This window comes from Aeoliella mucimassa, from assembly GCF_007748035.1.
Lineage (GTDB): Bacteria > Planctomycetota > Planctomycetia > Pirellulales > Lacipirellulaceae > Aeoliella > Aeoliella mucimassa.
This window is the reverse complement of sequence record NZ_CP036278.1, coordinates 4,325,358-4,383,028: the sequence shown is the minus strand read 5'-3', so window position 1 is coordinate 4,383,028 and position 57,671 is coordinate 4,325,358. Positions and strand designations below refer to the sequence as shown.

Annotated in this window: 52 protein-coding genes (2 of these 52 cut by a window edge); 31 read left to right on the top strand and 21 right to left on the bottom strand. The window is 57.3% G+C overall.

Annotated features, from left to right (window positions below; translation table 11 throughout):
• Positions 1-1,398: the 3' portion of a LamG-like jellyroll fold domain-containing protein gene (locus tag Pan181_RS17075; protein WP_197528446.1), read on the top strand. It extends 1,098 nt beyond the left edge of the window; 1,398 of the gene's 2,496 nt are visible here — the last part of the coding sequence; its start codon lies beyond the left edge, outside the window; it ends in the stop codon at positions 1,396-1,398.
• On the opposite strand, the gene Pan181_RS17070 is transcribed toward Pan181_RS17075, so the two are convergent.
• Entirely contained in the window at positions 1,336-2,898 is a 1,563-nt protein-coding gene (locus tag Pan181_RS17070) for a DUF1593 domain-containing protein (RefSeq protein ID WP_197528445.1), read from the bottom strand. The genes Pan181_RS17075 and Pan181_RS17070 overlap by 63 nt on opposite strands.
• A 189-nt stretch (positions 2,899-3,087) precedes the next feature.
• On the opposite strand from Pan181_RS17070, the gene Pan181_RS17065 reads away from it, so the two are divergent.
• Complete coding sequence (locus Pan181_RS17065) at positions 3,088-4,614, top strand: sulfatase family protein (protein ID WP_231943626.1); 1,527 nt, start codon at positions 3,088-3,090, stop codon at positions 4,612-4,614.
• On the opposite strand, the gene Pan181_RS17060 is transcribed toward Pan181_RS17065, so the two are convergent.
• The 3 genes from Pan181_RS17060 to Pan181_RS17050 all read right to left on the bottom strand — a co-directional run bounded on the left by Pan181_RS17060 (position 4,586) and on the right by Pan181_RS17050 (position 8,097).
• The gene (locus Pan181_RS17060; protein ID WP_145248463.1) at positions 4,586-6,754 is read right to left on the bottom strand and encodes a matrixin family metalloprotease; all 2,169 of its coding nucleotides are present in this window, start codon (positions 6,752-6,754) and stop codon (positions 4,586-4,588) included. The genes Pan181_RS17065 and Pan181_RS17060 overlap by 29 nt on opposite strands.
• Positions 6,755-6,997: 243 nt before the next feature.
• Positions 6,998-7,645, bottom strand: coding sequence for an IS630 family transposase (locus tag Pan181_RS17055; RefSeq protein WP_145244957.1), 648 nt, complete (start codon positions 7,643-7,645; stop codon positions 6,998-7,000).
• Positions 7,633-8,097, bottom strand: coding sequence for a helix-turn-helix domain-containing protein (locus tag Pan181_RS17050; protein ID WP_145244956.1), 465 nt, complete (start codon positions 8,095-8,097; stop codon positions 7,633-7,635). The genes Pan181_RS17055 and Pan181_RS17050 overlap by 13 nt, the downstream gene beginning before the upstream one ends.
• Positions 8,098-8,118: 21 nt before the next feature.
• Between Pan181_RS17050 and Pan181_RS17045 the strand changes: the two genes are divergently transcribed.
• Both Pan181_RS17045 and Pan181_RS17040 read left to right on the top strand, forming a co-directional pair.
• Complete coding sequence (locus Pan181_RS17045) at positions 8,119-9,156, top strand: Gfo/Idh/MocA family protein (protein ID WP_145248461.1); 1,038 nt, start codon at positions 8,119-8,121, stop codon at positions 9,154-9,156.
• 66 nt (positions 9,157-9,222) lie between these two features.
• The gene (locus tag Pan181_RS17040) at positions 9,223-10,188 is read left to right on the top strand and encodes a cation:proton antiporter (protein ID WP_145248459.1); all 966 of its coding nucleotides are present in this window, start codon (positions 9,223-9,225) and stop codon (positions 10,186-10,188) included.
• Here Pan181_RS17040 and Pan181_RS17035 read toward each other — a convergent pair.
• The gene (locus Pan181_RS17035) at positions 10,151-11,092 is read right to left on the bottom strand and encodes an IS5 family transposase (protein ID WP_145244898.1); all 942 of its coding nucleotides are present in this window, start codon (positions 11,090-11,092) and stop codon (positions 10,151-10,153) included. The two genes, Pan181_RS17040 and Pan181_RS17035, sit on opposite strands and share 38 nt — an antisense overlap.
• A gap of 86 nt (positions 11,093-11,178) precedes the next feature.
• On the opposite strand from Pan181_RS17035, the gene Pan181_RS17030 reads away from it, so the two are divergent.
• Both Pan181_RS17030 and Pan181_RS17025 read left to right on the top strand, forming a co-directional pair.
• Positions 11,179-12,021, top strand: a complete 843-nt coding sequence (locus Pan181_RS17030) for a PTS sugar transporter subunit IIA (RefSeq protein ID WP_145248457.1) — start codon at positions 11,179-11,181, stop codon at positions 12,019-12,021.
• A 248-nt stretch (positions 12,022-12,269) separates the two neighbouring features.
• Positions 12,270-13,025 carry a hypothetical protein gene (locus Pan181_RS17025; RefSeq protein WP_145248456.1) on the top strand — a complete coding sequence of 252 codons (756 nt, stop codon included), beginning with the start codon at positions 12,270-12,272 and terminating at the stop codon, positions 13,023-13,025.
• A gap of 395 nt (positions 13,026-13,420) precedes the next feature.
• Here the strand turns inward: Pan181_RS17025 and icd are convergent, their stop codons facing one another.
• On the bottom strand, positions 13,421-14,665 hold the full coding sequence (gene icd, locus Pan181_RS17020; RefSeq protein WP_145248454.1) for an NADP-dependent isocitrate dehydrogenase: 1,245 nt from the start codon (positions 14,663-14,665) through the stop codon (positions 13,421-13,423).
• A 194-nt stretch (positions 14,666-14,859) separates the two neighbouring features.
• On the opposite strand from icd, the gene Pan181_RS17015 reads away from it, so the two are divergent.
• The 5 genes from Pan181_RS17015 to Pan181_RS16995 all read left to right on the top strand — a co-directional run bounded on the left by Pan181_RS17015 (position 14,860) and on the right by Pan181_RS16995 (position 19,014).
• A complete protein-coding gene (locus Pan181_RS17015) occupies positions 14,860-15,789 on the top strand; it encodes a TIM barrel protein (protein ID WP_145248451.1) in 930 nt (309 codons plus the stop codon).
• Between the two features lie 424 nt (positions 15,790-16,213).
• Entirely contained in the window at positions 16,214-16,789 is a 576-nt protein-coding gene (locus Pan181_RS17010; RefSeq protein WP_145248450.1) for a hypothetical protein, read from the top strand.
• 389 nt (positions 16,790-17,178) lie between these two features.
• The gene (locus Pan181_RS17005) at positions 17,179-17,865 is read left to right on the top strand and encodes a hypothetical protein (RefSeq protein WP_145248448.1); all 687 of its coding nucleotides are present in this window, start codon (positions 17,179-17,181) and stop codon (positions 17,863-17,865) included.
• A gap of 292 nt (positions 17,866-18,157) precedes the next feature.
• On the top strand, positions 18,158-18,547 hold the full coding sequence (locus Pan181_RS17000; protein ID WP_145248446.1) for an S-adenosylmethionine decarboxylase: 390 nt from the start codon (positions 18,158-18,160) through the stop codon (positions 18,545-18,547).
• Positions 18,544-19,014, top strand: a complete 471-nt coding sequence (locus Pan181_RS16995) for an SET domain-containing protein-lysine N-methyltransferase (RefSeq protein WP_145248444.1) — start codon at positions 18,544-18,546, stop codon at positions 19,012-19,014. Before Pan181_RS17000 ends, Pan181_RS16995 begins: the two co-directional genes overlap by 4 nt.
• 149 nt (positions 19,015-19,163) lie before the next feature.
• Here Pan181_RS16995 and Pan181_RS26190 read toward each other — a convergent pair whose 3' ends face one another.
• Positions 19,164-20,117: a GNAT family N-acetyltransferase gene (locus Pan181_RS26190; RefSeq protein ID WP_197528444.1), complete on the bottom strand. Its 954-nt coding sequence runs from the start codon at positions 20,115-20,117 to the stop codon at positions 19,164-19,166.
• Between the two features lie 994 nt (positions 20,118-21,111).
• On the opposite strand from Pan181_RS26190, the gene Pan181_RS16985 reads away from it, so the two are divergent.
• The 12 genes from Pan181_RS16985 (at position 21,112) to Pan181_RS16930 (ending at position 34,242) form a co-directional block, all read left to right on the top strand.
• Positions 21,112-22,218, top strand: coding sequence for an HD domain-containing protein (locus tag Pan181_RS16985; protein ID WP_145248442.1), 1,107 nt, complete (start codon positions 21,112-21,114; stop codon positions 22,216-22,218).
• 84 nt (positions 22,219-22,302) lie between these two features.
• Positions 22,303-23,697 (top strand): sulfatase, encoded by a 1,395-nt coding sequence (locus Pan181_RS16980; protein ID WP_145248440.1) that lies wholly within the window; start codon positions 22,303-22,305, stop codon positions 23,695-23,697.
• A 15-nt stretch (positions 23,698-23,712) separates the two neighbouring features.
• Entirely contained in the window at positions 23,713-24,912 is a 1,200-nt protein-coding gene (locus Pan181_RS16975) for a cysteine desulfurase family protein (protein ID WP_145252283.1), read from the top strand.
• Positions 24,913-25,009: 97 nt separating this feature from the next.
• Positions 25,010-26,248, top strand: a complete 1,239-nt coding sequence (locus Pan181_RS26625; RefSeq protein ID WP_231943625.1) for a type II secretion system protein — start codon at positions 25,010-25,012, stop codon at positions 26,246-26,248.
• A 219-nt stretch (positions 26,249-26,467) separates the two neighbouring features.
• The gene (locus Pan181_RS16965; protein WP_145248438.1) at positions 26,468-26,800 is read left to right on the top strand and encodes a HesB/IscA family protein; all 333 of its coding nucleotides are present in this window, start codon (positions 26,468-26,470) and stop codon (positions 26,798-26,800) included.
• 327 nt (positions 26,801-27,127) lie between these two features.
• Positions 27,128-27,307 (top strand): Flp family type IVb pilin, encoded by a 180-nt coding sequence (locus Pan181_RS16960; RefSeq protein WP_145248436.1) that lies wholly within the window; start codon positions 27,128-27,130, stop codon positions 27,305-27,307.
• A gap of 786 nt (positions 27,308-28,093) precedes the next feature.
• Complete coding sequence (locus Pan181_RS16955) at positions 28,094-28,546, top strand: response regulator (RefSeq protein WP_145248434.1); 453 nt, start codon at positions 28,094-28,096, stop codon at positions 28,544-28,546.
• Positions 28,540-30,144, top strand: coding sequence for a hybrid sensor histidine kinase/response regulator (locus tag Pan181_RS16950; protein ID WP_145248432.1), 1,605 nt, complete (start codon positions 28,540-28,542; stop codon positions 30,142-30,144). The genes Pan181_RS16955 and Pan181_RS16950 overlap by 7 nt, the downstream gene beginning before the upstream one ends.
• Positions 30,145-30,168: 24 nt before the next feature.
• On the top strand, positions 30,169-30,543 hold the full coding sequence (locus Pan181_RS16945; protein ID WP_145248430.1) for a response regulator: 375 nt from the start codon (positions 30,169-30,171) through the stop codon (positions 30,541-30,543).
• Between the two features lie 72 nt (positions 30,544-30,615).
• On the top strand, positions 30,616-31,590 hold the full coding sequence (locus Pan181_RS16940) for a response regulator (RefSeq protein WP_145248429.1): 975 nt from the start codon (positions 30,616-30,618) through the stop codon (positions 31,588-31,590).
• 77 nt (positions 31,591-31,667) lie between these two features.
• A complete protein-coding gene (locus Pan181_RS16935; RefSeq protein WP_145248427.1) occupies positions 31,668-33,824 on the top strand; it encodes a sensor histidine kinase in 2,157 nt (718 codons plus the stop codon).
• Positions 33,775-34,242, top strand: coding sequence for a response regulator (locus Pan181_RS16930; protein ID WP_145248425.1), 468 nt, complete (start codon positions 33,775-33,777; stop codon positions 34,240-34,242). Before Pan181_RS16935 ends, Pan181_RS16930 begins: the two co-directional genes overlap by 50 nt.
• Before the next feature lie 19 nt (positions 34,243-34,261).
• Here Pan181_RS16930 and queA read toward each other — a convergent pair whose 3' ends face one another.
• Entirely contained in the window at positions 34,262-35,323 is a 1,062-nt protein-coding gene (gene queA, locus Pan181_RS16925; protein ID WP_145248423.1) for a tRNA preQ1(34) S-adenosylmethionine ribosyltransferase-isomerase QueA, read from the bottom strand.
• A 596-nt stretch (positions 35,324-35,919) separates the two neighbouring features.
• Positions 35,920-36,900: a PEP-CTERM sorting domain-containing protein gene (locus Pan181_RS16920; protein WP_197528443.1), complete on the bottom strand. Its 981-nt coding sequence runs from the start codon at positions 36,898-36,900 to the stop codon at positions 35,920-35,922.
• Between the two features lie 223 nt (positions 36,901-37,123).
• Between Pan181_RS16920 and rsmH the strand changes: the two genes are divergently transcribed.
• Together rsmH and Pan181_RS16910 are read left to right on the top strand one after the other, a co-directional pair.
• A complete protein-coding gene (gene rsmH / locus Pan181_RS16915; protein WP_145248419.1) occupies positions 37,124-38,032 on the top strand; it encodes a 16S rRNA (cytosine(1402)-N(4))-methyltransferase RsmH in 909 nt (302 codons plus the stop codon).
• Between the two features lie 67 nt (positions 38,033-38,099).
• Complete coding sequence (locus Pan181_RS16910) at positions 38,100-38,504, top strand: hypothetical protein (RefSeq protein WP_145248417.1); 405 nt, start codon at positions 38,100-38,102, stop codon at positions 38,502-38,504.
• A 63-nt stretch (positions 38,505-38,567) separates the two neighbouring features.
• On the opposite strand, the gene Pan181_RS16905 is transcribed toward Pan181_RS16910, so the two are convergent.
• From Pan181_RS16905 to Pan181_RS16895, 3 genes are all read right to left on the bottom strand, one after another.
• Positions 38,568-39,782, bottom strand: coding sequence for a coiled-coil domain-containing protein (locus tag Pan181_RS16905; protein WP_197528442.1), 1,215 nt, complete (start codon positions 39,780-39,782; stop codon positions 38,568-38,570).
• Positions 39,783-40,070: 288 nt separating this feature from the next.
• On the bottom strand, positions 40,071-41,159 hold the full coding sequence (locus tag Pan181_RS16900) for a tetratricopeptide repeat protein (RefSeq protein WP_145248413.1): 1,089 nt from the start codon (positions 41,157-41,159) through the stop codon (positions 40,071-40,073).
• An 84-nt stretch (positions 41,160-41,243) separates the two neighbouring features.
• The gene (locus Pan181_RS16895) at positions 41,244-41,846 is read right to left on the bottom strand and encodes a hypothetical protein (RefSeq protein WP_145248411.1); all 603 of its coding nucleotides are present in this window, start codon (positions 41,844-41,846) and stop codon (positions 41,244-41,246) included.
• A 327-nt stretch (positions 41,847-42,173) separates the two neighbouring features.
• On the opposite strand from Pan181_RS16895, the gene Pan181_RS16890 reads away from it, so the two are divergent.
• On the top strand, positions 42,174-42,653 hold the full coding sequence (locus Pan181_RS16890; protein WP_145248409.1) for a hypothetical protein: 480 nt from the start codon (positions 42,174-42,176) through the stop codon (positions 42,651-42,653).
• 13 nt (positions 42,654-42,666) lie between these two features.
• Here Pan181_RS16890 and Pan181_RS16885 read toward each other — a convergent pair whose 3' ends face one another.
• The 5 genes from Pan181_RS16885 to Pan181_RS16865 all read right to left on the bottom strand — a co-directional run bounded on the left by Pan181_RS16885 (position 42,667) and on the right by Pan181_RS16865 (position 48,621).
• Positions 42,667-44,451 carry a hypothetical protein gene (locus Pan181_RS16885; protein ID WP_145248407.1) on the bottom strand — a complete coding sequence of 595 codons (1,785 nt, stop codon included), beginning with the start codon at positions 44,449-44,451 and terminating at the stop codon, positions 42,667-42,669.
• Positions 44,452-44,463: 12 nt separating this feature from the next.
• Entirely contained in the window at positions 44,464-45,090 is a 627-nt protein-coding gene (locus tag Pan181_RS16880) for a phosphoesterase (protein ID WP_231943624.1), read from the bottom strand.
• Between the two features lie 134 nt (positions 45,091-45,224).
• Complete coding sequence (locus Pan181_RS16875; protein WP_145248405.1) at positions 45,225-46,487, bottom strand: hypothetical protein; 1,263 nt, start codon at positions 46,485-46,487, stop codon at positions 45,225-45,227.
• A 201-nt stretch (positions 46,488-46,688) separates the two neighbouring features.
• Positions 46,689-46,958: a hypothetical protein gene (locus tag Pan181_RS16870; RefSeq protein WP_197528441.1), complete on the bottom strand. Its 270-nt coding sequence runs from the start codon at positions 46,956-46,958 to the stop codon at positions 46,689-46,691.
• A 664-nt stretch (positions 46,959-47,622) separates the two neighbouring features.
• Complete coding sequence (locus Pan181_RS16865; RefSeq protein ID WP_145248401.1) at positions 47,623-48,621, bottom strand: alpha/beta hydrolase; 999 nt, start codon at positions 48,619-48,621, stop codon at positions 47,623-47,625.
• A 132-nt stretch (positions 48,622-48,753) separates the two neighbouring features.
• Between Pan181_RS16865 and Pan181_RS16860 the strand changes: the two genes are divergently transcribed.
• Positions 48,754-49,464 (top strand): hypothetical protein, encoded by a 711-nt coding sequence (locus Pan181_RS16860; RefSeq protein ID WP_145248399.1) that lies wholly within the window; start codon positions 48,754-48,756, stop codon positions 49,462-49,464.
• A 14-nt stretch (positions 49,465-49,478) separates the two neighbouring features.
• The gene (locus Pan181_RS16855; RefSeq protein WP_145248397.1) at positions 49,479-49,808 is read left to right on the top strand and encodes a hypothetical protein; all 330 of its coding nucleotides are present in this window, start codon (positions 49,479-49,481) and stop codon (positions 49,806-49,808) included.
• On the opposite strand, the gene Pan181_RS16850 is transcribed toward Pan181_RS16855, so the two are convergent.
• The 3 genes from Pan181_RS16850 to Pan181_RS26805 form a co-directional block, all read right to left on the bottom strand.
• Positions 49,805-51,136, bottom strand: coding sequence for a cytochrome-c peroxidase (locus Pan181_RS16850; RefSeq protein WP_197528440.1), 1,332 nt, complete (start codon positions 51,134-51,136; stop codon positions 49,805-49,807). The genes Pan181_RS16855 and Pan181_RS16850 overlap by 4 nt on opposite strands.
• A gap of 79 nt (positions 51,137-51,215) precedes the next feature.
• Entirely contained in the window at positions 51,216-53,189 is a 1,974-nt protein-coding gene (locus Pan181_RS16845) for a hypothetical protein (protein ID WP_145248395.1), read from the bottom strand.
• Between the two features lie 61 nt (positions 53,190-53,250).
• Entirely contained in the window at positions 53,251-53,874 is a 624-nt protein-coding gene (locus tag Pan181_RS26805; protein ID WP_145248393.1) for a DUF1559 family PulG-like putative transporter, read from the bottom strand.
• Between the two features lie 500 nt (positions 53,875-54,374).
• Here Pan181_RS26805 and Pan181_RS16835 point away from each other — a divergent pair, with 500 nt between their 5' ends.
• The 3 genes from Pan181_RS16835 to Pan181_RS16825 all read left to right on the top strand — a co-directional run bounded on the left by Pan181_RS16835 (position 54,375) and on the right by Pan181_RS16825 (position 57,347).
• Positions 54,375-55,349: a hypothetical protein gene (locus Pan181_RS16835; RefSeq protein WP_145248391.1), complete on the top strand. Its 975-nt coding sequence runs from the start codon at positions 54,375-54,377 to the stop codon at positions 55,347-55,349.
• 172 nt (positions 55,350-55,521) lie between these two features.
• The gene (locus Pan181_RS16830; protein ID WP_145248389.1) at positions 55,522-56,184 is read left to right on the top strand and encodes a MarC family protein; all 663 of its coding nucleotides are present in this window, start codon (positions 55,522-55,524) and stop codon (positions 56,182-56,184) included.
• Positions 56,185-56,489: 305 nt separating this feature from the next.
• Positions 56,490-57,347 (top strand): hypothetical protein, encoded by an 858-nt coding sequence (locus tag Pan181_RS16825; protein ID WP_145248387.1) that lies wholly within the window; start codon positions 56,490-56,492, stop codon positions 57,345-57,347.
• Between the two features lie 90 nt (positions 57,348-57,437).
• On the opposite strand, the gene Pan181_RS16820 is transcribed toward Pan181_RS16825, so the two are convergent.
• Positions 57,438-57,671 carry the end of a methyltransferase family protein gene (locus tag Pan181_RS16820; protein ID WP_197528438.1) on the bottom strand. It continues 405 nt past the right edge of the window, so 234 of the gene's 639 nt are visible here — the last part of the coding sequence; its start codon lies off the right edge, out of view; the stop codon is at positions 57,438-57,440.

Sequence of the window (57,671 nt, the reverse complement as noted above, 5' to 3'; positions counted from 1 at the left end):
GGCTCCTGGTCGAGCGAAGGGGCGTACGCGGATATCGATTTCGACGACTCCGGCGTGCCCGCGCTCGACGGGTATCGTTGGAAGATCGTCAACGCGCTCGATGGCTCCGTGATGGAAGTCGTCGATGGCGGAACCAACGACGGAGCCCAAATCCGTTCGGCCTCCGACGATGGAGGACTGAATCAACTCTGGCGAATCACCCGCACCCGCAATGGTTACTACCATTTGTATAACGCGAATAGCGGCCGCACGGCCGAAGTCGCCGGGCGATCGCTCGGCAACGGCGGCGACGTCATCCAATGGGGCACGGCCGATCACTCTGGTCAGCAGTGGTACGTCGACGAGGCCGGCAACGGCTCGTTCTATCTTCGCAATGCGAATAGCCATATGTACCTCGACGCCGATTTGGGGAGCACCAACATCATTCAATGGCAATTCAACGGCGGCCTGAATCAGCAGTGGCAGTTTGTGCTCGCTAACCCAACCGACGGACCAACCGCCCAATACTTGCTGCGTGGCAATGCCAACGACTCAGTCGGTTCGAATCACGCGACCACGCATGGCAGCCCCACGTACACCACGGGACCCATCGGCCGGGCGAATCAGGCGATCGTGCTTGATGGAGCCGACGACTACCTGCAGTTGCCGAGCGGTATCGCCAGTAGCGAGGACCTGACGATCGCCACTTGGGTAAAGTGGAACGGCGGCGGCGACTGGCAGCGGATCTTCGATTTCGGCAACGATACCAACAGCTACATGTTCCTCACGCCGCAAGCGCCGGATGGTACCATGCGTTTTGCGATTACCGACAGCAGCAACGGCGGTGAGCAGATACTGGCGACCGACGCGCTACCAATCGGCGAGTGGGTGCACCTGGCCATCACGCTCGGCGGCAACACCGGCATTCTCTACATCAACGGACAGCCACAAGTCGCAGGGCAGATTTTGCTCGACCCTACCGACATTAATCCCACGATCAACCTGATCGGCGATAGCCAGTGGGCCAGCGATCCCTTATTTAGCGGATCGCTGGCTGATTTTCAGATCTACGATTACGCGTTAACTCCGGAGCAAATCGCCGCGCTGCTGCCGACCAACAGCGGCGACTTCAACAACGATGGCATCGTGAACCTGGCCGACTACACGCTCTGGCGCGACCACCTGGGCCTCACCGGCCAAGCTCTCTACTCGCCCGGCGACGCGAATGGCGATGGCGCCGTCGACGCGGCCGATTACTCCATCTGGAAAGCGAATTTCGGGCGCACCGTGTCGTCCGGCGGGGTGCGCATCGACGCCCTCGCGGCCGTGCCCGAACCGGCATCGGTCTCTTGCGCGTTACTCGCCCTCGTCGTCGCTGCCAGCTTCGGCCGGCGACTCGGCAGAGGTTCTATTAGGTGACGAGTCGTTATCGCTCGGTACGCGAATCACCACTCGCTGGTATCGCGTGAGCGGAGGAGTGCCGGAGTCGGTCACTTCGCAAATCATATGAAACCGATCGCCAGGCTTGGCGGTCTTCGGAATCGTCACCTGGCAAGTTGTCGCGTGCGACTCCGGCAAAGGCTCGCCGGCAAACTGCCCGGCTTGCCAGTAGTGCCACCAGTGAAAACTTAGACCATCGCCATCCGGATCGCGGCTGCTCGAAGCATCGAGCGACAGCACCGCGCCAGGCGTTGCCGAAAAATTCAATGAACCATTTTTCAATACAACCTGAGGGGGATGATTTGCCGAATCGTAACCGTTCACGCACCAGTCAGCCCGGGCGGCAAAGTCGTTCTGCACCTGAGGCAACCACCGCCACATCGGGCGGAAGTACTCGGTGCGAATCTGCACGTCTTCGGGCGACGAAGCATTTTCGAGTCGCTTCGACCAACTATTCTTGTAGCCCCAGCGACCCGTGGGGTGTAGCCAGTCGTCGCGGGGAGGAGGATCCATCCACACTTGATTCCGCACCAACTCGAACCGCCCACCCCAACCACCCCAGTCGGGCGAAGTGGTACTCCGTAGCCCCGTTGGTATCGCGTGCAGAAACGCAGGCGTATCGCCCTCGGAGCGAAAGGCTCCGTTCTCATGCTCGTACGCTGCACAGAGCGGTCCATGCTGCTGCAGGATATGCTCGCCCATCCAGTCGGCGTCGAAGTAACGCTGCGTTTCAGCGGGAAGCACCTTCGGCCAGATGTACGCCATGCAGTCGAACTGGTCGGAGATGATCGTGATCATCTGGTACTTTTCCCAATGAGGGCGGATGTAATCTTGATAGGTATTGTCTTGTTCCCAAATCAGAAACAGCCGAGTCTTCGCGGCCACCTCGCGCATCCGTTCGGGGTGTTCCTCCTCGACGATGCGCAGTGCGCGGGCGATGGTGTTCGTGCCACCCCAGGCCTGCAGCCAAATCGGTCGGTCGTCGCTATCATCGAGCAACACGTTGGCGATCCACTCGGCTCCCTCGGTTCGCTGTTCGTATTCACCGTCGGGGCCGATGTTGCCGATCTTCCAGCACCGCAGCAATGCGTCGGGCGCGGGGTAGTTGGCATCGTGCTGTCGCAGTTGCGGGTAGACCTGGCGGTAGAGTCCGATGTACTCCTTAATCCACTCCGGGCGATGAAAAGCACTCCAGCCTGTTCCGCCTTGCCAATGGAACTGCGAGCTGCTGTTCACCAGACCTTCCACGTCGAACTCATTGCTGGTGAGCAGGAATCGAACCATCGAACAGCGGTCGTCCACTTCGCCATCGGTGGTCACGATCACTCGCGGCCTCGAGGAGTCGGGATGCTTCGACGAAGTCGACGATTCTTCCGCCAAGCAGACGACGCTGCCCAGTGTCAGCCAGAGAACCATCGCAATCAACAGCCATTTGCAGCGCGTGAGTGCCGAAAGTGTAAACACCTGAATGCCATGCATGAGAGGAGTGGTGGGAGAAGTTGCTGTGAGACTGGAGCGGTAAACCGATCGTCTGTTCTCAAGTGTAGCCGATCGAAGGGACCCGCGTGCGGTGGCTTCGAATGTAAAGCGACGATTTTTTCCTTCCGGTTGAACCGGTGCTATAATCCGAATCGCTATTTCCTTTCCCTGATTTAGACGACAAATACCATGCGCAACGATCGATCCCTTTCCGTGATGCTGCTGACGGCTGTCTCCCTGCTGTTCGCGATGGCGTGCCAGGCACCGGCAGCCGATCCGCCGAACATCGTGCTCATCTACGGCGACGACGTCGGCTATGGCGATGTCGCTTGCTACGGTGGGTCGATTGCAACTCCGAATCTCGATCAGCTTGCCGCCGAAGGTTTGCGTCATACCGACGCCCATTGCTCGGCAGCCACTTGCACCCCTTCGCGATACGCGCTGCTTACTGGTAGCTACGCGTTTCGTGGCAAACGTACCGGCATCCAGCCGGGCAACGCGAACCTGATTATTCAGCCAAAATCAGCCACGCTGCCCGAGCGACTGAAGTCGGCCGGCTACACCACCGGCGTGGTCGGCAAATGGCACCTGGGACTCGGCGATGGACCGATTGACTGGAACGGCAAAATCACGCCGGGACCGGAGTCGATTGGTTTCGACTATCACTTTTTGATTCCGGCCACTGGCGACCGGGTGCCTTGTGTCTACGTAGAGCAGGGTCGCGTGGTCGATCTTGCCCCGGCCGATCCGATTGAAGTGAGCTATGGCAAACGCATCGGCGACGCACCCATTGGCAAGGAGCGGCCCGACTTGCTAAAGATGCAAGTCACGCACGGGCACGATCGCACGATTGTAAATGGCATCTCGAGAATCGGCTACATGACCGGCGGTGAGCAAGCTCGCTGGGTCGATGAAGACATGGCCGACGTCATCACTTCGCAGGCGGTCAAGTTCATTGAGAGGAACAAAGAGAAGCCCTTCTTCCTGTACTTCGCCTCGCACGACATCCACGTGCCGCGGGTGCCGCACTCCCGTTTTGCCGGAACCACCGGGCATGGGCCGCGGGGCGATGCGATGGCCCAACTCGATTGGTGCGTGGGCGAGGTGATGAAGACGCTCAAGCAGCACGGTCTTGAGGAGAACACGCTGGTGATTTTCTCGTCGGACAATGGTCCCGTGCTCGACGATGGCTACGCCGATCAGGCGAACGAACTGCTTGGCGACCATCGCCCGGCCGCCGACTGGCGGGCCGGCAAGTACTCGAAGTTCGAAGGTGGCACCCGAGTGCCGACCATCGTCAGATGGCCCGCCCGCATCCCGGCCAACACCACCAGCGACGCGTTGGTGGGACAAATCGACTGGGCGCACTCGCTCGCTTCGCTCGCAGGCGCTTCGGTCGAAGAGGGAACGTTGGTAGACTCGCTCGATCAGCTTCCCGCACTGCTCGGCGAAGATTCCAGCGGACGAACGTATCTGGCGGAAGAGGCCAACGGACTATCGTTGCGACAAGGCCAGTGGAAGTACGTGACGCCTGGGCGAGTGACCGATAAGCTCGGCCCCTGGAATCGGGTGAAAGTGACTCCGCCTGGAGCGTTGTACGATCTGGCCAGCGACCCGCAGGAGCAAACCGACGTAGCGAGTGAGAACGCCGAGCGGGTGGAGCAAATGCAGTCGCTGCTCGAGCGAATCAAGCAACAGGGGGACGCCGCTCAATAACAGACTGTGAACATAGACCCACTCGCCAGCCGACAAGCAGGCTGACAACGACCAACATCGTCAGCAGCGACGCAGGTTCCGGTACGCTCGCGGTCAGCGAGTTGGCGTGCTGGTTGATGTGTTGGCCGAAGTTGGCCTTCCAGACGTCGTAGTCGCCGGAGTCGATCGTCCCGTTGCCATTGCCATCGGCTGAGGTACCCGCCAGCACCCGCCCACCCAGCTGGTCGCGCCAGAGGGTGTAGTCGCCGAGATCAACGACGCCATCGAGGTTGTAGTCGCCGGCAATGACGTCGGTAAGTTGAACAATGGAGAAGTTATCGATCGTCGATTGCACCCACTCTCCCTCGGCGAGTCCGCTGAGCAAGCGAGTGTCGAAACCAAAATAATGTTCGGTATCGCTGATCCGCATGGTCTCTCGAACCAAGACGTTCGTGCCATTGATCGCAACCGAGATGCGAGTAGTGAAGACCGTTTCGTCCACAAGAAACTGGAGGTGATAAACATCGGAATCCACGGAGCCCGTGCGAATGGCCTCGCCGCCACCGTTGCCGCCGTTCTCGACCAACCGGTAGCTGCCATCGGCGGTGAGTCGGAAACTGATCTCGGGATCGTCCGACATCGGTTCGCCGATGGGCCATTGGTCGTCGATCATAAACTGAAACGCTGCCTGATCGGGCGCGGTGCTGGAAGTAAGCGACAAGTCGAACGACAGCAACCACCGCTCGCCATCGAGCTGCGGGGCAAAGTTGCGATAGGGGGCAACCTGCGCGGCAGTCGACTCGTCGCCTTGAACAACGGTCATGCTCAGTGTGCCATCCGAGACTTCGACGCTGGTGAGCTCCGAATCATTCGCTGCGGAGGACAAATAAGGAGAGTCGAGCCAACCGGTGCCTTGCCGATCAGTGAGTTGCAGGTTGGAGTTCAGTCCCGCGGTCGTGCCGTCGAAGCGATCGTGAAACAACAGATAGGGCGACGGAGGAGTCGACTCGGTTGCCGAAAGATCCAAGCGATAAAACTGGTTGGCATCTTGCGTGCCGGCGACTTTCACCGCGTAGCTTCCTGCGGTCGGCAGCGTGAAGTGAGCCAGCGACTCGCTCTGGCCAATGCCAGCAAGATTGAGCGATACCAGCGGTGCGCCGGAATTGACGTCGATGATCTCGAATCGCAAGTCGCTCAGTTCACTGGCCACGATCGATTCGGCCGCGGAACCCTCGGAGGTGTAGCTATAGGAAGGACCTTGTGGAGTGATCGCGAGAGTAAGATCGGCGGGAGCCGCCAAGTCGAACTGGTAGTAGTCGACATCGGCCGCCCCATCGATCGAAGCGAAATCGACTTCGTCGCGGGCGACGGTTTGATCGTCGGACGACGTACCGATCGCAATCGGAGTAGTCGTGCTCAGCAGTCCAAGTTGAGTCGCAGTAGCCAAGTCGTCGTTTCCCGCTGGCGACTCGTACGCATCGCCATACAAACGGGTGAGGGCGTACAGGTCGTCGAACTGCGGGCCAGCAGGGGGCAGATTCGAGGTATTCATCAACACACTATGACCGGTAACCGAAACATGCAGCAAACCAAGAGCGTGGCCAAGCTCGTGCTGAAACACCGTGGCCAGGGTCGATTCGTTCGCAAACGAGCTATTGGCCGTGTCGAGCAGAATGTCGCCCCCTTGGGTCGGCAGCTGCGCGAGGCCGAGTTGTCCAGGTGCGGTCAGGTCGTATCCCGCGAGGCGAATGTCGCCTCGGCTGGCGGTCGCTGCTGCGAGGTTCCAGCCCGAGCCATCGTCCGAGACGTACTCGAAGCTCAGCCCGGTCTTCGCGGCGATATTATTGAATTGATCCTCAATGGTCGCAAACCAAGGTCGGGTAGTCAGGTCCGCCCCGCCGGGCCCCGCGCCGTAGAGCGAATCGAGGTACCCAATCAGATTGCTGGTGCTACTTTCGACGCCGACTCCGTCGCTCACGATGCTCCATCGCAAAGTAGTCGGGTCGCCTTGCTCCAGGCCCGATCCGTCGGTGTAAGTCTGGTACCAGCGGTCGGCGTCACGAAAATTCGCTCCCTCGGCCGCAAGCTGAAATCCGGCCAGCAGGCAAGTCACGATCAAAAGTTGGCTGGCAAGCGTTCGCAAAGCACTTCGCAGGGGCATGGCACAGGTGGGCGGGAAATCACTATTTTAATCGAAAGTTCTCATAATGTATCGGTTCTTGTCTTCTTATCGGCTTCTCCCCGCATTGGCATCTCCAAAACGGCGCGAGGTTCCTTATACTAGGCGTTCCTGTATTACAGCAGCCACCATGGTGTAGGCTTTGCCTGGTTATCGACATTCAGCGAGAAAGCGCAATCTCATGTTACGTATTGGAATCGCCGGACTAGTACGTCGTCCCGGAAGTCATTTCCTATAGAGTTCAGGGAAGACGCGTTTGGCGTCTTTTCGATGGAAGGTCCAATTGATTTTGATTTTCTTCCGATTGCGGTCGCGTGAACAGTGGGAGAGTTCGCTTTGAACCTTGTCGAGCGAAGCCAACCGACGTCCCAGGCATTGTCGCTGTATGGCCGAGATTTCGATCTCGGCCATGTTGAGCCAACTGGCATGCTTGGGGGTAAAATGCCACACAATCCGCTCCAGCATTGGCCGAGCCGCCTCCTCGCCAAAGGTTTCGATCAACGACTTCTCGTTGTGCGTGTTGAGGTTGTCCATCACCAGATGAACCCGCTCTGCGTCGGGATAGCGCTTCAAGAGGTCGCGGACGAACCGGGCGAAGTCGGCTCGCTTGCGGTGACGCTTGGCCTGAACGAATCGCTTGCCCGCCTTCGGCTCGACCGCCACGAACACGCTGCAGGTTCCGCAGCGGCGGTACTCGTAGTCCTGCTTCGCGATCTTGCCGGGTGCCGCGGGCTCGGGCGGCCGCGCGTCGTCGACCCTCTGATAGGGCTGCTCGTCGAGGCAGACGACCGGCTCGTTCGGGTCGAGCGGCTTCTCGTACTGCTCGAGGACGTCCTCCATCCGCTCACAGAACTCGTCGTTCAGCTTGGGCACGCACCAAGTTTTTTTCGCCACGGCTTCAGGTCGTGTTCCTTGAGCCACAGCGAGACCTCCGTCACGCTGAGCGAATCGACGAAGCCTTCCTTCACCGCGTGCTCGCACAACAATTCCAGCGTCCAGCGAGCCCGTCCCTCGGGCGGCTCGCTGCACGCCAGGGCGATTACCTGTTGCTGCTGCCGCTTGGTGAACTCTGGGGGGCGGCCCGAGCGAGGCGCATCGTACACCGCCCGCTGGACGCCCTCTTCGCAGAACCGCTTTCGGACGGCTCGGACGTTGCGCGTCGTGCAGCCCACATGCTCGGCGATCTCTTCGTCGGTGCATCCCGAGTCCGATTTCAATAATATCTGGCAGCGACGCACCACTTGCGCCGCGCGGGCGCCTGAGCGTGCTAGCTGCTCCAAACCTCCACGGGCCTGGTGGTCCAGGCAAACAATGTGCTTTTTCATTCCGCAGCATATAGCAGCGGAATGGATTTCAGGAAAGACGTACTAGGGTTCATGGGCATGGTTCACTATTTGAACTACGCCAAGCTGCGTGGGGTGAAAGTGGCCGCCATCGCGACCCCCGAGCCCGAACGCCGCGCCGGCGATTGGCGGGGCATCCAGGGCAATTTTGGCCCTCCCGGCGAAAAGATGGACCTCTCCGGCATCGAAACCTATGCGGGCGTCGAAGAGATGATCGCCGAGGCCGACATCGATGCGGTCGACATCACGCTGCCGCCGTTCATGCACGCCGATGCAACGATCAACGCCCTCAAGGCGGGTAAGCATGTGTTCTGCGAGAAGCCGATTGCGATGACTACCGCCGACGGTCGCAAGATGGTGCGGGCGGCCGAGAAGTATGGCCGGCAACTGCTGATCGGGCACGTGCTTCCGTTCTTTCCTGAATACTCGTGGGCCCTCAAGCAAATTCACAGTGGCAAGTACGGCAAGGTGCTCGGGGGAGCGTTCCGCCGGGTGATCTCGGAGCCGACCTGGCTCACTCAATACTGGAACGCTGACAAGGTAGGCGGGCCGATGCTCGACCTGCATATTCACGACGCCCACTTCATTCGACTGGTGTTCGGTCGACCTGCGGGAGTGACTACCGCGGGAAGGATGCACAACGAGCTGCCGAAGTTCTGGCACTCGCAGTTCACCTTCGAGTCGGGCGCAACGGTCGAGGCGACTAGCGGTACCATCGACCAGCAGGGCAGGGCGTTTGATCACGGGTTTGAGATCCATCTCGAGGAAGCGACTCTGCTGTTTGAGTTCGCCGTGACCGGTGGCGAAGGCAAATACCTGTGTGCCCCGACTCTGCTCGACAAGTCGGGCAAAGTCAAAACGCCGAAAATGGCCGATGGCGATCCGATGAATGCCTTTGCCGCGGAACTGAAAGAAGTGACTCGGGCGTTCACCAAGGACGAATCGAGCGATTCACTGGGGGCACAGCTCGCGCTCGACGCGGTGGAGATGTGCTACGCCCAATCGAAGAGTCTCGCCACCGGCAAGACGGTTCGACTATAATCGTCGTAAACCACGTGCCTTTTCCGACGCTGCCAAGTGTCGCTTGAGAACCGCAGCCATTGCCTCATGATGATCCCGTTTACGCCTGACGATATCCTCCTGCAGCTTGCGATTGTGCTGATCGCTGGCATCCTAGGGGGCGAACTATTTGGCTTCCTGAAGTTGCCAAAGGTTACTGGGTGGATTGTCACTGGCATCGTACTGCGGGCGACAGCCACGCAGCATCAGGCATTCACGGGACTCGCCGAAGGCACGGTCAGTAACTTTGCCCCTTACATGAGTTTTGTGCTCGGGTACATCGCCTTTACGGTGGGGGCCGCGTTGCACTTTGCCAGCCTGCGCAATTCGGCCAAACGGCTCAGCTTTCTGCTCGTTGGGCAGGCGCTGGTCCCCCCGGCCGTGGTCGTGCTGCTCATGTATTTCGTCGGGCACTGGATCGATCCCGAGCGAATGACCATTCGCGCGAGCTGGTTGCTGGCGGCCGTGGCGATCGCCGGTGCACCTGGCACCACGATGCTGGTGGTCGAAGAGGCCCGCTCGCGAGGCATCCTCACCCGCACGCTCGTCGCTTCCGTGGCGTTAATCGATATGGTCGCTGTCGGCGCTTATGCATTTGTGGCATCTTACCTGGCTGAAGGTGGCACTGGCGGCGAGATGTGGCACAGCAATTGGCACACCGCGTTCGCCACCGTCGGGGTTGAGTTCGGCATGGCCTTTATCGTTGGCTCGCTGAGCGCGGTGATCGCCCTGGTGTTCGCCCGGTTCGTCGTCAGCCCAGCGTTTCTCGGCCCTACGATGGTCGCTTTGATCCTCGCCAGTTGGGGCGGGGCGACTGGGTTCGGAGTCTCGGGCATCCTGGCTTGTACGTTTGCTGGCATCGCGGTTACCAATCTAAAGCACGACGTAGTCCGCTCGGTCGAAGCCTACCTGCACTCCATCGGCGGGGTGCTGTTTGCTGCGTTCTATACTTTTGCTGGCATGAAGGCCTTGTTGACTAACTCCACTCGAACTGTGGAAGCCCGAGTTGGGTGAATTGATTGATGATTTTACAGCGCAAGCGGGCTTCCGTTTGTTGGTTTTCGAATACTCGGTTTTTGAGATGGCTCCCAAAGCTTTGTTTCACTCGGTACATGGTCGTTTCCGCCAAGCTTCTACGATGATAGCCCACTTCCTCTTTCCAACTCCTACGCCCCTTGCGTCGAATCTGACGAATTGCCTCGTCCCGGGGCAAAGGCTCCTCCGCAGAGTTGCCATGTTGTTTGATCTTGGCGTTGTGCTGCGGCGGAATCACCGGCTCAATGCCTTCGGATTCCAGCCCTTCATAAACCTTCCACTTGTCGTAACTACCGTCGCCGTGAAACTTTTTTACGGGCTGCTCCACCTGCTCCAGCATTTCGGGAACCGCATCGGCATCGTGGCAACTGTTCTCGGTCAAAATCTCCGCCACAATCTCGCGGGTGTCAGGATTCACCGACAAATGCAGCTTCCGCCATGTCCGCCGCTTCGACTTGCCATGCGTCCGCATCTTCCATTCGCCCTCGCCAAACACTTTCATGCCGGTGCTATCCACCACGATATCGATGTCGCCCCTCTTGTTAGCGATATCGAGCGAAACATTCAGCTTGCTGGCTCGCTTGGCGAGCGAAGAATAATTGGGAATCGCTGCCTCGACGCCCAACATCGCCACCAGCGAGCGGCCGAATCCCTCAGTCTGCCGATAGGGAAGTTTCAGCAGTTCGCGAATCGTCAGCAAGCACTCGATCGCCGTATCGCTGAAGACAAAAGGGCGACCGACTTTTGTCTGGTCGTTAGGATGTTCCCAGTTCTCCAACGCCTCGTCGCTAAACCAAATAGTGATGTTTCCACGCTCGATGAGCGACTTGTTATACTCCTTCCAGTTCGTGACTTTGTAGGTTCGTTTTTCTTTCGTAGCCATGTTCGATCTCCGTAAAAAAGGTACGTGGTTCCATTCCACGTTAGTTTTTACGGAGGTTTGTGACTAATTGTTCAACAAGGCCTGGCATGAACCTTGATTTCTCGCTGGTATTGCACGCGGTGGGTTTGGTGCTGTTGTACTTCGTCGCGCGATTCATCGGCAAATACGTGGGAGCGTTTGGAGCCATGTCGTTGGTCGAGGTACCCACTAAAGTCCGCAACAACCTCGGCCTGGCGCTGGTACCGCATGGCGGAGTGGCGGTTGGTTTAATTCTGCTGGTGCAGAACGATCCGCATCTGACCGACTCGGCCCAGATCGTTACCACGGTTGGTCTGGCCGCGCTGGCGATTAATCAACTGTTGGGACCGAGCGGTACGCGACTCGCCCTGTTCCAGGCAGGAGAAGCGGGCAAGGACTTGCCGCGGTTGCTCGATTTTCTCGACGAACACCATATTGCGGTCGATGTGATCGGCAACACAAAAGAAGATGTCATTCGCACGCTGGCCGCGCATCTTTACACCACGAAAGACCGTCCGGCTATTTCGCAGGACGAGTTCGTGCAAAAGGTATTTGAACGCGAGCAACTAGCGACTACATGTCTGTCGCAAGGGTTGATGGTACCGCATGCCATTCTGGAGGATGGTGAAGAAATCACCGGCATTCTCGGCATCAGTTCCAAGGGGCTCGACCTCGGCGCCCCCGACGGTCACCCGGTGCACGCCATCTTGCTGCTGGCCACGCCGGAGACCGACCGCAAGCGGCATCTCGAAGTACTCTCCGCATTTGCCAGGGCGATTACCCGCGACATTAACCTCCGCGAGCAACTCTACCACGCCCGCAGCGCCGCGTTCGCCTACGACGTGCTCCACGCCGACATGGCGGAGGACATCAACTACTTTCTCGACAACCTCATCGAGCGGCACTCTTGATTAACGAAGAAATCACGGAGGTCACGGAGAAACGATAGGGTTGCCATCGTAAGCTCCGTGTTGCTTTGCGAACTCTATGCGTTATCGGCGACCTGATCGAACTCATAGTACTTTGCACCCATGTCATCGAGCTTGTCGCTATCGGGTCACAACATTGTCGGTGCAAAAGGAATCGTGATATACTCGAGCTGCTGACTCGGGAATGTCAGTTTATCATTGATTTACATGGCCAGCTATAGAGGACTGAAATGCTGAGTTGGTTCAGGTCGAAGCCGAGTTGCCCCGTCGATGAGGCCTCGAAGCGTTGGATAGAGCACCGGTTTTCATGGCTTACCGATCAGTTCGGGATCAATCGATTGCTGGATGCACCCATCGTCATACCGACTGAAGAGTTTCTGCCGTTAAAGTACGAGTGTACGGAGGAAGGTATTCGCCACCTGATGTGCTTGGTGGCATCCTACATGGATGTGGAACCTGGTTGTTTGAAGCTTGGGTTCTATGACGACACTAAGCCGCATTTCGAAGGCATGGTTCATAGCGGGACAGCAGGGCTGTATGTGCAGTCGGAAGAGGGGAAGTTTGATATCTGGCTTGAGATTAACTCGCTCGCAGACCCCGCAAGCGTCGTGGGAACACTGTCGCACGAAGTGGGCCACGTGCTGTTGTTGGGGCAGAACAGAATCTCTCCCGAGGAGGAAGATCACGAGCCGCTTACCGATTTGCTTACCGTTTATTTAGGGCTTGGCATCTTCCAGGCCAATTCGGTCGTGCACGAAGCGATTTGGAGGCAAGGCCATTATTCAGGGTGGTCGATGGGGCGACGTGGATACTTGAGTATGGATATGTATGGCTATGCGATGGCGCTTTATACCCTTGCGCGGAAAGATGCATCTCCCGACTGGATGGTACACCTTCGACCCGATGTAAAAGGGGCCCTCAAGCGAGGTATCCGTTACATCTTGGAAACCAAAGATTGCGAATATCAACCAGCACTGCAGTCATGAATCACGAAATCCGATCGGCTATCGGAATCATCCTGATCGTTGTGGTTCCGCTGGTGTTGTTTCACTTCCGGCGATCGCTTGCGAAATGGGTGGCACCGCTACGGCGACGGTGCATTGAGAGCGCGAGGCGATTGCTGGCTCATGTGTCAGGCAAGAGAGTCGTCTGGTCTTGGGGTGACTCTGCGCTAGGAAAGTGTCCCCAATGCGGAAAGTTGGTGACCAACAGCAAGACAAACGAAGGAAGCATGGCCTTTGAGTGCCAAGCGTGCGGACAGAAAGGTGCCTGGATCAAGTGACTTTCCGAAGCTTCTGGAACTAGATGCGTGGAAATAACATGGGCCTCCAAACACGGCCGTGTTTGGAGGCCCATGAAGTTCAAAGCCGATGGGCCAGTACTAACCCATGTGCTCGATGATCGCGGTGCCGAACTCGCTGCACTTCAGCAGCTTGGCCCCTTCCATCAGGCGTTCGAAGTCGTAGGTGACGGTCTTCGCGCCGATGGCACCGTTCATGCCGGTGATGATCAGGTCGGCTGCTTCATTCCAGCCGAGGTGGCGGAGCATCATCTCGCCCGACAGGATCACGCTGCCTGGGTTCACCTGGTCTTTGCCGGCGTACTTCGGCGCGGTGCCGTGGGTGGCCTCGAAGATGGCGTGGCCCGTGTCGTAGTTGATGTTACCACCCGGCGCGATGCCGATGCCGCCGACGCAGGCGGCCAAGGCGTCGCTGATGTAGTCGCCGTTGAGGTTCAGCGTGGCGATCACGCTGTACTCGGCGGGACGGGTGAGGATTTGTTGCAGCATGGCGTCGGCAATCACGTCTTTCACGGTGATCGTGCTGCCATCCTTGGGCGACTTGAAGGTGCACCAGGGGCCGCCATCGAGTTCGGTCGCGCCGAACTCTTCCTTGGCACACTCGTAGCCCCAATCGCGGAAGCCACCTTCGGTGAACTTCATGATGTTGCCTTTGTGCACCAGGGTCACCGAATCGCGGCCGTTGTCGATCGCGTATTGGATGGCTGCCTTCACCAGTCGCCAGGTGCCTTCCTTCGAAACCGGCTTGATGCCGATGCTGGCGGTCTCGGGGAAGCGGATCTTCTTGAAGCGATCGGGGAACGTTTCGGCGAGCATCGACTTGAACTTGGCGCAGTCCTCGGTACCGTGCTCGAACTCGATGCCGGCGTAGATGTCTTCGGTGTTCTCACGGAAGATCACCATGTCGGTGAGGTCGGGACGCTTAACCGGCGAGGGGACACCCTCGAACCAGCGAACCGGGCGCAGGCAGGTATAGAGGTCGAGGATCTGACGCAGCGCGACGTTCAGCGAGCGGATGCCGCCGCCGACCGGAGTGGTCAGCGGGCCTTTGATGCCGACCAGGTAGGTGCGGAAGGCATCCAGAGTTTCGTCGGGCAGCCAGTTGCCGGTGGTGTTGAACGCCTTCTCGCCTGCCAGGACTTCGAGCCAGGCGATCTTCCGCTCGCCGCCGTAGGCCTTTTCGACCGCGGCATCCAGCACGCGTACGCTGGAAGCCCAGATGTCGGGGCCTGTTCCGTCGCCCTCGATAAAGGGGATGACAGGGTTGTTGGGCACGTTCAACTTGCCCTCTTGCATCGTAATGGCGGAACCAGTCGCTTGGCTCATGATAAGTAGTCCTCGATTCGTTTTAAGTGATTTCTCGCAAACAGCCGATTCTCGGCACCTCCGAGGGGGCGGTCAATGGGCGAAAACCGAATTGAGGCCTAGTTAGGCAGGTAAGTTGCGTCCCCGCCGCCCGCAGGTCAGAATTAGAGAATCTGCCCGCGAAACATATTCACCCTTTCTGTAAGGACTCTGTGATGTCTACGCCTTCGATCCCCCGTCGTCATTTCCTCAAAACCTCCGCCGTTGGTGCCGGCGCCCTGGCTGTTGGTGCTTTGGGCCTGCCGCGGTTGGTTTCGGCCGAGGAAAAGGCGGAAAAAACCGTCGAGCCGCTGTTCCGCCTGTCGCTGGCCGAATGGTCGCTCCATAAGCTGCTTTTCAAGGGCGAAATGACCAATCTCGACTTCCCCGCGGTCGCCAAAGAGTTCGACATCGAGGGCGTGGAGTACGTCAACCAGTTCTTCAAGGACAAAGCCAAGGATAAGGACTACCTCACGGAGCTGAAAAAACGCTGCGACGACCTCGAAATTCGCAGCGTACTCATCATGTGCGACGGCGAAGGTGCCCTGGGTGACGCCGACGACGCCAAGCGGACCGAAGCGGTCGAGAACCACTATCGCTGGGTCGAAGCGGCCAAATTCCTGGGTTGCCATTCGATTCGCGTGAATGCGCAATCTAGTGGTTCCCGCACCGAGCAGCGGGACCGGGCGGCCGACGGGCTCTCGCGACTTGGTGAGTTCGCCGATCAGCATGGTCTGAACGTACTCGTCGAGAACCATGGCGGTCTGTCGTCCGACGGCCAGTGGCTGAAAGCGGTGATGGAGCAAGTTGGCCGTCCGAACGTCGGCACGCTGCCCGACTTCGGCAACTTCCACGACTACGACCGCTATAAGGGGGTCGAGGAGTTGATGCCATTCGCCAAGAGTGTGAGTGCCAAGAGCCACGAGTTCGACGCCGAAGGCAACGAGACCAAGACCGACTACTTCCGCATGATGAAGATCGTGCTAGCAGCCGACTACCACGGCTACGTCGGTATCGAGTGGGAAGGTGGCAAGCCAGAGGACGAGAAGGAAGGCATCCGCCTGACTCGCGACCTGCTGCTCCGCGTTCGCGAGGAGCTTAGCTAGCACTCCCTGCCAAATCGGCAGCCGAGCCGGTAAGGCTCTATCACTTCTGACCATGGCCGGCCTCTTCGGAGGCCGGCTTTTTTAATGCCGTGGTTTGACCCGTCGGAACTTTAGAAAAAAGGTTCCGAATCCAATATCGGCCTTGTTTTGCTAGCAGAAAACTTGTACTTACCTGCTATCAACGACAGCTGGACACTTTGTTGATGGGACAGTGTTGGCTGCATGGTTTTTGTGCAACCGGCCGTGCCTGGCGATTGAGCAGGGCCTGCCTGAGGATAGGCAGGCCGCCCCGATCGTCGTAAGTCCAATAATAGCAACGAGATGCAAGCATTGACTTGACAGCACTCGATGATGCCCCCAACAGGCGAGCCGAACATCGGCCGCAACCGTGTTACCCACAGCACTACGGAAGGAGACAAGTGCCATGACAACTGAAAAACAACAGCGCTACGACCAAGTCCTCACCGCCGCCCGCTCGCTCGCCGAGCGAGATCTCGATTGGGTTTCGTTCTTTCGCGAAGTAGTTGGCATCGATGGTTTGATCCGCAAAGCGTTTCCCACGTTTGATGAACTGACCGAATTTGAAAAGAGTGAGCAGTACGCCGCGATTCAGCGAATCCTGGTCAAGCTTCGCGAAAAGAAGAACTCGGGCGATGGCGAAACCGAGCAAACTCGCGTCATTACCGTGCGTCTGCCGAAGAGCATGCACGAGTACCTGCGGACCGAAGCTCATGATCTGCGGACCAGCATGAACAAGCTCTGCATCTCGAAGCTGCTTCAGGTGGTCGATCAAGAAATGATCCCCGCCGAGAAGACCGCTCCGGCTCGCCGTCGTGCTACTTCGGCTCCTCAGCCGTTGCCACAACCGCAGCCGACTCCCACGAGCAACGGTTTGGGCTACACCCATCAGGGACATACCCCCACGCCGAGCAGCAACCCTGCTCCGAACAGTCCCTTCACCAGCACCGGTCCGGCCAACCCGCTGAAGACCAACTGGTAAACCGATTGATAGCCTTCGTCTCCTCCGCCCCTCACCCGCCTCGGCGGGGAGGGGGTGCTGAGGGCGAGCGGCTCGCCGGTTCTGGGGTGTTTTGTTGCTGTCACTGCTAGCGGTTGTCTGGCAGCTCTCTTCGCCAGGTGTTTCACGCCTGCAATGCTAGCGTTCTGCAGCTAGCAGCTTGTGGTTATTGTCGGTTGCCAAAGAGCCAGCGCTCGATCGCGCTGCGGCGCATCAGAAGCGACTTCCGTCTGGGGCCACAACGACAATCTTGTCGGCTTTTGGATCTGATTCCCTCGTAGGGGGCGGCGGATTGCTGGCTCGCCGAGCCCGAGGTATGCTCACTCGCATCTAATTCGCGCGGAAGTGTGGGACGGGGATAGAGCGATTCGATGGTCACGGTGGTTGCGGGCAGCGATACGTACGGAAGGGTGAAATCGGTAGCTGGTGTGCCGATTGTCACCAAGTTTGCCATGCTGCATATGCTGCCGCTCTGGCCGCTCGCCTCCTGGTACGCTCTGGGGGAGAGCACCCGTGAGACCACCGGAGTCCCGATGCTCGCGACTCACAGCAAGAGTACGATGCCGGCCATACCGCTCGCGTCGCTCGATCGAGCATCGGTTGTAATGGCCTACCTGCGAGGGGTGTTCGGGGCATTCGCCTTGTTAGGGTTCATTCCCGTTCTCTTCGTCGGCATCATGATGCTCACCGGGGAGCACCTCGACGATTTTGCGGCAATAGCATTCAGAATTGCTCTGGGAGCATTGGCTTTGGGGATAGTGGGCGGCGGGGCGACCTATTTATTTGGCCGTGCTTCGGCCCGCGATCGCGACTTGCGGCTCTGTTGTAGTGAGCTGATCCGGCTACCGATCGACCCGGCCCGGGTCCAGGCGACCGACCACGACTGGATTCTCGAGGCCTCGCGCGCCGCGGCCGCGGAGTCGGGCGCCCGCGACGGTCGGGCCACTCACCTTTTGCAATTGGTGGAAGCTCGGCTGGCCATCGGACGGGGGGCCGAAACCGACCTGCACGAGCGAAAAACCGAGGAGCTGCTAGCGAAGCTAGTAAAGCCAGAATGACTCTTTAAATAGGCTAGAAGTCATAGCCTCGGAAATACTTACCAGTATCTCCCAAAACGTCCTCTTACCCTATAGACGAAGGGCCTAGCGGACGATAACATTTGCGCATCACACGGCTTCTGTCCGTGGACCGTTCTTTGCATGTAGTTTTTCTCACCCGCCTGGCCGAAGAAGCGGCCGTATAGGCAAACAACGGTTCATCCGAGTCTATCTCTCTGCCGGAAAGTTCTGCGTTAGCGTAACGCTAGGGGACGCCGGTTTCTGTTTCTCGTGTTTCGGAGTTTTGCGCAAGATGCAGGTATTAACAGAATACCGCCGAATTCAACATCAGGGCGAAGCCCATTACGGGCAGCACCTGTTGGTGACAGCACTGGGCTGTAACGAAAACATCCTCTCAATCGAGAGCATGTATCACTTTCTACAGAACATGGCTGACGAGATCGACATGGTCCGCTACGGACCACCGATTGTCGCCCGCTTCGGTGGCGGGATCGAAACTGGACTGTCGGGCGTGCAACTGATCGAGACCAGCGCGATCATGTTCCACACCAACGATGCTCACCGCGACATGTATCTCGATGTCTTCAGCTGCAAGACATTCGAAGAGTCGACCGTGCGCAAGGTGCTCGACGAATTCTTGGCCCCCACCAGCGTTAAGACGGAGCTTCTTTACCGAAAATGACCAGAATCTATCCTGAACATCTTCCGGTGATCCCGGACGAACCCGCGGCCGAGAACTTTCGCGTGATCGATGTCGATAAGACTCGCGGACGTGGCGTTCTGGTACTGACTGCCTACAAGGCTGGTGAGGTGCTGTTTCGGATGAACGGTACCCTGACCAAGGAAATGACACAGTTCACTTTGCAAATGGACGAGCTTTGGCACCTGGACGACCCCGACTTCGCTGGTCGGGTGTTGCACAGTTGCGATCCGAACTCGCGCCTCGATCCGACCACTCGCCTGTTCACGGCAGTTAAGGACATCGAGCCGGGCGACTTGCTCACCATGGACTACGACGAAACCGAGGACGTGCTGTACCGCCCGTTCCCCTGTTCGTGTGGTGCCGAGAACTGTCGTGGCTACATCGCTGGCCGCGCTGTCGACGTTTCGGCCGACACCGAAGTCCAATTGGTGAACATGGTTGGTTAGTCGAATCCAAACTCAAGAAGCCGCGAGCGGAGAGCCGCTCGCGGCTTTTTCTATGCGCAGGACACACGGCTTCTTGCCGTTGTCCTCTGCCTCGGTGGTATCGTAAGCGACGCCGAGACACTCAGCCCGCCTGCTTGGGCGGCGTCTCTCTAAATGGTTGGATCGGGAGGATCGCCCGATTGGATTTCCCACCGCCAAACGAGCCCATCTTCAGGGTCGATGCTCTCGCCGACCTTCGTGAACCCACACTTGGTGAGCACGCGAGTCGACGCATTCTGCTCGGGCAGCGTGTGGGCGCACACCAGGTGGACATCGGGCTCGCGAAATGCAAACTCCGTGAGACGCATCGCTATCTCGGTCGCGTAGCCTTTGCCTTGCTGCTCGTCGTCGATGGTGTAGGCAATCTCCACCACCCCCTCTTGATCGGGCGGACCTTTGAATCCGCATTGCCCAATCTCCTGCTGGCTATCCGTCAGCCGCACGGTGAAGCCCAGGACCCAGAAATCACCCTCGCTGGCCTCTTCGAAACGTTGCAGCCAGTCCGCGGAAATCATCTCGCGAAACTCCTCGGGCATATTCGCTAGACGCTCGCGGGCCTGTTCGAGTGATTCGAGTTCTAGTTGCAGCCTGGCGGTTTCGAGGATCATCATGGGGTTCTGGATTGCCGTGAGGATGCCTGCTGCTCCGAGCAGGATCGAAATCAGGGTCAATACGACCGACCAGCAGACCAGGCCATAGAGCGTGAGGTCGGGACTATAATCTTGCTCGCCGCTAGTGTCTTGCAACAAGACACTGGCGATGAAGAACAGCGTGAAAATGCAGGCGAGCACCATCGGCAACGCCGTGTAAAAGGCCGCTTCGCGCGACAGTCTTCTCAGCAGCAAGGCAACAACGGTCATCGGTAAAAGCACCGCCGCCAACATGGTAACCATGATGACCGTCAGCGAAGGCTCTTGCTGCTTAGCCTGTTCGACCCATTGTTCGTAGGGGTTGCGGTTGGTGAACCAGAAGATGGCCCCAGTGCTGAGCAGTGCTACGAGCGTGGTGAGTATCAACAAACCACGAACCGACCAGCGCGGTTGAGCAGGGCTTTGCGAATCCATCGTCCGGTGTCCTTCGCGACTTCGATACTTGGCCGCTATCGTTCGTTAGCAAATGCGGCGAGGTGTTTATTGTAAGGAGGTGATTGCTCTCAGCGATAGTTCGGTGGTTTGAATGGGGGGGATGCGAGGCACGGATCATCATGCTTTTCCGGGGGATGCAGGTTTTTCTGACAGTGTTTGGTGGGTGCCAGTGTCAAACCCTTCGCTGGGAAAAATCCTGTTTTTCTGCTATCCACAAGCGGGGCTATTCTGGATGGCTGGGTGCCTTTAGGGTTTTCAGGGTTTTCGCTGGCAATTGGCCACTTGTAGTGTTCTAATGAATAGGTAGTCGAGGCTGTCGGCTTCTTAGTGATTGGAGGTGATTGAGATGTAATGCTTGTTCTTAAATCAGACATCTAGCGACTCGCAGGCGAATAGTTGCTTGCGTGGGCGCTGGCTGCTGCGCGTGTGGGTAATGTGGGTGATGGGGCTGCGTCGCTGTCGCTCCTGGACCACATCCTACGGGGCGTACGTTGGTAACACGCTCGAAGTGGCAAGCCGAGATTCTTCAGTCGCCGGAAGCTCCCTCAGAATGACATTCCCTGCCCCCTGACCCCCGAATCCTGAATCCTCCCCAGAATAGTTTCCCATGGGTGGGAATCTATTTTGGGCAACTATCCCGGAGGTGTTGATGCAAACCACTGCTAACAAACGACTTGCGACCGCCGGGGACCGCGAGAATAGATTCCCATCGGATGCGTTTTGGGAAATGGGAATCTATTCGGGCGCGAAAACCACTGGTTTTGCAGTGTGGGCGCAGATTCAATTTTCCCATCGGTGGGTAAATTGGGAATCTATTCTCCCCTCAGCTATTCAGGCGTATCGCGGGCGGAAAAGTTCGCTTGCGATCTCCCTTCGAGCCGATATACTACGTCGATACGCAATCCCAATTTTTTGGTGATTTACTCTCCTGGATGCCCACTCGCGTCGGTTCTGGGCTTACGACGCACAAGCTGTGAAAAACTCGAAACTCCGGCGGCAAATTGCTTTCGAAGCCGCCCGGCTGATGTACGACCGGCAAGAATCCGAGTACTACCGAGCCAAACAGAAAGCTGCTAGCCGCATTTGCAAAGGCTGGGTGAAACCGGCCGATCTACCTTCGAACGCTGAAATCCGCGAGGCGATTCAATCGTTCGCTCGGTTGCTCGAAGGGGATAAGCGAAACGAAAATCTGCAATCGATGCGCGTGGCCGCGCTCCGCATGATGCGCCGGCTGCAAGCGTTCCGCCCGCGACTGATTGGCAGCGTGCTGACTGGCCATACTCGGCAAGGTTCCGACATCGATCTGCATGTGTTCAGCGACTCGGCCGAGGCCATTACGCACCTGCTCGACTACGACGGGCTCACCTATCAGGTGGAACGCAAGCAGGTTCGCAAAGATGGCGAAGAACGTATTTACACCCATATCCATGTCCGCAGCGAATACTCGTTCGAACTCACCATGTACACGCCCGACCAACATAGCTACGTGTTCAAAAGTTCGATCACCGGCAAGGCGATCGAGCGGGCGAGCATTCCGCAGCTCGAGCAGTTCCTGGCCAGCGAGTATCCGGATCTCGACATCGAAGCGGCCATCGAGGAGCACGAAGCGGGCGTCGATTGTTATCGATTGTTCGAATCGCTGCTGTTGCCGCTCGAAGACGTGAAGCAAGACCCGCGGTACCATCCCGAAGGCGACGTGCTTTATCACAGCCTGCAAGTGTTCGACCACGCTCGGGACGAGATGCCTTACGACGAGGAGTTCCTTACCGCGGCACTGCTGCACGACGTCGGCAAGGGCATCGATCCTCGCGATCACGTGAATGCTGGCCTCGAAGCGCTCGAAGGATTTGTGACCGAGCGGACCGCATGGTTGATTGAGTATCACATGCATTGTCATTTGATTGCCGACGGAGCGATCGGCGCCCGCGCACACCGCCGGCTTCGCGAGTGCGAATGGTACGACGACCTATTAGTGCTCGGGGAGTGCGACCGAGCGGGCCGGCAATCGGGCGTGGAAGCACCGGAACTCGACGAGGCACTCGATTATCTGCGTGATTTAGGGGGTATGTTCGACCCGTAAGGCTCGGCGGGCGATGGCAGCTTTCCCGTTGCCGCTGTGGTAGGCTGATAGCGTCCGTATCCTTTGTTTCGAAAGGCTGAAACCATGCGTAACCTGCTTTGGCTTTGCGTCGTGCTGCTCGCTCCGCTGACGTGCTTTGCGTCGTCGCCGAATGTGCTGCTGATTTGCGTCGACGATCTAAAGCCGACGCTCGGTTGCTATGGCGACCCCTTGGCGCAGACGCCGAATATCGACCGCCTGGCCGCGCAAGGGGTGTTGTTCGAGCGGGCGTACTGCAACCAGGCGGTCTGCGCTCCCTCGCGCAATTCGCTGCTTTCGGGCTTGCGACCACAGACGCTCGGCATCTACGACCTGGGGACGTATTTCCGGCTCTCCGCGCCCGATGCGGTAACGTTGCCGCAATGCTTCAAGCAGCAGGGGTATCACACGCTCGGCATGGGCAAGATCTATCACACCGCGCATGGCAATCGTGACGATCGGTCGTCGTGGAGCGAACCGTTCCGCGGGACGCCCGGCATGATCTACTTGGACTCGCCGGCGACGAGCGAAGATGGTCGGCGTGGTCCGGCGTTCGAAGCAGCCGATGTCGACGATTCGAAGTACACGGCCGGCATCCTGGCCGACCTGGCGGTTAAGCGTTTGCGGAAGCCTCGCTCGGAGGACGATCCGCCGGTGTTCATGGCGGTTGGCTTCCATCGCCCACATTTGCCATTCAACAGCCCGAAGAAGTACTGGGATTTGTACGATCGCGATGAGTTCGAGTTGCCCGAATATCGCACCGCCCCCGAGGGTGCCCCCTCGTACGCCCCAACCACCTGGGGAGAGCTACGGAACTATGGCAACATTCCGAAAACCGGTCCGCTTTCCGATGAGCTGCAACTAGAGCTGATTCATGGCTATTACGCAGCGGTAAGTTATACGGATGCCGAAGTCGGGCGGTTGATGGACGTGCTTGCCGAGACAGGCCAGGCGGCGAACACCATCGTCGTGCTGTGGGGCGATCACGGCTGGCACCTCGGCGACCATGGCATGTGGTGTAAACATACGAACTACGAGCAGGCGACGAGGATTCCGCTGATCATCGCTGGGCCAGGCGTCGAACCTGGTGTGGTTAAGAACTCGCTAGTCGAGACGGTCGACATCTATCCGACCCTTTGCGAACTCGCGGGCATCACCGCTCCCGATACGCTGGACGGAAAGAGCTTTGCTCAGGTGCTGACCGACCACGACTCAGTGGTTCGTAACGCCGCTGTGCAGGTATATCCCCGCGGCAAGCGACTGGGACAGACGATTCGCACCGAGCGTTACCGGCTGGTCGAGTGGAAGGGGCCCGGCGACGAACCGGAGTATGAGTTGTACGATTATCAAGACGATCCGCAAGAAACACGCAACCTGGCCGACGAGCAACCCGCGGTGGTCGCCGAGTTGCGAGCCATGCTGGATGAGTTGCCAAAACCGAAACGATTTAAAGCGAAGTAGCCCGTGACTTCTGAGATGGACGACCCGATTTACCTGGATCATCACGCGACCACGCCGGTCGACCCGCGCGTGGCCGCAACGATGTGGCCGTACATGTGCGAGCAGTTCGGCAATCCCGGCAGCACGCACGCGTATGGCGAAGCCGCCCGCGAGGCGGTGGCTGCCGCGCGGGCGAGCATCGCCGCAGCGATCGGCGCCGAGCCGAGCGAGATTGTGTTTACCAGCGGGGCGACCGAGAGCAACAACCTGGCGATTCGCGGAGTTGCTGAGCGTCCCCGCCGACGCGGCGACCGGTTGGTGAGCGTGTGGACCGAGCATCCCGCGGTGCTCGATCCGTTAGGGCATCTCGGCGAGCGAGGATACGACGTGGTGCTCGTGGATGTCGCCGCGTGCGACGCCAAGTCGCCCGGCGTTATCGATCTTGCCCAGCTTGAGCAAGCGATCACCGACACGACCTGCCTGGTGAGCGTGATGCTGGTGAACAACGAAATCGGCGTCGTGCAGCCGCTGGCCGAGATCTCCGCGCTTTGCAAACAGCACGGAGCCCTGCTGCACTGCGACGCGACGCAGGGGGTCGGCAAGCTTCCGGTCGATGTTGATCGGTTGGGAGTCGACCTGATGAGCTTCACGGCTCACAAACTGTATGGACCCAAGGGAGTGGGGGCCCTGTACGTGCGACGGCGGAATCCGGTCGTACGATTGCTGCCTCAACAGACGGGGGGCGGTCAAGAACAAGGGCGGCGAAGCGGGACGCTGAACGTGCCGGGCATCGTTGGGTTTGCCGAAGCAGTGCGGCTAGCGATGGAAGAGATGCCAGAGGAGTCGCCCCGAGTAATGCGACTTCGCAACGCCCTGGCCGAGGGCATCCAGCAAGCGGTGCCCGAAGTAGCAGTGATGGGGCCACCGCTCACGGCCGAATGGGCGGATGGCACGCCGATGCGGTTGCCTGGCAATTTGAACATGATGTTTCCAGGCACCGATGGCGAGGCCTTGATGCTTGCCATGCCCGAGGTGGCCTGCAGCAGCGGCGCCGCGTGTAGCACGGGCAACGACGAGCCGAGTCATGTGCTGCAGGCGCTGGGTCTTTCGCCCGATGAGGCGCGAAGCTGCTTGCGATTTTGCATCGGGCGATGGACCACCGATGAGCAAGTGCGCCGGACAGTGCAGTTGGTAGCCGCGGCGGTGAGAAAAGTCCGCCAGCTAGGGGGCACCTAGGGAGGGAATATTTTCAGGGAACTAATACGAATCTAGAATCGTCGTAAGTCAGGGGCCTTCCCGACCATCGCTTATCTCACCTGACTGGAGTTCACTAATGACGGTTCGCCATCGTTGTGCGTTTACACTTGTGGAGTTGCTTGTCGTTATCGCCATTATCGGAACACTAGTCGCGCTGCTATTGCCGGCAGTGCAGTCGGCCAGGGAGTCGGCTCGAAGGTCGAGCTTGAGTTGGGAGTCGGAAAAGCTGGGAGACTATCCCGCGATTGCACCGTTTGAAGGGCCTCCAGGGGAGGGGGTGGAGAAGCTACTGCCTGCTGCCAGGCTGACCGCGTTCGAAGCCGAGATCGCCCTGACACCGAAGCTGAGCGTCGGCACGGTGACTCCCGAGTCGATTTACGAAGCTGCGTTTGTCGGCGAGATGAAGGCCGCCGCTCCTGAGGGAGTGGATGGTCCGTGCGAGATCGTGCTGCCGCTTCCGCCGCAGAGTATCTCGCTGGCCGACTTGTCGATCGAACTCGACGGAGTACCGAGCGATCATGTCACCATGAAGCAGGGCAAGCTCGTATGGCAAGGCAACCTGCCGGCCGAGCCGACCCCGCTCAAGGTAACCTATACCGCGGTCGGCAAAGGTCTGTATGAGCTAGCTGTTGCTCCTGGTGGTTTGCTGGAAGACTACGACGTATCGCTCACCGCGAATGGCTCCGACGTAAGACTCCTGGAGCTGTCGTTGCAACCGACCAATATCAAACGCACCGGGGGGAGCAGCACCTATCGTTGGGATTACGAACGCTTGCTGTTCGGCCGACCGGTGCGCGTCGACGTGCTCGGCATTGCCCCGATCGACCAGCTTGGCGAACTCACCTGGCTGGGGCCGCTGAGCATTGTGCTGTTTGGGCTGCTGATTGGTTTGGTAGCGCAAGCCGCCGCGGTCGAGAAGTTCGACGTCTGGATGTTGCTGCTGGTGATCGGCACCTTTGCCGGTGCCTACCCACTGATGTACTTCGCCCAGGAGTACATTTCGCTGGTCCCGGCCGTGGCAGCGTCGGGCTGCGTATCGATCGTGATCATCGCGGTGGTTGCATCGATTCTCATGGGCTGGCGACTCGGCCTGGCTGGCATCGTGGTACCAGCCGCCGCGATCATGGCTGTGTCGCTGTCGGCAACCATCTGGCCCGAGCTGCAGGGCATCCTGCTCACCGCGACCGTGCTGGCTTACTTCATCGCAGCGATGCTGCTGATGCCGATAGTGCAGGCCAACGGAATTCCGCTGTGGGGCCTGAGCACCGGGGAATCCGAGACCCCGCCGGCCAGCACGCCGGTGACTTCGGGCTAGGGGAACCAGGGCCGGCGATCGCGGATTTGCCCGGAAAACCGGCGAATCCGCCCCGGCCCACCCGCGAGAACCTCTGTGGAAATAGGGGTGCGGTGGTTTTCCCTTCCCTTTTGCTGATGATTGCTATAATTTAGTATGTGCTATTTCGCACCGTGCGAAATGTGCCCAGACGCCAACCGTGCCCATTTTCATCGGCAAACCAATAGAGGAGTTTTCTGAATGTCCGTAGTGCTCACCGAAAAGGCAGCTGCTGAAGTTAAGCGTCGGATGGACGACCAAAAGATGGATGATAGCTCGATGCTCCGCGTGAAGATCACCGCCGGCGGTTGCAGCGGGTTCAGCTATGGTCTTGCGTTTGATACCAGCTTTAGCGAAGAAGCCGACAGCAAGTACGATTGCCACGGCGTGCCAGTGGTGGTCGACAAGAAAAGCGCTCTGTACCTCGAAGGCGTGACCGTCGACTTCCAGGACGACCTGCAAGGTTATGGATTCCGCTTCGACAATCCCAACGCGGTAAAGACTTGCGGCTGCGGAAGCTCGTTCCAAGCCTAGTTGCAACGCCGACAATATAGAAGTCATAGACAGGCCATCGCGCACCACGCGCGATGGCCTGTTTCTATGCGCGATTATGCAGGTGAGTAGCCCCGCGTCCGACTATCCATTCTCAAACCGCACAATCGATACAACACGCACCGCATGCAGCTAGCCGAAGAGCTTTGGCCATTTGCCATGTTTGTTTTCGTCTCCTGCGAAACAAAGTTGACATAGATTTTTAATGGACGGCCATGTCTCTCCCCTCGCTAATTTGATAGGAGCATGGTCCCTACTTTTCTGACGCTCGTGATAGGGTGTCTTATAAATACTCTTCGAGGTGCCCCCATGCTACGTTTCATCAAAGAGTTCCTGTCTAGAGATGATGGCCCAACGGCTGTCGAGTACGCGGTGCTGCTGGCGCTTATTGTGATTGCTTGTGTTGGTGCAGCTACCGGCATGGCGAACGCAACGGCAGACAGTTTCGAAAACTCGGCGGATCAGCTGGCGACGGTATTCGGCTCCTAGGTTCGGATTAGGAGCTGAATCGAGTCATCCTGGTGCAGGGTAACTGTGCTCTAACCGCACTGCGCGTCGGCGTTTGTGTACGCCGAGGTGTGCTGCGCGCGTTCTAGCACAGGCCTTTTGCTAGATGTCTTGAGAAGTTTTCAAACTCTTGCGGCGAACACTTAAAGGCCACGCTATAGATGGCCGATACTTAAGGTGTCGGACGGAGGTCCACCTTCGACGATCTTAAAGCACCTCAGCGAACCCTCTGGCTTAGCCACTAGGTGCAAGGTTAGATGGTTTAATTCTAACGAAAACCACGCTTGACGTGATCAAGGCGGCTCTTTGCTTTCTACGGGAATACCTGCCCCATTCCTGTCTGTGAAGAGCCGCCATTTTTTTCCTTCGGCCGCTCGCCGAGGGTTCCACACGACGAATCGCTAGGCTCGTGTGTTATCACCAGTGTAAAAGGTGATCTTCAAGAATAATTCTAGTCAACTCGCTTGCTTTTCGCTCAAGATGCCATAGCTTTCAGGTAGCTACGAATTGCATTCGTAACTCATCCAGCAGCAAAACAGCACCTAGGGGCTGGTATTTGCCGCAACTTTCTGCGCGATCATTAGCATCGCGCTTCCACTTTCGAAGCTACATACACCAGGGACTCTCATCCCCGCAGTCGCAAACTGCCATAGAAACACAACGCCGTTGTTAGAGCCACCTTAAGCTCGTTCTGTGTATTTGTAGCCACCTATTGAAACCAATTCATGATACTTAGACAACGCATGTTGTCTCACTCGGAGAATTCTCATGATAGCCACTGCGCACCGTCAGAAGTCCACCAAGATGTCTTTGGCAGTTCATACCCCTCGAATCTTGTGCGTCGACGATGACCCCGATCTGCATACGAATCTCGAACTGCGGATGCAGATTTACGACGTGAAGATCGAACGCGCGTTCTACGGAATGCAAGGTATCGTCGAAGCAGCCCATACCCTGCCCGACTTGATCCTAATGGACCATGCCATGCCCAATGGCGACGGTGAGTACTTGCTGCAGTGCATCAAGAGCAATCGGGCGACGGCAAACATTCCCATTATCGTTTTGACTGGCATGCGTGATCCGGTGCTACGAAATCGCTTGATCGCAGGCGGAGCCGACGTGTTTTTGAACAAGCCCATCGCGTTCGACGACCTCGTGCACGAGATGAGCCGTTTCATCGATCTACGACTCCGCGAAGACGAGGGAGGAAACCCATGCTGAATCAAGAAACGATAAAGCTACTTCTGCTGGAGGACGATCCCGATGATCAGCGCCTGCTGGCCAAGAAACTGAGTGGTACCCATCATCATGTGGTGACCGACTGGGCTCAGACCTTGGCCTCGGCGCTGGAGAAACTGAGTCGCCAGTCGTACGACATCGTACTTACCGACCTGTCGGTACCCGATAGCGTGGGACTCGAAACGGTTTCGAATCTTCGTAAGAAGTCGGGGACGACTCCGATTATCGTGCTGACCTCGCTCGACGACGAAGTGCTGGAGAAGGACATTCTCGACGTAGGTGCGCAGGACTACCTGGTGAAGGGAGAAGTGCCAGGTCGTATTGTCATGCGTTCCATTTTGCATGCCGTGCAGCGGCAGCAAACCACGAACGAGATGAATGACCTGGTGGTCGAACTCGAGCACAGTCAGCAACTGTTGCGGCAGCAAGCGTTACTTCTTAAGAAAAAGAATCGCCGCCTTCGCCAATTGTATGGTGCCGCTCAAGAGTTCGTCGACAACGTGTCGCATGACTTCCGGACGCCGCTGACGGTGATCAAAGACTACGTGAACATCATCCGCGAGGGGATGGTGGGGCAGGTCACCAGCGAGCAGCATGCCATGCTCAGTAAGGTCGCGGTGCGCGCCGACGATCTCAATAACATGGTCGACGATTTGCTGGATGTCAGTAAACTCGACGCTGGGTTGTTAGGAGCCTGGCGACGGAACATCACGGTTCAGGAAATCGTGGACCGCGCTGCCTCGCTGCTCGCAGAACGTGCCCAGGTGAAAGGAGTGAACTTCACTGTTGCCTGCGATCCAGATCTTCCCGAAGTCTACTGTGATGCTGAGAAAGCAGGACGGGTCATTACGAACCTGGCTGTGAATGCCATCAAGTTTGCTGGTGAACATGGTGAGGTTCGTTTGTGGGTCGAAGACGATCCGGTCGGCAACCAGATTCGCGTTGGGGTCACCGACAATGGTCCGGGGCTCGACACGGAATCGCTCGCCCGCATTTTCAAACGTTTCCAGCAAGTCAACAGCCATGTGGCATCGAGTGTCAAAGGCTTTGGTTTAGGCCTGAATATTGCCCAGAAATTGGTGCGGTTGAATTTAGGAGACCTGAGTGTGAACAGTCGAGTTGGTAAAGGATCGACCTTCTCTTTCACACTCCCTTACGCCGACCCGACTGAAGTGAGTCGTCGCTGGCTTTCGACCGATCGCCAGTGCAATGGTGTGCTGCGGATGCTCCATATTCGCAATACCGAGAATCCTCAGAATGGCGAAGCGAACGACTTCGACAGTTTCCTCAACTGTTCGCTGCGTTCGGATGATTTGCTGTTCCGGTTGACTCGCACGGAGTGGATGCTGCTGCAGTGTGTGCCCCACAGTGAAGGGGGGCAATGGTTCCAGCGTATCGAGCAGGAGTTCAACCGCCACAATCGCAATCGTCCGTTGGGACCGCTTCCCAAGTACGAAGCCCGTGTTTGTCGACAGTGGGATTCACAAGAAGCGACTCCAGAAATGCTAGAAGAGTTTGAGGAGAAGGTTCAGGAATTGGTTGGCGCATCCGACGGTAAGGTGTGCCAGTTTGACCGTTAGCCACGTGCTTAAGGGGCAGGAAGCATGAGTGAAAAGCAGCGAGTATTAATCGTTGATGACGAGCCTGACATCCGCGAAGGAGCCAGTTTGTGGCTTCGTTCAGCTGGCTACGATACCGTAGCAGCAGTGAATGGAGAACAAGGCATCGAGTTTGCCGAAACCTACAAACCCGATGGCATCTTGCTCGATGTGCTCATGCCTCGCATGGATGGTATGCAAACCCTTTCGCATTTGCGTTCCAGTCTGGCGACCAGGAATATTCCTGTTGTCATGCTTTCTGCCAGCCTTCGTGACGAACAGCGGGCTTTGGATGCCGGAGCCCGATACTTCGTGCACAAGCCTTACGATGGGCGATCGTTAGTTTCAGCGGTCAAAGTGTCGATCGGGCAGGCTTCGTAGGCTGCTAGGGATATAGCTCAAAGCATAATTCTGACTGGTACAAGGAAATCTCATCTCAGAAGGTTCAGAACAATGCCTACGCCAACGCTATTGATTGCAGATGACGACGACGACCTAGTCGAACTACTGATGATTCGCTGCCAGTCCATTGGGTTTCGAGTCGACACTGCCAATAACGCGATGACTGCCCTGGGAAAGGTGGAAGAAACCACACCCGATGTTGTGCTGCTCGATGTCGAAATGCCTTCGGGCAGTGGGCTGAGTGTCGCAGAAATGATGAGCAATCATCAAGATTTGAAGTCGATTCCCGTGATCATGCTAACTGGTTTGCAGACCGAAGACGTGGTGCGGAGATGCCACCAATTGTGTGCCTATTACATCCCCAAATGTCCCCAGGTGTGGTCGCGGGTTGAACCGCTGCTGCACGAATTATTTCCCGACCTCGAACCTGCTAACTCAACGAAGGACACCATGACTATCTTGCCTCCGATCGAGCTAGAGTCTCCCTTGCCACCTAAAGAGAAAACCAAGCGTGCATCCGAGAATAGCGACCTGCTGGATGCAGTGTTTGCCATTCTCGCCGAACCCGATACCCAGGAAACGGAGGCCGGGATAGGTTCTGAAGGTGACGAGCCAGAGGCCCAGCCGTGGGTACTTTCGATCGAAGACGACGATGATGTCGTAGCGGCCTTGCGCATGCGACTTGATAGTGTCGGCATCGAACTGGTGCGGGCCTGCGAAGGACGCGAGGGGTATCGTCGCGCGTTTATGGAGGCGCCGACTGCCATTTTGCTCGACTACGAGTTACCCAATGGCAACGGCGACTACGTACTGCGGCGTTTGAAGGAATCGCAAGCTACTCGTGACATTCCGGTGATTACCTTAACCGGGCGCAGGGAAGGTGCGATCGAACGACAGATGCGCAGTCTCGGGACTGCGGCGTTTCTCACCAAGCCGTTCGAGTGGAGTGAGTTGCGTCGTCATTTGAGTGATTACCTGGATATCCCGGAAACTTCCCACCATGTTCCTGTGGGAGCCGCCGGTTAGCCGAAGAGAATCTTTGAGACTTTATGGAGTCTCGTGCCAAGTGACTCTATGGCTTGCAACGAGCGACGCCCTTTTCGTTGCAGAAGCCTGGAGAGATAGATGATCTTGTGCAGGGATATGAGACTCCAAAACTAGCAAATCAGTTCATCAACAGCGGGGCAAGATTGATGACAGAACGCGAGGCTGTATTTAGGTACTGTCGCATTACGTCGATGGTGCTAGCCGGGTCGGTATTGATTGCCGCACTCCTAGTACTAAGTGGATGGTGGTGGCAGGTCGATCAATTCGTCCGCCCAGCTTCAGGGATGCCGGCCACCCACCCGTTGACAGCGATTAGTGTGTGCCTGGTTGCAACGGCCTTGTTGTTGCGTTCGACATCGGTCAAATCGAGCCAGCTTACTTCGGTGGATGATTTCACCGGCGGTGTTTCCACTTCGCTGGCCTGTTTCTGCGTGATGATTTCGGCCACGAATTTCATCGGATGGCTAACGGGATGGTATACGTGTCCGGATGAGTGGCTGTTTCCTGATATTTCGACTGCAGCGGGACCAGCAGTCTGTCGTATGTCGGCGGCTACGTCCTTCATGTTGGGACTGTTAGCGGTTTCTGTTTTGTCTCATGCTCTACGCAGCAGCAGCGGTTCGAAGATTGGCAAGTATGGTGCCCAAACCGTGATTGCCCTAGCGGTGCTCATGCTATTAGGGCACCTGATGGGAGTGCGAGCGCTTTACGGGTACTTCACCTCGGTATATACCGCTTTGCTGGTGGGTGGACTGGGAGTATCGCTATGGTTATTGAACGAAGGCCACTACTGGGTGTCTGCCATGCGCGGCAACCGACTTCTGGCAGTCAACTTTCGCTACCTATTACCAATAGTGTGTATTGCACCAGTGGTCGCTGTGATGATGTCGCGAGTTATCTCGTGGGTACATGCGAGTCTGGGGGAACAAGCTGGTCTCCTCGGTGCCTGGGGCCTTGGCATTGCCATGATGCTCTGCTTCGGACGCTACATTCGCGAGACACGCCGGCTCCACGATGTGATCTTGGCTCAGCAACTGAGCATGCAGGAATTGCGTGACGAGAGTCAGATTTCGAATGAACGCGCCAGAGCCATTTTTGATGTCGCGGTCGATGCGATCGTCACGATCAATTGCCAAGGCGAAATTGAGCTCATCAATCCAGCAGCGGAAAAGCTATTTGGATACGCCCCCGAGGAGGTTCGGGGAAGAAACATCAAGATGCTCATGCCGGATCCCTATCGCTCGAATCACGACTCTTATCTCCAGGCGTATTTGACCACTGGAGAGAGGAAAGTGATTGGTATCGGACGCGAAGCGATGGCTCAGCGGAAGGATGGGTCGACGTTTCCGATTGAGTTATCGGTAAGTGAAATTATGTTGCCCGACCGCGTGGGGTTCGTCGGGATGGTTCGCGATATCTCCATTCGCAAGCAAGCCGAAGAAGAAATGCAGTACGCGAATGAGACTCTAACGAAGAGTAATTCGGAACTTGAACATTTTGCTTATATCGCGTCGCATGATTTACAGGAGCCGCTTCGAAAGATTTCCGCCTATTGCAGTCTGCTGAAGGACGAAAAAGGCAACATGCTCGATGAAGAAGGGCTGGACTATTTGGATGTCGCCATGCGTGGTTCGGAACGATTGAGCCAACTGGTGAAAGACTTGCTTACTTTTTCACGCATTACAACGAGAGGTCAGGCGCTGGAAGCGGTCGATTCAAATACTTCTGTTCAAGAGGCCGTCGCCAACCTTGAAATGAGCATCGAAGAGTCGGGCGCGGAGATTATTGTCGATCGACTGCCTGGGGTGATGACCGACGCGAGTCAGTTGACACAACTCTTCCAGAACTTGATTGGTAACGCCCTTAAGTACCGCGGCGACGAATCGCCGGTGATCCATATCTCGGGCAAGAAAGTAGGCGAGCAATGCGAATTCTCGGTGTGTGACAATGGGATTGGAATCGACAAACAATTTCACGACAAGATCTTTCAGATCTTCCAACGATTGCATAATCGCCGCGAGTATAGCGGAACTGGTATCGGCCTAGCTCTCTGCAAGCGGATCGTTGAACGCTCAGGGGGAATAATCTGGGTAGATTCTGAGCCGGGACGGGGAAGCACTTTTCATTTCACGATGAAAGCCACCGTGGAAGAAGGAGACCATCATGAACCTCACCAATTCAATCGCGAGCCACGAGACCTTGCCCTTGCTTAAGGTGCTGCTTGTAGAAGATGACGACGACGACGTCTTGCTCACCAGCAAGGTGTTACTTGATCATGCTTGCGCTTGCAGTATCAGCCGTGTGGAGGATGGTGTGCAAGCGCTGGAGTACTTGTATGGAACCGGTCAGTACGAGAATTCTTCGCGCCCTGATGTGATTCTGCTCGATCTCAATATGCCCCGCATGGACGGCCGGCAAGTGTTACAGCGAGTGAAGACCGATCCGAATCTGCAATTGATTCCTGTGATTGTGCTAACGACTTCCGAAGATTCTCGCGATATTCATCGTAGCTACGAGGATAGGGCAAATGGCTACGTTACCAAACCTGTGAATCTCAGTGATTACCGTCGAGTGCTCAAAGCACTGAGCGCGCATTGGTTCCAGGGGGTGAAGCTCCCCACGCAGGTGTAAGCGACAGGGATTTGCCTAGCTATACGATTAGCATCGCGTCGCCATAGCTGTAGAAGCGGTATTCTTCCTTTACGGCTTGTTCGTACGCATGACGGATTAGCTCGGTGCCGCCGAACGCCTGCACGAGAAGTAGCAGCGTCGTGCGGGGGAAGTGGAAGTTCGTCATCAACGCATCGACCGCCCGAAACTCGTAAGGGGGGTAGATGAACAGGTTGGTGTCGCCTTGCCAGGCGGAGAGCGGTTGGCCGGCTTCCTTCGACTGAGCGGCCGACTCGAGCACACGCACTGCGGTGGTGCCGACAGCGACGATGCGTCCCTCGTTATCGCGACACGTGTTTAGCGACTCTGCACTCTCCGCCGACAGGTCGCCCCACTCGCTGTGCATGTCGTGGTCTTCTACTCGCTCGGCCGTGATGGGGCGGAACGTACCAAGACCGACATGCAGCGTTACCGGGGCAAAGTCGACACCAGACTCCCGAATCTGCTTGAGCAGATCCTTGGTGAAGTGCAAGCCGGCTGTCGGGGCGGCTACTGCGCCGGGTTGTTTGGCAAACACAGTTTGATAGCTGCCGACGTCGGCATCCACCATGCGGCCCCCGCGAATGTAGTGCGGCAGCGGCACCCGGCCCACTTGTTCGAGAATCGCCTCGAGCGGGTCTTCCGACTCGGGATGGGCGAGCCATTGTCCCCCTTCGAGACGCTCAAGCAGCCAGAGCGTTATTGAGTCGCGGCCATCGCGATCGAACAGCACGATTGCGTCGCCGGGAGCCAGCCGCCCACGTGTCTTGCATACGATTCGCCAGTGGCCATCTTCCTCACCACGGAGAAACAGCCCCTGCCATTGTCCGCCGGTTTGCTTACGTCGCCCAAAAAGCTGGGCGGGAATCACCTTGGTCTCGTTCAGCACCAGCCGATCGCCACGGCGAAGAAACTCGGGCAAGTCGCGTACGTGCCAGTGCGAGATCTCTTGTCGCGATCGGTTAACCACCATCAGTCGGGCATCCGCCCGATTGCGGAGCGGTTGTTGCGCGATCAGTTCGCGGGGCAGGTCGTAATCGAAGAATAACGGGTCTTCGGGCACAGCTTGGCTCAGTACGGGCAAAAGGGGCAGGGCAGGGGATACGATTGAATAGCAAGCATGATAGCCGCCATGCAGGTAGCTATGTTAGCCCCATTCTACGAAACGTTCGAGCGGTTGACCTGTCGAACGGGCGGATAAAAAAACTCAAAAAGAGTTTAATGCGGGCAGGTCGATCGTTGCTCGAAGAATACGCGCTTCGTGCATGATAGCGATGAACATAACTTAACTGCTAGCAGCCACATTCCGGCGTTGACGACGTTTGTGGGATGGATAACTTTGGGTGTTATCCAACAAACAAGAGCACGGAAGCAGGGGGTCGAACTCACAAGCCAATGCTCGTTTGCCTGGAACCACGGGGATCCATCCGCACCCCGTGGGCCTACGTTGCCAATGGCGAGGGTCGGCCACGCTCTCGCCAGCTAGTCGCCTCCGACTGGTGCGGTGGGTGGGCAATACCTCGCAAGGAACGGAATCCATACTAGCGAGGGCGGAGAGGTCACACGCAGCCCGTACTGCGTCTACCGGCGTCGCGCTGCCTCGAGCACAAGATGTGCTCGGGGTAAGACGTCGATTCTTCTCCCCAAAGTCGATGCCAGCTACCAACGACGACCCGCGACGATCAAGGCCGACAGGCCCCCCAGCAGCACGAGCGACGATGGCTCGGGAACCGCGGCCGTCGCGAGAGGGGGCGGCAAGGCGGTGCCGAAGTTCGCCTTCCACGTTTCGTACTGAGCAAAGCCGACAGAGCCGGCATTCGGATCGTTAGGCAACGTGCCTGCGGCCGCACCGAGGTTGTCGCGCCACACGGTGTAGTCGGCCAGATCCACGACGCCATCGTTGTTGAAGTCACCATCGGGGTTCACGTGGATGGTAAACGTATCGCTTGAGACAACCTGTCCTTCCAGCGTGATGTCGGCTGTCACTCCCGTGGTTACTTCGAACGACTCCGTGGTGTCGACCGGTATCGTAATCTTCACTTCGTAGGTTCGTTCAGTTCCAATGGCCGAGAGTTGGGTGAGTTTGATCGATGCAGTCCCAGCCTGGGTGAACGAGATGTCTTCTTGGGTCAGATCGATTGTCTCATCGATACTACCAACGCCAAGCACGCTACCTTTGGCCGACATGATGCCGTTGGTCGGTACAATTACATGTTCGTCGAACGGAAACGTGCTCGTGTCCACGCTCCCTGGCGGATCGATCGTTTCGACGGTGATTCGCAGTTCGTTCACTGCGATGTCGACTCGTCCGAGAATCGAGTAGTTGAGCCGTAGCGAAGCATTTTCGCTACTCTCGCCAAGCACCCGGATTTCACCACCGGAGAAAGAAATCTGATCGATTACCGGAGTACGATTGACGATGTCGTAGCGGATGGTGCCGAGCGAATTGCCAGTGAGCCGGGCTAGTTCCGAGTCGGAACTGCCCGAAGATTCCACGGTCACATTCAGGCGATTGACCGTATCGGTATACGGCAAGAGCTGAAAATCGAGCGATTGCGTATCGGCCTTCACCACCGAGCAAGGCCAGCTCATGACAAGCAGTGTCGCAAGGAACGCAAGGGAAGTCGTGCGAGCGGTCATCGGATGCTCCAAGCTGAGGTGGCAAGCGGATAGCGATAAGTAGCTGCAAGTATTCGAGACGCTAGTGCTGCGAAAGCCGTTGCCCCTGAAATGCGAACGCGCGAGCCCGGCAGAGATTCTTCGCATAGTTCATAGTATACTTGGCAGCTACAGGCCGGGAAAGCATGTCGCAGCTTGGATCTTGCGTCAATCTGGCCCTCGAATTCACTTGCGAAGCGCCAAAATGTCCGAAGAATCCACGATTCATGTTCCTGTGATGCCCGACGAAGTCGTCGCGCAGCTTGCTCTCTCGCCTGGTGCTATAGTGATCGATGGTACTCTCGGCGGCGGAGGTCACACGCAATTGTTTGCCGACCTGGTGGGTGCGGAGGGCCGTGTGATTGGGCTCGATCGCGATCCCGAAGCGGTCGAACGCACCGCAGCGAAACTGGCGGGGCTCGCGAACGTAAGCTGCGTGCATGCAAACTACGCCGACGCTCCGGAGGTGATCGACGAGCTCGGCATCGACGCGGTCGATGGCATTTTGCTCGACCTGGGGCTCTCCAGCGATCAACTGGCGGACGATTCGCGGGGGTTTAGTTTCCATGCGGATGGGCCGCTCGATCTGCGGTTCGATCCCACGCGCGGCGAGCCAGCCAGCCGGCTGATCTCGCGACTCAGCGCCGAGCATCTGGCCGACATCATCTATCAATACGGCGAGGAGCGATTCAGTCGGCGGATTGCGCGCAAGGTTGTGGAGACTCGCCGGGATCATCCCATCGAAACTGCCGCCGAGTTGGCCGACTTGGTGCGACGCGTGGTGCCGAGGTCGAAGAATCATCGCATCGATCCGGCAACTCGCACTTTCCAAGCTTTGCGAATTGCTGTAAACGACGAACTCCGAAACCTGGAACTGGCGCTCGAGCGTTTACCGTCGATGCTAGCACCGGGGGGCAGGCTGGCGATTATCAGCTTCCATTCATTGGAAGACCGCATGGTCAAACGTGCGTTTCGCGGTCATGAACTCCTCGACGTGTTGACCAAAAAGCCGCTGGAAGCAAGCGTGGCCGAGCAATCGGTAAACCCCAGGTCACGAAGTGCAAAATTACGTGTTGCAGAGCGACCTCAAACTGACCCTACAGGTGAAGATTGACCGATAAACTGGGTATCGACATTCCCAATCGCTTCAACACCTACTACCGCTACGCCAACCTATCGCCTTGACCGAACTAGCGACCAGCACGAATGCTATCGATGATAGCTCTACGCACGAGGTGCCGCAGCTACGCGTGCACGACAACGGCCGCGCACTCTGGTTGGTTACCGGTGTCGTGTTGCTAGCAGGGCTGGGGGCACTGCGAGTGCTGATCGGCGTGGCCGATACCCCGCGGGTGGAGCCGAAGACCAACGCCGAACGGGCGCAATTGACTCCGGCAACGTCAACACCCGACGAAGCGATTCATCGCTTCCGTCCGCAGACGCTGAAGGAAGATTCGACCGTACAGCCATTGGGTGTCGCCCCGGTATTAGACGACACCTGGCCGAGTGTTCCGGCCGCTAGCTGGGAAGCCAGCGACGACGAGAACAACTCGAACATGGCCCGCCATCCCGAGTTTCTACGATAGTAGCCAGCAAGTGCTTAAGTGCTGTTGATGGGGATCCGTCAGCTCGCGAATCCCTAACCTAAGTTAGATAGCATCGGCTGGAACTGCTGGACGGCGAACCTCACGACGCGGGCTTGGTTCGTTGCGTAGCCGATCGTTCGACTCACGTGTGCGGCCATTATTCTGCTCCATGCGCTCCCGAAACCGTTTCTCGAGTTCTTTCCGCAATTCGTCGCGATGGGCACGCAGCTCCCTGTCATGCTGTTCCAGCTCTTCCAGGGCTTGTCGGCGGCTATTTAGCTGTTGCTCGATGTCCTTGATGACTTCCGCTTTGCGACGTTCGGCGTCGGCCAAGCCCTGCTGCATCTCGTGCTGTTCAAGCACAAGTCGCTCGATCTGTTCCTGCACTTTTACCAGCTCCGCTTGCATGCGTGTTTGCTGCAGCGCTTGTTCGCGTTGCTCGGCCCGTTGCCGCAGAGCGTCGGTCATCGCTTTCATTTGCTCCGGCGAGTTGGCTCGGGAGTCGGAGCTACCCCAGGGCTGCAGGACCGACTGCCCACTGGGCTTGCGATCCGAGTTCTTTTCGAGACGAGCTACCTTTTGCTCTAGCTGTTCCAGTCGCTCGGTCAGTTTCATCAGCTGTTGCTGTTGCTCACTCAGGGCGCGAACGATCCGCGGGTGAGGAGCGGCCACGGCCGGCGAATCGCGACGCTCTGGTTGCGGCAAGATGTCATGGTCACGTTGCTGTTCTCGCTCGCGGGCCATGCGGGCTTCGATCTCCCGCCGAGCTCCTAGCTCACGACGCTCGGGCGAGCGGTCGCGATCGGTTTCGCGGAAGGTGTCGGATGCTTTGCGCTGGGCTTCGGCTTGTTCACGAAGTTCAAGCAGTGCACGTTGCATGCGTTGCTCGCTTTGTTCACGAGCCCCCTCGCGGGCTGCCTCTTCCGACCTTGCCGCGCGACGCTCTCGTTGCAGAGCATCTCGCGATGGTTCTTCGTCCTCGGCTTTCACCAAAACGACCACCGAAGTCTCGTTGGGCTTGATGACTTCGGAGTTCAGCGGGTGGGCGACTTCGCCATGCGGAGGAGAGGGAAGTGTCTCTCCATCGGCCGAATACAACTCGAGTGTTGCGTTCAGGTTCCGACGAACCCCTTCGACGATCGACAGGTCGCGGGCGTTGTCGGAATCGGCCAACGCGATGCGCTCGCCTTCGAGTCGCTCCAGCGCGGTGGCAACATTCTGCGACCAGGCACTGTTCGAGGGACTGCTTTGTGCAGGAGAGTTATCGGCTTGCACCAAGCTCGGCAGGCATAACGTGCACGACCAAATTCCGAGCCACTTGAATTTCCACGCCCTTGCCAACATGCCTGTCCCTTTCGCGTATCGAAATGTAGAAGCCGCCTGTCGCATTCGCGAACAAACACGACACCGAGCTTCTACACTCGCACGGGTGGGGCTGGCTGTCAAGCAATGGGCCCGGGGCAGCGGGGCATCCGCTAGCAGCCAGGTGCGTAATGGAATCGCACCAAGGTTGACCGGTTTGGACGTTTTCGCAAGCAATCGGGCGTTTCGCCCGCAACTTTGCGACTATTGCCCGGCGGGGAACAATTGGGGGCCGAACGAGGGCTCGTTGGCATTCGAAGTGCCAGTCGGCAGCTGGATTGGCTCCGAGGGCCACTCGATTTGCGGCATCTCGATTTGTTGCTGCTCTGAGTCGGCCGGGGCCATTGCGGTCTGGGCGACTTGCTGGGTAGTTTCGGGCGACACTTGGGCGACCTGCTGGTCGGCCATGTTCGACAACCGGGCTACGGCCAACTCGGCGGGCTGCATCGAGGGATCGAGACGCAGTGCTTCGGCATAGTGGGCCAGGGCGGCTTCTTGCTGGCCACGCTTTTCGAGCAGGTGAGCCATGTTGTAGTAAGCTGCTGGCTGCGAGTGCACCGCCATCAGGTGCTGCATGGCATGTTGCTGGTCGCCAAGCTCCATCAACACTGTAGCCAGATTGTTGCGATACAGCGGCTTGGTCGGCGCCAGGGCAATCGCTCGCTCGAGCACCTGAACCGATGGCAGCATCTTCTCCTGTCGAGCCAGGCACAGCGCCAGGTCGTTGAGCAACGCAGGATTCTCCGGCTCAATCTGCACGGCTTGAGTGTAGTACCGTTCGGCGTCGAGCAGCTTGTTCTGACGATCCTCGAAGTGCCCCAATGCTCGCAAGGTTTTCACGCTCCGAGGATTTGCAGCGAGAGCCTTCATGTACATCTCGCGAGCCCCGGCAATGTCCTGCTGGCCTTCACGAGTCTGCGCCATCATCCGCATCAGTTCCGGAGTAGGCTTGCCGGTGGGCTTGGCAAGCGAGAGCGGATCGACCTGCTGAGGGGCTTCGTCCTTATTGGGCGTTACCCAGCTCTTGGCCGCACGCACCGCCGCATTGTCGGTCATCGCTGTGGTGATGCGTTCGGTGGTCGAAGGCTCTTCGACCGGCGGGCGATAGAAGAAGGTCGGCTCGGATTTCTCCGGCTCCGATTTCCACATTCGCGACCACCAATGGGTCTTCTCTTTCGGCTGCACCGCTGTTGCAGGTTGCTCGGTGCTGGAGCTATGCAGCACGGGCATGCCACCCCAAGCAGGGCAAGTGATCGCCGCCAACAAGCTGGATGTCAGTATTACCTTCCGCACGGCATTGCCTCCCTGGAATCTGTGCGTTCGCAGTCGCGTATGGTAGCAAGCGCGATGGCCATCCTGGCCGATCGCGTGTGTGTCTTAGTTTGCAGTCGTGGTGCTGGTGGTGCCGGCCGGCAGTACCGCTGGTGGGCGGCTTTCGATAAACGAATTACGTTCGGCATCGACCATGCTGGCCGGCCGGCTGGCACTGCGGATGTGGGTATCTATCACCGCGATTTGCTCGCCGTTGGTTTGAATGTTGTTCGCAAACGTTTCGACCTGAGTCATACGTTCTTGGGTGACGCTGGTATCCATCGAGCGCTCCACGAACACCTGGCGGCGGCTCGGGGGTGTTTGGGTCAAGATCCATTCGATCTTCAACTCGCCAGCGCGGGTCAGTTTGCCGGTTTCACGATCGAAGTAATGAGCACCCAACAGGTTCTGACGACGCCAGCCGTTTTGAACCATCACCTCGAACGGGGCGTGCGCCCGAACGCGGTCGGGGCAGACATACGGGTAGGGCCACATCGAGTTGGTATCGTAACCCGCTTTCAGGTAGGCACACACATCGGACGCAGGCGACTGCGGCTGACAGGGACCACAGCACTCGGTGCTTTGAGTACCCCAGAACGCTTGGGCAGTGCTGACCATCAGGCAGGTGGCCAGTAGATTTGCAGATAGGCGAAGGGTCGTGCCGTGCATGATTTCCTCGTCCCCCAAGGGGTTGGAGCATGAAGTGTGCGGGGTATAGGCAGCGACGATCGCCAGCGCGCAAGGCTGCTGGCTAGTGTCGCCTGAGGTGAGTATCGACCTTGCACCTGGGCGACCTGCGGAACTTCTGGCAGGACGATATTATCCTTTGCAGCTTACCTATCTTTTGCAGTGCTAGCGGCGAAATATCGCTGAAACCCGGCTCTTAGGCGTTTTGGCCTGTATGCGACTTCTCACCGACCTCCGTCAGCAACCCTATAGCTGGCTATTGTGTCCGACTAAAATGCAGGAACTTCCTTCGACCCCCGGTGAACCACGATGACTCGCGATTCCGAAGTTTCTCCTAGCTCGCAACTAAAGTGGTTTATCCGCGCTGGCTACGGAGTGATCGTGGCCGTGCTGCTGATCGGCGGGGTGGCCATCTACCAAGGCGTAACCACCGCCCGCGACGCCACGAAAACGTTGAACGCGACCATGCTCACGGTCGACCTGATTCACAGTTACGTCAAGCAGCACGACGGGCAGTGGCCGCAAAGTTGGGACGACCTGGCCGCGGTGCCGCCGCCTAAGGTCATTGGTAGCGGCTATCGCTGGCCGGAGGATCGCGACCAGATTGCCGAGCGAGTGTATGTGGATTTCGCCGCCGACCCGCAAGCGATCGCCCACCAGAAACCCGAAGAGTTCGACGCGGTCAAACCGATCGGCTCGTATTATCCGTGGAAAGAGAACTACGAAGTGCAGTCGCTACTCAAAACCTTGCGCGGCGAGGACTCACCGGCTGCGGACTCCAGCGAATAGCTCTACTGCGTTGTTAGTCGGGCGGAGTGAACTCCGGCAACTCACGTGGATAAATGGGAAACCGCAGCGGAAGGTCATCGCAGTGGCTCTGTAACTGGCCGGGCGTTTTGAGGACGCCAAACTTCTCGGCCATATCGACCGCTGGCGGCCCAAGTTGCGCGAGGTCCGCTTGAGGGTCCCAATCGGTCTCAGGCATTGGCCTGCCTTGATATAGCTTGTACACCGAGTTCGATCCCTGCTGATCGACTCGATCTTCTCCTTTGGAATACAGCAGGAAGCCATCGTCCGTTACCCGATAAACCATCGCTTGGCCGAACGGATCGACCGGAGCACTCGGCAAGTAACCCGGCACCAAGGCATCGAGGTCGGGCGGCAAGGTTCCCTTGCTCAATTCGTAGCGTTTGACCGCCACGGCAGTCTCGACCAGGGTTCGCTCGCACGTGTTGCGTAGGTCGGAAGAGACCAGCGACGAATAACCAGAGAAATACATCTCGCACAGCAAGTAGCCCAGATGCTCGCTGCGGCTTTGCTTGTCGAATTGGATCGAGATCGACTTCGGTGGAAGCACCATGTCTCGCGTTTCTGAGGCGATGTTGCCGAGCCACGCGTCTACCGCAGCAGGCAACTCTCCTGGCTCTTTCTGATCGAACAACGCTACCAGTTCGTCGATTTCGGCATTCGCGGTCTGCAGCACGATGTTCCAATCGATTGCCAGATGGCTCATGTTCGCGTTTTCCACCAATGCCTTGAAATCGTCATCGGATCCCTGAGGATCAACCTGCTCAGAATCTCGCGAGCGAGCATGGCTCATAACCTCGGTCACCAGTTCCAGACGCGAGAATCCGTCGGTTGCTGCCCGTAGTTTCGAGTTGGTTGATCGCGAAGCATAAAACTCGGCGATTTCGGCTGCCAAAGCTGGCGACAGGGCGGGAGCATCGAGGATTCGCCGCACGATGTCGTTCGCCATCGATTCGCTGCTGATCGCAACCAGCCAGTGCATGATCGACGGCGTCAGGTCCAAGGCCGCCAGTCGATAGAGGGTTTGGCTGTCGCGCCAGGCTCCTTCGAGATCGCCGGAGCCAATGCGAAGCTGCGCCCGGAGCGACAAACATTGTCGAGCGACGCGGTATATCTTCAAATCAGGAGTGGTGACTTCCAGCAAGCGTACTGGCTGATTCCCCAACAGGTCAGGGCACGGCATGAAGTACTGATCGCGGGCGGCCGCTTGTTCGAGCAACGTAAAGCACGACTGATAGTCTTCGAGCCAGCGAGCGAGTGGCTCGGCGTCTTCTTTGGTCCAGGGAGTTGAGAACATCGCGGGCACTAAATGGTCGCGGCACCAGTGCTCTAAGTCGGTCTCAAAGTGGAGGGCGTCCGAGCCCTCGTATTCTGGCTTTTCAGACAGATGTTTAAGCCGCCAGCTGGCGATTTGCTCGATCAGCCGAGCTCGGAGCATCGGCTGTTCAAGCCCCCGATGCGACGGCGGTTCGATGCCGAGTTGCTGACAAACCAGAGTTTGCTGAGCGGAATCGAAATCGGCCCACCAGGTCGCCTGCAACAGCGGAATCGCAGCGTTGTTCTCTGGTGTGACTCCCTCCGCACTTTGTAGCAGGAGATACTGCGAATAGTCGGGCAGCCCATCCTCGGCTAGCGGCGACGTAACCACCGTGGTGGTCGGCGACACGATCGGCGCGGTGTGAGGGCCGAGCGTCTTCCAGGCAAACCAACTAACGAATACCGCCAGTAGCAAACCCAACGCTGCAAGGCCGATCAGCAGCCGCCTGATCCAGAGTGGCATCCCACCAAGTCCTTACTTCTCGAACAACGCCCGCATCACGATTTGCGACCACGTTTCGTAGTGCTCGAGTTCGGCTAGGATGTCGGCCACAGGGCGGAATCCGGCGTCCACCAGGTCGTCCTCGCGGGGCGTCACGGCCGGCGACTCGACGTCGAACAGGTGTACCACGCCGAGGTGCACTTTGCCGACTTCCGACTCGTCGTCGTTAATCATGCCAGCGGCTTGCTCGGTGTAGGGGGTATCGATCGATACCTCTTCTTCCAGCTCCCGCGAGAGTCCCTCGCGATAGACATCGCCGGTGTGGTTCACCGCTTCGGCATCTTCCAGCGAGATATGACCACCTACGCCGACGCTTCGCTTGGCCCGCAGACGGGCTTCGCCGCCCCCGCCGCCGCGCTGGTAATCGAAAATCTGCACCTCGCCATCCGGCGTGGTATAGCGGAACAGCACGTAGGGAATGAACTGCTTGAAGCTGGGATCTTCTTCCATTTCTCCCCGTGGGCGGTAACTCACCTGGTCGCTGCCGATGAGCGGCTCGAAGTATCGCTCGACGTCGGGCGAAAAACCTTGGAAATGCCCCAATTCATGGAACAACTTCGTGGGCACGACCAACACTTTTTCGAGCATGACTGTCGACACGGCGAGTCCTTTCTAACGCGAGTGAAATCAGAGGAGCCAGCATTGTAAGGCCTTCGATGGGCAAATGCCAACCGTTGGGGGAAGTCCGCAAGACTTGGGACTTTAAGGGGGAAGAGAGTGAACTTCCCGCTCGGCTACCAGAACTTCCACCACGGCTTTTGCAGCGTGTGAATCCGCTCTTTCGCCTGGAACTGCTTGAGCTTCGCCCAGGCTAGTTGCATGGTCGAATCGTCGACGTCGCGATCGGGCACGATGCAGGGATAGAAACAGGCCCCGCTCAAATCGATCTCATCCGATTCATTGTCCGCAAGCATCTGTAGAATTCCGTCGGACTCGGCGCTATAGAAGCAGAGTTCCTGGAACTCTTCCTGCGAGAGCATGTCGGCGATCTTCGGAGCCAGCGCCCGGGCGCGGGAGTAGGCTGGTATCGACATGAGTGGCACTTTGGTCTCGACACTACCATCCGCATGGGCGCGAATGATGTAGGGCGAGTAACTCGCCCCGTAGCCTTCGAAGAAGACGCGACCAAACGCCAAGGTCGAGACCGACTCGACTTCTTGCACGACCTCGGCGTCGAACCCATCTTCTTGCATCGCGTCGATCAGTTGATCGACGTCGGGGTAGTCGCCATAGTTGAGAGCAAAGTGGAGAATCGTGCGGTCGAGCCGAGCACGTTCGTCGACCGCGGTGGAGTTCTGCGGGAACTCAAAAACGGCAAAGCGTGTGAAGTAACCAAACTGCGGGCCAGGTTTGTCGGCCGGCCAGGTCGGATCGGAGTGCGAGACTTCGTGGCCATCGATCTCTAGCTCGCGACGCCAGCCTTGTTTGCCTTCGGAGAACACGGTGGACTTTGCGAGATGCACCCGTCGCGGTGCGGCCGACTCGGTCGCGTACAGGAACCACGGTTTCGATCCGGTGATTTCCTCTTCAAACGAGTCGTCATCGAACCCTCGCGCAAACGTGGCTCCCACGTACGCCCGCACGTTCTTCATCCCGAAGTCGTCGGGGGAGTATCCCTGTTCGATGTCGCCATCCATCACTCCCGCCTGACAAGTCAAGCCGACCGGCTTGTTGTCGAGGAACGAAATAATCGGCCCGGCAACCAACGTGATCCAAATCATGGCGGCCTGTTCCAGGGCCTCTTCCCGCGAGTCGCCCAGACCATACAAGCAGGCGTCTAGTTCTTCGTTGTCGTAGTCGGCAAGCTTCGTCACCACATGGGCGTGCACCTGGCGGCGGTCTTGGTGGGGTTCGTCGAGCAGGTGGGCGGTAAGCGTCGCACGGCCATCGAAGAGTTCTAGTTGGTCCTCGTCCAGCATAGTCCAACCATCAAGATCGCCTTGATGTTGGGCGATACCTTCCTCGATGAGTTCGAGTAAACGACGAGAATCACTCATGGATACGAATCACAGTCGGACAAGAAAAGGCAAGCTGGCTGCGACTATTGTATCGTATCGAGCACCTGGATGGCGAGAGTAGTTGCTTGTGTAAAAAGTGGGGATCGCGTTACGGATACCGAAGGACCTAACAGTGTGATTACACCGATGAGCAAACCGTTAAATCGCGTGCGCTGGGCGGCACCGAAGAGGAACGATCGCTTAGTATCGAGTGTGGAGTATCGATTGATAGAGCATGTAGGCCAGCGTCATGGCGGCCAGCGCGGGGCCGTAAAAGTCCCAGCGGCGCAGTTCGGAATCGTACCTTCGCCAGAACGAATAGAGCAGGGATATAGGGACGAGAAGGTTGGCCATCCCCCAGGAAAAAGTGCACAGCACGGCTCCAAGCGAGTCGAGCCCACTCCCGAACCGATCGAGGAACACACCCGCCAACCAGATCAGCAGGTTCACGGACACCAGGACGACCATCAAAGAACATCTCAAGCGAAAGAATCCCACGTGGTCTTCTTTCGCTGGTGGGGCCGGTGCTGGCGGGGTTCCAGAGTCTTGTTCGGGCGATTGATAAGTGTTTTCTGTCATCGAGATCCCAGTTCGCTAGACGACAGCAGTTGGTTTGCAATTCGTGGCAGTTTTCGCTCGCAATTGGCCACCGAGTGTGTTCTGATGAACAGGTGCTGTGTTGGCTTATTACTGGTTGGAGGTAATCGAGATGTGATGCTTGCGATGAACTCGAACGTTTAGCGACGCGCAGGCGATGGTTTGCCGGCGTGGGCGTTCGCTGCTGCGCGTGTTGGTAATCCGGTGATGGGGCTGCGTCGCTGGAACCTCCTGGACCCACGCTACGGACTCTCCCAACTCTCAGCTGCCCTTATCCCGGACCCCTGAATCCTGACTCCTTCCAGAATAGTTTCCCATGGGTGGGAATCTATTCTGGGCACTTTCCGCGGAGGTGTTGATGTAAATGCATGCAGTGAAACGACTTGCGATTGATTCCCACCGCGAAAATAGATTCCCAATGGATGCACTTTGGGAAATGGGAATCTATTCGCAGCCGAAAACCACTGGTTTTATAGCGTGCGTGCAGATTCAATTTTCCCATCGGTGGGTAAATTGGGAATCTATGTTTCACGCCTGGCTACTGCCGGGCGGGGGCGGATTGCGCCTGCAGTGTTTGGTCGTTCCACTGCGTTTCGATGCCGCGAAGCTGATGGTCGAAAAACTTCCTGACCAGCTGCATCGTTTCGGGCGGGAAGCCCTGCCCGTGGCCGGCTCCCTCGATGGTGATCAGCGTCGAGGGGACTTCCACCTTTTGCAACGCTTCGTGCAGCAGTTCCGATTGATTGAATGCAACCAGGGGGTCGCGAGTACCATGCACAATCAGGAAGGGAGGATCGTCGTTGGTCACGTAAGTCAGCGGGCTGGCCGTGGCGACTTTGTCGAGGTGCTCCTGAATCGGCCCGCCGATCAGCAGCGACTCCGGCGAGCGAGCCGAGTCGTGATCCATGCTCGCGCTTTTGTCGGCCTTGGCATTCATCTTTACAAAGTCAGTAGGACCAAAGAAATCGACCACACAAGCAACCCGCGACGATTGATCAGTATGCGAGCCGAGGGTGCCTTCGAGTTTCTCGACGTCGCCGCTGGTGCCGAGCATAGCGACGAGATGACCACCGGCCGAGGTGCCCCAGATACCGATCTTGTCGGCATCGAGCTGGTACTTTTCAGCATGTGCGCGAATCCAACGAATCGCTGCCTTGCAGTCGTAGCTTTGCTCGGGCCACTGGGCTTCGTCGGTGAGTCGATAGCCGATGCTCACGACTGCGTACTCCCCTGTTTTGGCGAACGGGGCGACGCGGCGGATTCCGCCACTTTTGTCGCCGGCCCGCCAGGCTCCGCCATGGATGAACGCGATCACCGGCAGCGGTTTATCGCTCTTCCGCTCGGTCGGCAGCAGAAGGTCGAGCCGTTGCCGTGGGTTGTCGGTATCGGCGTAAGGAATATCGGCGGTAAGCTCCAGCGAGTCGGGAAGCCAACGCGGTTGCGGGCGAACTCGGCCTGGCCGCTGCGCGTCGGCGGGCCAACTCATGGTGAGTATTGCTCCGGTGAATAACAAAATCAGCAGGTGTTTACGTGCCATGGTAACGTGTCCCGAGAAGTTGCGGAATTGTCAGTTCACTCCCTAGTTATACCCTGAGCATCGCCGAAAGTGCCGCAACTCCACTGCAGTGCCGATTCGGAAATCATCAAAACCGGTTATAATACGACGACTATGGCTCGAAATAATCAACAAATCGCCCGCACTTTACAGTCGATGCTCCGCAGCGGGCAGGGGCGCATGCGTACCAGCACGATGCTGGTGATGCTCGTGCTGGTCGGCGGCTACCTGTTCGCCGAACCCGCGCTCGAATCACAATTTGGCGTCGACCTGCCGGGCATCCACACGCCGAGCGACGAGGTTGCCGAGGCCAATCCGTCGGAAATTCCGCAACCCGCCGGCAAAGCGGAGCAGCCTGCGAAGTCGACTCCCGCAGACGCGAAACCGGCCGAAGCGAAATCGGCCGAAGCTCCTGCTCCGCTCGCGCTCGACGACGTACTGGAGGAAATCGGGCGCGATACCTATCGCACCGAAGCAGGGTTGATCTACGGACGCGGCAGCGTGCATGGCACCCGCATCGAGCATCTGAAGTCGCACGCGAAGGACGATCCCGATCGCCCAGGGCAGCATGGGGTGTTCGACGAGAACGATCCGGCGAAGCTCGTGCAGCTGATCGACGAGGTCTACCTAAAGGCACTCGAGGGAGGTCGCCAGGTGCAGCATGAGCACCAGGGCTCGCGCGACGTGTATACGGTCGACATGCAGCGCCGCATCGGTTCCATCGGCGGCGAGTCGGGCGCTCGTCGCAATCATCCCCCAGCCCGCCATGTGCGACTCGTCGTCGACGGCGAACGATTCATCACCGCCTATCCGGTCACCCCTTAAGCGAAGTTGGATTCATGTCCGAAGACTTTCCTACGACCCCGACCCACTACGTTGGTTTCTGCCGGCTCTGCGGTACTGGCCCGCTGGGGCTTCGCACCTGCGGCGACTGCGGGGCGCTTACCATCGTGTGCGACGAGTGCGACGCGGTGTGGCCCGACGCCGAGTTAGCGGCCCCGCCGGCCACGACCGGCACCACCACGCTGCCATGCCCTCACTGCGGAAGCGACCTGTACGAGCCCCCCGCCCACTGGGCAACCGACGCGGAACTAGCCGCAGTGCGCTGGTTGGGCGAAGCGATTGAAGCCGGGCGGCTGGAGCTTAAGACACGAGGAGGAAGCCATTAGTCCTGGTAATCAGCAGCCACGGAGGTGGTAGTCCCCTCGCTGGGAGCTTCCTCTGCTCGTTCTGGAGGGCGAACTCGCAAAGGTGGTTCTTCTAGCGATTGCAAGAAAGATTCTAAGTCAGACAAATCTTGAGTATTCAACCCTAATGGCATGAGCAATGGCGACTTGTGAGGGAAGAACGGATCGTCCATTTGTTGATCGTTCTTCGGCACCAAAGTCGGCATGCCGGCATTGTACATATTCAAAACACCCCGAATGGAAGGAAAGAGCCCATTGTGCATGTAAGGTCCTGTTTGACTCACGTTGCGAAGCGATGGAGTCTTGAACCGTCCAACATCTTCAATCCGGCGCGTTTGCTCGAACTGCCCGAGATCTTCGTACTTGCGTCCGTAGTAACTTAGTCCGACCACGTGCAGTTGGTTGTCGGAAAACGTTGGACCATGATGACAATTGATGCAGCGAGCTTCGCGGCGAAAGAGATCGAGACCAGCCATGGCTTCGTCGCTAAGCGCGTTGGGGTCGCCTTTCATGAAGCGATCGAAACGGCTTCGCCCGCCGACGATGGTCCGCTCGAAGTCGGCAATCGCGCGACTAGCAACTTCGATGGTGATCTCTTCCTGAGGATAGGCTTTTTGGAACAACTCCAAATACAAAGGTACTGATTGCAGGCGTCCCTCTACCAATGACTTGGAACTACCCATCTCGTTCGGGTTGAGCATCACTGCGTGGGCTTGGTCCTCAAGCGACTCCGCACGACCATCCCAAAAAAATACCTGGGAGTAACGCACATTCATGATTGAAGGAGCATTGCGAGTGAGCATTTTACGCTCATTGCCGAACGACACGGTCCGACCATCGCCCCAGGCGAGGTCCGGATCGTGGCACGACGCACAAGCGATTTGTCGACTAGCTGAAAGGCGAGGATCGAAGAATAAGTGCTTGCCAAGTTCGATGCGCGCGGCCGCTTCGGACTCAGGATCCACCGGGGGTAATTCCGGTAGCAAACCGATTTCCTTCCACGCTACTGCATGATCCACGTGCGGGGCTGGCCACTGCTGGGGAGGTTTCGAATAGATGTCTCGCAGTTGCTCAATGTACTCAGTTCGCGCTTCGGGCGTACGCTCTTCGCGAGGGGGCTTGCGCTCGAAGAAACCACTTCGTCCGCGAGTAATTCGATTGCCGTTTTCGAGCGTTGTCGAATTGACTCGAGGAAGCCCGACCTGCTGCCGTTGGTCGGGCATTCCTCGAGGTTCAGTCGCATCAGCGACTTTGCTTTCGTTCACTTCGTCAGAATCGTGGCGACGCACTTCGGATGCAACCACACTCATTGCGAGTAGGGTGAATAGAAGTAGGCAGACACGAATCAGGTGGCGTCCTTGGAACATTTCGATCAAAGGGAGGAAAGTACTAGGATTGAATGGAACTTGCAATGCGACGCACACCGAGTCCTGCGAACAGAGCGACCAGCCAGACCATGCTTGCTGGCTCGGGAACGGCCGTTACCGACTCGGGAGAAAGCGACGTGCTGCCGAACATGGTTTTCCAGAGTTGGTAGTCCTTAAGGTCGACCACTCCGTCGGCGTATCCATCCGCAGCAAGTTGTGAGCCTGTAGTTCCAAGAGAGTCACGCCACACGGTGTAGTCGGCCAGGTCCACTTCGCCGTCGCCGTTGTAGTCGCCTAGCAGCGTGGAGCTCTCAAAACCGAAGGCAATCAAAGCGTCCGATAGGAATTGGCCCGTGTACCGGCTCGTAAGATCACTTTCGTCGATGGTCTGGCCGAGGAGATGAATCCAAGAATCAGCAAAGGAGGTTAGATCCGCAAAGTTCACGATGTTGGCGTCGAAGGCGTCGGCCGGATACCCTGCGACGAAGCTGGCGATGTCGCCTGCCAACCAGGTTTCCGCGCCAACTCCGCCGTTCGTGTGATAGTATTGGTCGAGTGTATCCAGGTCGTCAAAATCAAGGCTGCCATCGAAGTTTGTGTCGCCAGTTGGGATATCAGCAAACTGTTGCAATACCTTTACATCTTTCCAGTCGACAGCCAAATTGCCATTCAGGTCGTAGCGATAGTCGTCTTCGTCGACGATTTGTTGGCCACGAATGGTCAGGGCATCGCTGAATGCGGAAAGGTCCGTGCTGTCGAGCGTGCCATTGCGATCAAAGTCGCCTGGTTCGAATGCGTTTACCCCTGCCACCAGGTTGAGAGGAGAACTCTCGGCATACATGATTTGAGTAATCGTGCCGGCAGTTGGGTGTTCGATCGTGCGAGTCTGCATGCGAAGGGTGTTCGAATTTGGATCCTCTCCGCCAAGCCCATCGCTTGTGAATGCGAGATCTCGTTCCGCGTAGCTAACCACCTTTGAAAGCCGCCCTTCGGTGTCCAATCGAAAAATACCACGACGATCGGGGCTAGAGTCGGTGCTGTTAAAATAGATGTTTCCGGACGTATCGCTGGTCATCGAACGAATGTCGGCAACATCGTCGCCGGTGAGTTCAAGAAAGTCTTGCAACGTTGCGGCCGAAACGGTTGTGGTCCTGGCACCAACGGTGGTGCCATCGTAGGTAAAAGTGTCGATCCCCCCATCATTCACTTCGGAGGCCCCGCTAATGTATATCGTGTCTACTCCATCAATACTACGAACTGCTGGTTCGATATTCGTATCCCGATCTCCAATCAGCAGTTGGGTGACATCGCCTGAGATGGGATCCAGTTTCCAGATGCCACCGAAGTTGGTGCTCGAGTCGGCAAAATACAAGCTTTGACCGTCGCCCGACCAGGCTCCTTGCCGTCCTTGGTTGCTACTTTGACTGGTGGTGTTCGCCGCGATTTGCATGTCTTCCAGCGTGGCAAGCGTCGTATAGACATCCCGCCCGTCTTCGCCTTGGAGGAAGTCAACGGCTTCGAGATTGTATTGGTAGAATCGTTTTGTTGCTGCTGAGTCGGTAGCCGATCCACCTGCTACCCGAGTGCGGCCATTGTCGTTGATTACAGCAAAGCTATAGGCTGGAATCGTGGTCGAACCACTGGTAATAGCTTGAGGATTGAGCTGGATGGCGCTCTGCAGGGGAGTGAGCACGCCCCGATCCGGATCGCCATCGCGATAATAGAGTTGCAGTTCGGTTTCGGTTACATATACCTCAGCACTGGGAGTCGCATCGATGCCAGAGATCTTACGCATCTGACCACCAGCGCCAAAGCCACTGACAAACATCGAATTGTCTGTTGGATTGTAGCCGAACGCAGCAATTGCATTGCCGCCTGTCGCGGTTTCGGAATCGACCAGGACCACCAGGTTGTCGATTTCGGCTACCGCACTGCTTGCGATTACGCAAAGCAATCCAAAAGCGATCGATCGCCAGTAGAGTGAATATGCAAACACGATTGAAACTCCGTGGTGAAAACTCAAGTAAAGTATTTGTGGATATCAGAAATGAATGCTGTTAAATCGACTTGTACTCTACGTGGCCATCCTGATAGAGCACGTTGTACCCACGACTGCGTAACGAGCCATGAGGGTAGACCCTCTCCGACGAGCGGATGGTGTACCCAGAGAAAGGTCCACGAAACCCACTGAGACCTGGCTTAAGGCTGAAGTTATCCCATACCCAGATCGAAGTTTTAGGATTTGGAGGAATCCGTTTCTTGAGGCTGGCTGCAACACTAAACGCATAGGTATTGCCGTAAAGAAGCATGTCTTCCGTTTGCGAGGCGCAAGTCCAGATGCCAGCTCGGGGTTCGATGAATCCTTCTTCTTCGAATACCGCTTGCAGGCCATAGGTCTCTGGTAGTGCCGCACGATCGCTCAGGGATTTCATGCCTGGTGCCATGCGGAAGGAGAAGTTGCCAGTGATGTCGCCATCCGGAAAGTGCCCGTCATTGACATCGCGATACACCTGTGTCAGCAAGCCAACCTGCCTGAGGTTGTTCGTGCAGGCGGTGAAGCGGGCGGACTCGCGGGCGGCCTGGATAGCTGGCAACAGCATGGCTACAAGCACACCAATCACCATGATGACCACCAGCAACTCAACCAAGGAAAAACCGGCCCGCTTAGCTAGGCATGGCATCTTTGGCATTAATACCTGGTTCGTAACAACGATTGGAGGAACCATATTCTGCTGCGGGAGTCCGAGTTGCTCGGGTAACCTTCATTGCTGACCGCTTTGCCGCTAGAGGGCGTGGTGGCGGACAAAAGTAAGGCTGGTGGGGAGGGGGGTGTAGTTGAGAACGAGTCTCAGTAGGCGGGATTCTAACAGCTGATGTTTTATTTGCAAGTGGCTATGTGAATATTCTCTTCCGCTTTAAATGCCTGAATGTCAGGGGGTATAGCAAGAGTGGCTCCATAGAAACCACGATTCGCTAGATCTGTCGTTCGAGAGGAAGGAGAGTATGTGATGCCAAGCAGACAGAGTTGCGCGGTTAGCAAAGCACTGATGATTGCTCCCGCAGGACCAATGCGGATAGCCGTTTTCGCCGATCATTTCGGATAACGCGGAAACCTATCCCCACTCACTTAGCAGGTAAGTCCATGGTCCAGCAGCTTTCCAAACTCGCGACTTGGGCGACGATGCTTTCCTGCTTCCTAGCGTCGTCGACGAACGCACTCGGGCAAGAGTTAAACGAATGGCAATCGTCGCCTGCGGCTTACTTGGAGCTTCCGCAGCAAGGCATGCCGGGGCAACTCATCATGCCGGATGGCACCGCTTACCAACTCGTCGAACAACCCGATGTGACCTACTCGCTCAGTAGCGAAGCTATGGGCATGACACCCAGCTCGGCGCCCGCTTCTGGTGGAGCTAGCGACAGTGCCAAGCAAGACAACGGAACCAATCCCGCTCAAAATATCACGACTTGTATCGTCAGCAATGAGTACTACGAGTTGGATGGTGGAAACCAGATTAACACCAGCTACGCCCGCTTGAAGTTTCCGATTTACGACAAGCGAGGTTCGTTGCTGGTGGAGGTTCCCTTTACCTACTACGACTTTACCGCCCAGTTTCCGGAGTCGCCGGAGGTCGGTGGCATCGGCGACGTGAAGTTTCAAGTGAGTTACAACACCTGGACTTCGTGCGATAAGAAGCTGACGATGATCAACTTCCTGGAGTTCTACGTTCCTAGCGCCGACACCGTAGCGGTCGGCGTTCCGCCGGGGGGCAACGAGCTTACCGCTTTCAATGTTGGTACAGGAAAGTACGTGCTTGGCCCTGGGATGGGTTTTGTTTACATGGCGCAGCCCAACTTTATTATCGCCCCGTTGTATTTCTACGAGACCTCCATCGCTGGCGATGGCGACCGTCCGATGATCCGTCGCGGGAAGTGGCGCATCTTTGCCATGTATGCCTGGCAGTCCGGCGCTTACATCTTGCCAGAGTTTCAGATCGTCACAAACTATAAGACCGGGAACAACGATACTTACATCGCTCCCGAGTTTGGATACAGCAGCAAGGGCACGACGCTCTACTGCAAGCCTGGTGCTGGGTTGAGTCCCGACCAGAACGATCGCCAGTGGGGCTTCGAGCTCGGCATGCGGGTGCAATTCTAGCTGGAGAATGCCTAGCAGCGATGCCGGTTTTCGAGCGAATGGGAGTGGGGAAGACCGCCAGGTGGGGCCCGTCCTTCCCTTGTAAGCCTCGCGCGTGTTAGGCTATTCCGCTCCCCGATCGGAAAGGGGAGACTCGTTTTTTAGGAGGTGCTTTGTGAGCTAGAGACCCGCCATGGACCAAGCCTCGCTGATTACGTTCATTACCGAGATGTTTACCATTCTCAATCCCATCGGCAGCGTGGCTATCTACGCCGGCATGGTAGCGAATCGCGCGCCGGCCGACCGCCGCAGCGTGGCGATTAAAAGCTCGATTGCAGTCGGGGTAATTCTGATTACCACCGTCTGGCTCGGCGAGACGATCCTTCGCATCTTCGGCGTGCAGATCCCTAGCCTACAGGTAGCCGGCGGCATCATGATTGCCTCGATCGCCTTGTCGATGCTGCGAAGCATCCAAAGCCCAATCCATAGCACCAAGAAGAACGGCGACCCGCCGCCGCCCGATCAGGACATCTCGGTCGTCCCGCTGGCGATGCCGATGGTCGCGGGGCCTGGCTCGATGGTCACGGTGATCGTCAACACGCATACTCATCGCGGGGTGATTCCCAACCTCGAGATGTCGGCCGTCTGCGGACTGATGGCCGCCCTAATTTGTGCGGGATTCCTGTCCGCCGGGCCGATCACCCGAGTGCTCGGAACCAAAGGCATGGACATCGTCACCAAGTTCATGGGTATGGTGCTGCTAGCCATCGCGGTGAGCATGTTCGCAACAGGAGCCACCGGGCTAATGCCCGGGCTGGCCGGCATGGTTCCCGCTGCTCACGAAACCGCCGAGTAAATTCGCGGGCGATTACGGTTTCTTGATTGTAATTGGCCGCGCGGGCAGGTATAGTGTATATGTGTTTATCGTCGTGAATTTTGGAGGATTCTCGGTGTTGATCGCAGTAGCTATCGCTAAAAAGAATTGCTGAACTCGCTCATTCTGAAAGTGAGGAAACACCTTCAAGAGATTAGCGTTGAAAATGCTTTCGCAACCTGAGGTAGAACGCTAGTTGATTGGGTGGATGTAGCTAGTTGGGTTCAGCTAGGGTAGAATTGCGTGGAAATCGCACCTCTAAAAACGAGCCTCTCTTAAAGGGTAACATGATGTCTTTAAGTGACTGTCTTCGAAGCTTGTTGTTGGGACCATTGTTTTTCGTTGTTGTTTGTTTCCACATAATCGACGAATGCAATGCTGAGCAGGAGGATGCTCCTCCTGCCGAAAAGCAGGAAGAACCAACGAGCACGGATGAAAACGAAGAAGGGGCTTCCGAAGAGCTTGATAAAATTCGAATTCGAAAGGGAGAAGAGTACTATGTAAATCTAGCCAAGCTTGGAGATAAGTCGGAACTATACTCGCAGATAATGAAGTTGTACCGTAATAAGCTCATCGACGGTATCGACGATCCTGATGACGTGCAAATGGTCTTAAATGCTTGTGCTTGGATGGCAGAAGCTCCAACAGTGCCTAACATCCGCGCACTTGCCTTGAGAGTTGATCTTCAGCATCAGGGCGGTTTTAGCTACGCAGGAGGTCTTCAAGATCTTGCGAGAATAATGATTGGTAGAACCCAAATGAAATATCCTTGTGTGAAATCCATCTGCAAAATGGGGGAGCCGGCTATTTCAACACTGAGAGACTTTCTTGCTACGACTAGCTCTCTAAGCGATGAGCAGATAGAGCTGTTAGTTTACTGCATCTTGGAAATACGAGATCACGGCTTGGATGGGCAAAGCGTAGGTGTTCTCGATAAGGAAGATCGAGATCGTCAAATGCAGCTAGTGAAGGACGCTGCCAAGAGTAGTACACTTCCAGCGTCAGAAATAGCACAGCGTCTGAGTACGGTAAGCTACTTTATGGAAGAAATTGATCTAACGTTTTACAATTCAATGGGTATCTCTCCTGAAGGAACAGCACCACCTGCTCGCAGCGTTGTCTTTCCACAGAAAGCGACCGAGTAAATCCGCGGGCGATTGCGGTTTCTTGATTGCAATTGGCCGCGCGGGCGGGTGGGGTATGTGTATGTTCAGTGTGGTGAGTTTCCATCGATTCTAACACTCAATCACCGTAGGAGTTGTCCTATGTTTAGCTTGCCGAAGCCAGAATTCTTCTTGTCCGATTCTCGCGGCCGAAGTTACTAGCACCGCTGGCCAGGCAATCGTTAGCCATTCACTGGTGCCGAGCATCATGGCTACGCCGACTGGGAGCAGCACGAGTCCTAGTTCTGCTGGGTGACGCAGCCAGTTGTACAGACCGGTGCGAACGACTTCGACTTGTGGTTGGAA

What these genes read in the sequence shown, in the direction of transcription:
- icd (WP_145248454.1), bottom strand. Translation starts at nt 14,665, where the DNA reads ATGAGCCAAGCGACTGGTTCCGCCATTACGATGCAAGAGGGCAAGTTG.
- Pan181_RS17005 (WP_145248448.1), top strand. Translation starts at nt 17,179, where the DNA reads ATGGTCACGGTGGTTGCGGGCAGCGATACGTACGGAAGGGTGAAATCG.
- Pan181_RS16995 (WP_145248444.1), top strand. Translation starts at nt 18,544, where the DNA reads ATGACCAGAATCTATCCTGAACATCTTCCGGTGATCCCGGACGAACCC.
- Pan181_RS16965 (WP_145248438.1), top strand. Translation starts at nt 26,468, where the DNA reads ATGTCCGTAGTGCTCACCGAAAAGGCAGCTGCTGAAGTTAAGCGTCGG.
- Pan181_RS17015 (WP_145248451.1), top strand. Translation starts at nt 14,860, where the DNA reads ATGTCTACGCCTTCGATCCCCCGTCGTCATTTCCTCAAAACCTCCGCC.
- Pan181_RS16960 (WP_145248436.1), top strand. Translation starts at nt 27,128, where the DNA reads ATGCTACGTTTCATCAAAGAGTTCCTGTCTAGAGATGATGGCCCAACG.
- Pan181_RS17025 (WP_145248456.1), top strand. Translation starts at nt 12,270, where the DNA reads ATGCTGAGTTGGTTCAGGTCGAAGCCGAGTTGCCCCGTCGATGAGGCC.
- Pan181_RS16830 (WP_145248389.1), top strand. Translation starts at nt 55,522, where the DNA reads ATGGACCAAGCCTCGCTGATTACGTTCATTACCGAGATGTTTACCATT.
- Pan181_RS17070 (WP_197528445.1), bottom strand. Translation starts at nt 2,898, where the DNA reads ATGCATGGCATTCAGGTGTTTACACTTTCGGCACTCACGCGCTGCAAA.
- Pan181_RS16940 (WP_145248429.1), top strand. Translation starts at nt 30,616, where the DNA reads ATGCCTACGCCAACGCTATTGATTGCAGATGACGACGACGACCTAGTC.
- Pan181_RS17040 (WP_145248459.1), top strand. Translation starts at nt 9,223, where the DNA reads ATGATGATCCCGTTTACGCCTGACGATATCCTCCTGCAGCTTGCGATT.
- Pan181_RS16950 (WP_145248432.1), top strand. Translation starts at nt 28,540, where the DNA reads ATGCTGAATCAAGAAACGATAAAGCTACTTCTGCTGGAGGACGATCCC.
- Pan181_RS17050 (WP_145244956.1), bottom strand. Translation starts at nt 8,097, where the DNA reads ATGAAAAAGCACATTGTTTGCCTGGACCACCAGGCCCGTGGAGGTTTG.
- Pan181_RS16945 (WP_145248430.1), top strand. Translation starts at nt 30,169, where the DNA reads ATGAGTGAAAAGCAGCGAGTATTAATCGTTGATGACGAGCCTGACATC.
- Pan181_RS16920 (WP_197528443.1), bottom strand. Translation starts at nt 36,900, where the DNA reads ATGACCGCTCGCACGACTTCCCTTGCGTTCCTTGCGACACTGCTTGTC.
- Pan181_RS16890 (WP_145248409.1), top strand. Translation starts at nt 42,174, where the DNA reads ATGACTCGCGATTCCGAAGTTTCTCCTAGCTCGCAACTAAAGTGGTTT.
- Pan181_RS17065 (WP_231943626.1), top strand. Translation starts at nt 3,088, where the DNA reads ATGCGCAACGATCGATCCCTTTCCGTGATGCTGCTGACGGCTGTCTCC.
- Pan181_RS16825 (WP_145248387.1), top strand. Translation starts at nt 56,490, where the DNA reads ATGATGTCTTTAAGTGACTGTCTTCGAAGCTTGTTGTTGGGACCATTG.
- Pan181_RS16955 (WP_145248434.1), top strand. Translation starts at nt 28,094, where the DNA reads ATGATAGCCACTGCGCACCGTCAGAAGTCCACCAAGATGTCTTTGGCA.
- Pan181_RS17000 (WP_145248446.1), top strand. Translation starts at nt 18,158, where the DNA reads ATGCAGGTATTAACAGAATACCGCCGAATTCAACATCAGGGCGAAGCC.
- Pan181_RS16850 (WP_197528440.1), bottom strand. Translation starts at nt 51,136, where the DNA reads ATGAGTGTGGTTGCATCCGAAGTGCGTCGCCACGATTCTGACGAAGTG.
- rsmH (WP_145248419.1), top strand. Translation starts at nt 37,124, where the DNA reads ATGTCCGAAGAATCCACGATTCATGTTCCTGTGATGCCCGACGAAGTC.
- Pan181_RS26805 (WP_145248393.1), bottom strand. Translation starts at nt 53,874, where the DNA reads ATGCCATGCCTAGCTAAGCGGGCCGGTTTTTCCTTGGTTGAGTTGCTG.
- Pan181_RS16855 (WP_145248397.1), top strand. Translation starts at nt 49,479, where the DNA reads ATGTCCGAAGACTTTCCTACGACCCCGACCCACTACGTTGGTTTCTGC.
- Pan181_RS17035 (WP_145244898.1), bottom strand. Translation starts at nt 11,092, where the DNA reads ATGGCTACGAAAGAAAAACGAACCTACAAAGTCACGAACTGGAAGGAG.
- Pan181_RS26625 (WP_231943625.1), top strand. Translation starts at nt 25,010, where the DNA reads ATGACGGTTCGCCATCGTTGTGCGTTTACACTTGTGGAGTTGCTTGTC.
- Pan181_RS16865 (WP_145248401.1), bottom strand. Translation starts at nt 48,621, where the DNA reads ATGGCACGTAAACACCTGCTGATTTTGTTATTCACCGGAGCAATACTC.
- Pan181_RS16975 (WP_145252283.1), top strand. Translation starts at nt 23,713, where the DNA reads ATGGACGACCCGATTTACCTGGATCATCACGCGACCACGCCGGTCGAC.
- Pan181_RS16930 (WP_145248425.1), top strand. Translation starts at nt 33,775, where the DNA reads ATGAACCTCACCAATTCAATCGCGAGCCACGAGACCTTGCCCTTGCTT.
- Pan181_RS17030 (WP_145248457.1), top strand. Translation starts at nt 11,179, where the DNA reads ATGAACCTTGATTTCTCGCTGGTATTGCACGCGGTGGGTTTGGTGCTG.
- Pan181_RS26190 (WP_197528444.1), bottom strand. Translation starts at nt 20,117, where the DNA reads ATGGATTCGCAAAGCCCTGCTCAACCGCGCTGGTCGGTTCGTGGTTTG.
- Pan181_RS17045 (WP_145248461.1), top strand. Translation starts at nt 8,119, where the DNA reads ATGGATTTCAGGAAAGACGTACTAGGGTTCATGGGCATGGTTCACTAT.
- Pan181_RS17060 (WP_145248463.1), bottom strand. Translation starts at nt 6,754, where the DNA reads ATGCCCCTGCGAAGTGCTTTGCGAACGCTTGCCAGCCAACTTTTGATC.
- Pan181_RS17010 (WP_145248450.1), top strand. Translation starts at nt 16,214, where the DNA reads ATGACAACTGAAAAACAACAGCGCTACGACCAAGTCCTCACCGCCGCC.
- Pan181_RS16895 (WP_145248411.1), bottom strand. Translation starts at nt 41,846, where the DNA reads ATGCACGGCACGACCCTTCGCCTATCTGCAAATCTACTGGCCACCTGC.
- Pan181_RS16885 (WP_145248407.1), bottom strand. Translation starts at nt 44,451, where the DNA reads ATGCCACTCTGGATCAGGCGGCTGCTGATCGGCCTTGCAGCGTTGGGT.
- Pan181_RS16835 (WP_145248391.1), top strand. Translation starts at nt 54,375, where the DNA reads ATGCTTTCCTGCTTCCTAGCGTCGTCGACGAACGCACTCGGGCAAGAG.
- Pan181_RS16860 (WP_145248399.1), top strand. Translation starts at nt 48,754, where the DNA reads ATGGCTCGAAATAATCAACAAATCGCCCGCACTTTACAGTCGATGCTC.
- Pan181_RS16875 (WP_145248405.1), bottom strand. Translation starts at nt 46,487, where the DNA reads ATGAGTGATTCTCGTCGTTTACTCGAACTCATCGAGGAAGGTATCGCC.
- Pan181_RS16980 (WP_145248440.1), top strand. Translation starts at nt 22,303, where the DNA reads ATGCGTAACCTGCTTTGGCTTTGCGTCGTGCTGCTCGCTCCGCTGACG.